Here is a 57671-nt window from a genome sequence, read left to right as displayed (position 1 = left end):
TTAATCGTTTTCGCAAGTTGCAAAGACGCTAAAAAAGGTGAGGAATCTAAAAGCGTTGAAGCGACAAGCGTAGCAACTGAAATGTTCAGCTTGGTTCAAGATTCAACAAAAGTGAGCTTTACTGCCTATAAGACAACTGAAAAGTTACCTGTTGGCGGAATGTTCAAAAAGATAAACTTTACGAAGACCAATAGTGGTGCCACTGCTATGGAAGCTTTAAACGGTACTGAATTCAGTATTCCTGTTAGTAGTTTGTTTACCAATGACCCTACTGGTACTAGAGATCCAAAACTTTTAGAGTTTTTCTTTGGCGTTATGAAGGATACCGAATTAATTTCTGGTGTATTTAAAGTTGATGGAGATAAGAGCTCTATCGATGTTAGTTTAAACGGCGAAACACAAAACATTCCGCTTGCATACGAAATGAACGGTGATGATAGAATTACGTTTACAGGTATTATGGATCTAGCAAACTGGAATGCTATGGATGCCGTTGCTTCTATCAACAAGGCATGTGAAGTTTTACATACTGGTAAAGATGGTGTTAGTAAAACATGGAGCGAAGTAGCTGTTAAGGCAGAAGTTCTATTGACAAAATAAAAAGATTAATTTTTACTTTATAAAAAGAGGAGCCCACGAGCTCCTCTTTTTTTTGCCCTTAAAGACAAAAAGGATTGCTCATATCATGTAAACATTTGATAGTGATCGGTTTAAATTATAAATTAACCATTCACAATAAAAACTATCAAAAATGAAAATATTTAAAATTCAATTAGCACTAGTAGCTCTACTAGCAATATTTAGTTGTAAAGAAGTAAAAAAGGAAGCATCTGAAGCCAAAGAAGAGGTTGAAAATTTAATGGACGATGCTAAAAATGAAATGGATGAAGATGAAACTACCATTAAATTCATGCTGGATCCTAAAAGTGATAGTAATGTAAAAGGTGAGGTAACCTTTACACAAGATGATGACGAGGTAGAAATGATAGCTATGTTATCTGGTTTATCTGAAGGCGAACATGCCATTCATATTCACCAAACGGCAGATTGTACTGCAGCCGATGGTTCTTCAGCTGGCGGACACTGGAACCCTACCAATGAGCCACATGGTAAATGGGGTGCTAGTGAAGGGTACCACAAAGGTGATATTGGTAACTTTACTGCAGATGCAGATGGTAACGCAAAAATTGAATTTGAAACAGATGAATGGTGTATTGGCTGTGATGATGAAAACAAAAACATATTAGGTAAAGGTGTAATCGTACACCAAGGGGTAGATGACTACACTTCTCAGCCTAGTGGTGATGCAGGTGCTCGTGTTAGCTGTGCCGGTATTATTGAATAGCGTTAATAATTAATATGATAAAAGCTGTTCTTGGAACAGCTTTTTCTATTTTTAACAGATTTTAAAATTCACATATGCAACTAGACCTTTTGGTTGATCAGTTCAAAAAGAAAGATCCCTCTGCTTTTGAAAAGCTATACGGTATGTATAGCGATAATATTTGCGGCGTTATTAACACCATTGTTAAGAACGACGCCCTTGCCCAAGAAATTTGTCAAGACGTTTTTATAAAAATTTGGAACAACTGCGAGAGTTATAACTCCTCAAAAGGAAGATTCTTTACATGGATTTTGAATATAGCTAGAAATGCCGCTATCGATGAAATACGTAGTAGGTCGTATAAGAATGATAAAAAGAACCTTTCGGCAGATTACTTCGTAGGTATTTTGCAGAACAAGGAAGAAGAAGAAAGTTCTACTGTAGATACTAAGGGTTTACGAAACCTAGTGAAGAATTTAAAGGAAAAATGTGTTCAGATCATTGAACTGTTATACTTTAGAGGATACACTCAAAAAGATGCTGCTGAAGAATTGGATATTCCGATAGGTACTGTAAAGACAAGAAATAGAAGTTGCATTTCCCAATTGAGGGATAATATGGTGGTAAGATAGTATGGATGTAGAAAAATACATAGCATCGGGAATTCTAGAGCTTTATATAGCTGGCATACTTTCAGAAAAAGAGAATCTGGAGATTGCTAACTATGCTAAAGAGTATCCAGAAATTCAGAAAGAGATAGAAGCTATTGAGGCTTCAATTTTAGCGTTGTCCAAAAAAGCATCGCCAGGAGTCAACTATTCATTTACATCTTTAATGGATAAAATAAATGGAGACGTTAAAGTTGTTTCTATAAACGAAAAACGTAGTACACCAATTTTATCATATGTTGGCTGGGCGGCATCGCTTTTACTGGCAGTTGGTTTATTTTGGATGTATCAACAGAATGAAGATTTAAAATCGAATATTCAAGTTGTTGAAAAACAAAATGTAGATCTTGAGCAGCAAATAGCTGATACCGATTCTTCTTTAGAACAGACACAAGATTTACTGAATACGCTTCGTGATAAAAACATTAGCGTAATATCATTAGGTGGTCAAGCAGTATCGCCAACGTCATATGCCAAAGCATATTGGAACAAAGAAAATCAGAAAGTATTTATAGACGCTAAGGGTTTACCCGAACCACCAGATGGTTTTGTGTACCAAGTTTGGTCTCTTAAACTTTCGCCGCTTACCCCTACCAGTATGGGTCTGCTAGAAGATTTTGTCATGGATAAAAATAAAGTCTTTGCACTGAACAACCCTAACGAATCTGAAGCATTTGGTATTACACTTGAACCTGCAGGTGGTAGTGAATCACCAAACTTAGAGCAATTATATACGCTTGGTGTAGTAGCGACTTCATAACAAATTAAAATTTAAAGTATAATGGGCAGTTTTTATTAACTGCCCATTTTTTTTATTATTTTGCCGCCATGGATTTAAAGAAACTTTTTGGAACCGTTTTAACCTTGTTGGGTATTGGCGGACTTGTTTATACTGCTATTTTATTTGGAAATAGTACGGGTACTACCAAACAACTTATTGTATTCGGTGTACTTGGTGCTATATTTTTCTTCTCAGGAATTGGATTAATTAGAAATACCGGTAAAAGTTAAAACTAGCATTGTTCTAGCTTACTTATCTTTTTTTACTCGTTGAAAACTTAGACTTTTTACCAACCATTTTGGTAAGGTTTTATGCGGATTCCTATTTTTGAGATTTAAGAACAAGCCTAATGATTTTAGAATGGGAACTTTATGTGTTTCTACCAATTCTATTAACGTACCATCGGGATCTTCTATATAACTAAAATGACCCGCAGCATCGCCCATATCAAAACTATTGGCACTGTCTACGGTAAAGGGAAAATTGTTATTCTTTGCTTTTTCTCTAATAGCGCTCATACCCGATACATCAAAGCATAGGTGTATGTAACCCAGGTCTCCCCACAATCTATTTTCAAATATTTTAACGGGAGTTCTATCTAACACTTGAATAAGCTCTAGCTGGGTGGGACCAAGAAGATCTCCGAAACCGCCAACTAACTTTCTTTCTTGAGAAATAACTACCCTACGAAACTTACGTTTTGAATGTTCATTTGCTGTTTCTATGGCATCATATTCTAGCTTGGTATATCCTAATATTGTACTGTAAAACCTCATCGAGGTTTCCATATTAGTTACGCCAATTACAGCACCAAGCACTCCCCCATTTTTAGTGGTTTGTGTAGAAAAAACATAATGATCTTCAACCATTTGCACCCGATTACCAAAAGGATCAGTGAAATAAAAACTAGAACAATAAGATTTAATGATTTCTGAAAGATGAGACACTTTTAAATCTTTCAAATAGGAATGCATTTCGGTCAGATTTTTACATCTAATTTTCATAGCATAAATACCTAGATCTCCAAATTGAATTGGATTTACGGCTGCAGTGGGCGTTCGGTCCTTGAACTGCCAAATTTCTAATCCGCCGCCACCTGTCATATTTAATGATAAGTAGGCTTCTCGTTTTTCTGCCTTACCATTGGTATATCTTGTCATTAAAGCAGCAACTGCCTCATCTTCAAACAATAAAATATCAAAATTTAAATGCTTTCTATACCAATTAAATACCTTTTTAACATCGAGAACGCCTATCCCAATTTGTTGAATTCCGTTTATTGTTTCAACCATTATACGGGGTTCGTATCAACTTATTATGAAGTGATTTTAGCTTCTCACCTGGGTATCCGAATTTAAAGAGTGCCAATAAAAGAAAGTTCGAAAGATTGACACGCAAATAAGAATTCGATTCATATTTACGAGCAGAAACTATCAAGTCATTTTTAACGATGGTATAGGGTACGTTTCCTTTTTTCATCCGTCGGAAAAATTCAAAATCTTCCATCAAAACTTGTTCTTCATTAAATTGACCGAGTTGGTTGAAAGCCTCTTTTTTAATGAAAAGACATTGATCGCCACCACCGGTAAATAATCCGTCTTTTGCTGTAAACGAAGCATTTATGCGTAAGTACCACGTATCTTTATCAAACTTGTATGAAAAGAATCCTGCATCATATCCATTCTGTAAGCTATTTAAAATATCATCAATGAATCCCGTTGGTGGTACCACATCTGCATGTAAAAAAACAAAGGTATTTCCTAAAGCAATTTGAGAAGCTTCGTTCATTTGAGCCGCCCTCCCTTTATTCTTACAATGTAATAATTTGACTTTCTGACCGCAATCTAAATTTTCGATAGTATCTGAATTCCCCGGAGATACCGCCACTATAATTTCTAAAAGTTGCTCATGTTCTAAAAAGCAAGCAACCTTAAAGAGTCGTTGCAAGTTATGAAATTCGTTATGTGCCGGTATTATTATACTTATCATAGAAATAGACAGGGCGTAGTATTTATCAAGTAAAAACTGCCACCCATAAAAGGATTACGCCTTACCTACGCAAATTCCGTTAAATAGTTTTATTACTCTCTTAAAATTAAAGAAAAGATTATCGTAATCGATTAAATAAAAATACGACCAAGCTTTCACGAACCTTTTAGCTACTATTACGTAGATAAGGTAATCTAAAACAATACCATGAAACTAAAAATATCTTTTCTTGTAACTATGTTGGCTATATTTTTTATGGCAAAAACTGATGTGCAAGCGCAGGTTGACACCCAATCAAATACAGATTTCAACGAATTATCTGAAACCTTTTTAAAACGCATTATCGATAAGAAAGATACGCAAGACCTACAAGATATCTTAGCGAATACTTCCATTTCAGAATTAGATAATGCACTAGATACCAACGATAAACGATTGGCTTTTTGGCTTAACATTTACAACGCGTATATACAAGTGATTCTTCAAAAGAATCCGGAGTTATATGATGACCGAGGTAGTTTTTTCAAGTTAGAGCAAATTAAAATTGCAGGTGAAATGGTATCGTTCGCTAAAATTGAGCACGGGATCATTAGAAAATCGCAATGGGAATATGGTTTGGGTTATATACGCAAGTGGTTTCCCGGTAAATTTGAACGTAAACTAAGAGTAAACAAACCCGTTTATAATGTACATTTTGCTTTGAATTGTGGCGCTAAAGATTGTCCGCCAGTTGCCATTTATGAATGGGAACGTTTACCTGAACAATTTAAAATTGGTACTAAAAGGCTTCTAGAGAAAACAAGTGAATTCAACAGTGAAACCAATGTAGTTAAGATTACTTCTTTATTCAGTTGGTTTAGAGGTGATTTTGGTGGCAAAAGCGGAATCAAAAAAATACTGAAAGCCAATGAAATTATACCTGCTACCAAAGGCGTAGATATTGAATACACCAATTACGACTGGACCCTTTATCTTGATAATTTTATAGAATTATAGGTTATAAACCACATTTGAGAGCGAAAGCTATTTTTTATTGAATTTTACTTCGCTCTTAATTGTTTCTTTTTACCAAGGTTAGCATCAAGAATGGTAAATTCGCAACCGAAATAGATTTTATATTTTTCTATGAAGGCTGACCTTGGCTTCCTTAAAAAGTTATTCGTTGTACTATTTATCCTATTGGGCGTAATGGCTGCCTCTAAATTGGATGAGCTTCGGTTTTCATTTGATTTCAGCCAGTTTTTTCCTGAAGAAGATCCTGATTTAGCTTTTTACGATAGTTATGTAGAAGAATTTGGTACCGATGATAATTTTCTACTCATAGCAGTAAAAAACGACCCCAATGTTTTTCAACAAGAGTTTCTAAACAGTTTTCAAGCATTTTCTGAAGAGAGTAAAACTTTTGAATATGTTTTAGAAAGTAGTTCTTTAACATCACTCTCCTACCCGCTTAAAACCACTTTTGGTTATACCACTTTACCCATCATACATATTGACGACCCTTCTCAATATCAGAAAGATTGGAATAAAATTAAAGAAGATTCCCTATTTGTAAATGTACTTGTCGATGAAAAGCGAAATTCTTTAGTTTTAGCTTTAGAGACCGAAGACAATTTAGATTACAAACAATCTGAACTTCTTTTAAATAGTATTAGAGCTTCTTTAAAAGAACATAACTTACCCGATTTTCATATTTTAGGTAGGGCTTTCTTCTATGAAGCCATTGTTGAAATGCAGAAGAGCGAAGTGCTCACAACCACTATTGTAGCATCAATTTTGGTTTTTATAATTCTACTTTTGGTGTATAGAAGTATGCCCGTAGTTTTGATATCGGTTTTCTCGATTGCCATGTCTCTTTTACTATTCATGGGATTATTAGGCTGGCTAGGAAAAGAACTAAATGCTATGGCCGCATTCTACCCTGTACTCATGCTTATTGTCGGTACTTCTGATGTTATACACCTTACCGACAGTTATATTAGAAAACTACAAACAGGTATACCACGCTATAAAGCGATTAAATTTTCGCTTAGAGAAGTGGGTATGACTACCTTACTAACCTCAATAACTACTGCCGTTGGTTTTGTTACCTTACTTTCGTCTCGTTTGGTAAGTATTCAAGAATTCGGAATAAACGCTGCTATAGGTGTGCTTGTAGCTTATATAACGGTTATTTTCTTAACTGGTTCATTATTGGTAAGTATACCCGAAAAATCATTGATCGGTCGCAAAAGCATTTCTGAGAATTGGGTCAAATACCTTTTAAAGTTAAATACGTTCACTAAAAATTATCCTAAGTCTATTATATTGGGAACGGTAGTTTTTACTGGACTTTGTGTTTTGGGTATCTACATGGTACAAACCAATCAAGAATTAAAGAACACACTACCTGCCGAAAGTAAAATAGCCAAAGATTTCGATTACTTTCAAAGTAATTTTTCGGGATTCAGACCTTTAGAAATTGCTGTTATGAGTACTGAAGGCAATAAGGTTACCGATTTTAAGGTTGCCCAAGAAATTGAAAAACTACTTACTTACCTAAAAACATTTAAAAGTATAGGCAATGTGCAGTCTGCCAACCTACCGTATAAAATCTTCAATAAAGCGAATAACTTAAATAGCGCTGCATACTTTTCCCTACCTAGCGATGAGAAAACGTTTTTAAAGTATCAAAAAGATACCCGTAAACTTGCGCGTAAACAGTTGGCTAAATTTATAAATGCAGATGAAAGTATTGCCCGTATCAATGGCAGGCTGCAAGACATTGGTACCGATAATTTAAAAATTGTTTATAGCGATATCGATAATTTTGCTAAAACGCAATTAGATACTTCTCTTGTTGCCATAAAAGTGACGGGTAAGAGTATTTTGCTTGATAAGAACTCTGAATATATTAGAAGTAGCTTATTAGAAGGATTGCTTTACGGATTACTGCTGATCGGAGTAATTATGGCTTTTGTGTTTAGAGACATTAAAATATTTCTGATTTCACTTGTACCGAATGTGCTACCTATTCTTTTTGCCGGTGGTATGTTAGGTTTTCTGGGGATACCCCTTGAAGCTTCGCTTTCTGTAGTTTTTGCTATCGTCTTCGGTATTGCCGTTGATGACACCATTCACTTTTTAGGAAAATATAAACTGGGTATTAGCCAAGGCTTGGATAAAGAGGCCGCACTAGAAAAGACATTTGCACAAACCGGTAGAGCGCTAGTCATTACAACCATTATTCTTTTCTTTGGCTTTATGGTGATGTTATTTTCTATTCATCAACCTAGTGTAACTATAGGGTTGATTATAAGTGTAACCTTGGTAACAGCATTGATACTAGATCTACTATTACTACCAGTACTACTAAGAAAATTGATTTAGACAGGCTTATTGGTACGGTCTAATGTCTTTTGTAAAGACCTATAGGCAAAGATTGTTTTGCCAACCATTAAAATCATTAAGCTAATCCATAATGTAAAGAGCAGGTATTCCATAACACTAATTGATTTACGGGGGTTACTTTTAGTTCAGTTATTTAAGATGCTGGGGCATTTTAAATGTATTTGGTCGATAAATATATACATTTCATCTATACGCCTGTTAAAAAAAACCAAATTTTCGATGAAATACGTAATATTAACAGTGTCACGACTTTACATCGTGACACTGAATAAAAAAACAATCCAACCTAAAACAAACATGAAATGAAAATAATTGGGCAATCAATTACAAATCATGCACTTGCTTTTCCATACCGGGACCTAATTCATAAATAGCCCCTATTAATTCTCCTTTTAGTTCTTTAACTCTGTCATCTTCTCCGTTCGCTTTATAAACTTCGGCTGCTTGGTATAGTAAAGCCGGTTCAAATGTTTTACCATATACGTAGGTGTTCATTATCTCCATTGCTTTCTCTTTGTCTCCATTTTTCAAAAGACTGTAGCCTAACCAACTGTAAGATTCTGGTGTAGGTCTATTAGCTACTTCTCTCTGTGCCAATAGTAGAGCGCTATCATATTGTTTGGTCTCGCCAATATATAAGCCAAGGTTATATGCATTATACATATCGCCATAGGCTGTATTCTTAACTCTGGTGAAGTACTCGTCTAAATTCTTGGTACGCACTAAGTCGTCATCTGCATAATCAGCAATTTCTGCCTTCAATAAGAAGTAATCTGGAGCATTATAAGTCTTCGTCACGGAGTCTAGAATGCGAATTGCCTCCTCAGAATTTTTATCGTTTGAAAAAACGATCCATGCGATTCCCTTTTTAGCATATGCGTTATTATTATCAATCTCTAATGCTTTCAAATATTGCTGGTACGAATCTTCAATTCTACCTGCGTGACCATAGTAATCACCTAAATTGGTATAACTCCACAACATTAAGTCTTTGTTCTTAGCCAATTCGGCTTTGGTTCTAGCTTTTTCCATAAAACTTATGGTCGTATCTAAATCGCCTTTATAATCGTTCCATTTTGCCAAACGAATCATATAGCCGAAATCTGACATGTTCTTTAAACTATCTAAATAGGTTTCTGCCAATGGGTAATTACCCAACTCCATATGAACATCGAAGTACAAGCTTTGGGTCTCGCTTTTATCTCCGCCAATTGCCGCTGCAGAATCTGCCAATTGCAATGCTTCTTTAAAGCGATGTTGTGATATATAATTTCTAGCCAATGACCTATAAAAACCAGGCTTCCCAATATTTGCAATATCAACAGCTTTTTTTAAACTCTTTTCTGCCTTCTTTAAAAATTCAATATCGCCAGTTTGCTGAAAGTATCTGTTATACTCCCCACCTACAACACCAAAACTGGTAAGTTGCATGCTGTCTGGTCTTATTTTAGAATTCCAAAGGTCAAAATATTTTGATGTTGTTTTAATCTCATTTGAGACTAAAAATTTGTCGTAATCTTTTTTATGTGCAATTGCATCTTCATTCTTAGTATTACAAGAAGATATCAGTATCACTACTATTAAAAGCTTCAATAATTTCATAAGGTTGTTTTTTGTGGATCGTTTAAAATAAGGGGAGTTTTTCAACTCCCCTTCCCCTTCTTTTTCATAAACAATTTAGGGTTGTACCTGTCTTATCTAACCTATCAATAGATAAGGTGAAGGCAACTTTTTATTCAGGTGCTCCCAAGTATGGGAACGTAGTACCTACAGTAGCGGTTTGCCCAACGCCATCTGAGGTTAATCTTGGTAAATCTGCCATGCCATCACCATCGGTATCTTGACCGCTAAAACGATCGCCTTCCATACCACCGAATAATAATATCAATGAAACATCAATAACATCATCTTGTGGCAACCTACCTGTCAATGCAACTTCATCACCATCTGGAACCAAAATTCTACCATCGTTATCGAAATCTGTACCTGGGTTGAAATATGTTGTAGGTAAGTTTGGTGCTACCTCTAAAACATCAGCAGCCAAATAACCTGTTAATGTTGGTGCATCTAAACCTAAAATGTTGCTTTCATAGTTTACAGCAGCTGGATCAGCACCTAAAATATTTGCATACACATCATGATACGCTTCTAATCTCGCTTCGAAATCTGCTTGAAAAGTTGCTGCCATTTCTGAAGGTATAGATACGTTGTGTGCATCTTTAATAGTACCATCTGCGCTTAATACCGTATTAATACCCGGTCTACCCATAAAATCAACTTGTGCGTACGTACCTGTAAAATCTGGCGCCATCGCCTCTTCACATGGTGTACAAGTGCCGCCACAATCAACTCCTGTTTCATCACCATTCATAATACCATCATCACATGTTGGTGTAATTACTATGGGTGTATTGTCATCATCATCGCTACAAGAAGCCAATGCTGCTACTGCCAAAAGAGACAAAAACGTATATATTATATTTTTATATTTCATCGTTATATTTTTAAGAGGTTATTATTGTTTTGCGTTTGTAGTTACCCATGTTTTGTACACTTCTAAACCAAGCGCATTTTGACCTGTTGTAGTACCTAAAAGACTGTTAGGCAATTCAACCACTATAGACATTGTATTTGCACCATCGAAAGTATTAACAGCGGTATCATCATCGTCGTCAGTTGTATTAGGATCACCTGCTGGCTTAAAACCTAAAGGAGCCGTACCACCAATAACTTCATTGAATTGAAAGAAATCAAAGAAAAAAGCATCTTGTCTCGGACCTGCGAATAAAGAAACTCCGTTTGCCGTAGTCTCTACAATAGCAGTTTCAGCAGAAATGTCTACCGATCCTAATGGAACATCTACCATAATGGCACCATTTAAGCCTGTTTCACTTGGTGCAACCGGACCAAAGAAATACATTTTACCATCTCTTGGTATCGCTTGTATTACTAAATCTTCTACCAAATCATTATCGGTATCGATATTAATTTCTAGTAATACATTTTCATCGAATGTACCATAAGCTAAATCTGGCAACACATTAGATTGAAGATCTACCGCAAAAACGGTATTGTCTGAACCTTCTGTTGGTTCAAAAGCGTAAAAATCGGCAATATCTGCCGAGGTTCCCATAGCGTTTGGCGCATCAATGTGATCTGCTGCCACTAAAAGACCCCCTACTAAGGCTAATGCCCCAAGTCCCATAAATAATTTTGATTTTTTCATTATCCTTTTTTTTTAGATTAGAATCACCCCTACTTACGAGACTAAAAATGAAAGGTTCATTTTTTCTTAAAAAAAATTAAATTTTATTTTCAACTATAAAATGAGAACTACTAATAAAAACGTTTCTATAGCCTAGAAGTAACTATTTATAAATAAGTGTAAACTAATAATTAGCTAACTTTGCAATCTTAAATACTTAAGATATGAACCCGTCTTCCTCTGGTTGGATTGAGAAATATGGTTCGGTTGTTCAAAAACACCAAAATGCTTTCCCCCATTTTGAAGCTTTATACAGTACGCTTAAAAAAAGCGGATTCGTATATGGGCTGAATTCTAGTATACCAGAGTTTATTGAGTTAGAACATACTTTATCTGAAGACGAGAAAGCAAAAATTAATTTACTGCATGCACTATACTTCACCTACCGTATAAAAGGTGGTGATGACTATAATACCTTTATAGAACAAATTTTTGAGTTCTACGGAATACTGAATATTAGTCGTGCAAGATTTTTTGATAAATGGTTTACCGGAAGCAAAACATCTGCGAAGCTTGAAAAACTAATGACTTCCAGAATATATATTGAAGACAATATTATAAGTAAGACTTTTAATAGCCTTATTACCAATTCGCTATTATTTATTGATGTACTTCTTTTTAAACATTTTTTAAATAAGCACACCGCATTAAAGCAAAAGGCAGAAGAAATAGAATATTTAGCTATTAATATTACCTATGCTGCTCTTAGCTCTCAAGAAATTGATAGACAAGACAATAGACTTTCGCAGTTACTGGCTTCTTCATTAACCTATATTAGTTGTGCTGAAAACAGTTTTGATGGTTCTTACCGCGAACGGCTTTTAAACAATAAGGAAAATTGGGAGAATCGATATTTGCTAGATATGGCTTGCCTTACCGTGTGGGAAGACCATTCTTTAGATTATACCGAGTCTGAATTTATATTCGGAATTGGAGAAGATCTGGGTTTTGAAAAATCTATAATTTCATCATCTATTACCGATGTTACCGACTTCTTTAAAATGAATGTTGATGTTATACCTTATTTAAAGGAAAAGAATTTGGCACAGCAATTTTACGAAAGCATGGGTAAAATTGTAAAAAAACTGATTCTACGTAATAGTAAACGTCTAGTTAAAGAACTATCGCAAAGTGCCGAATTAGTTGCACTATTATCTAAATCTACTATGCGAGATTTAAGTAACGAGGAAAAGAAAAAGGTTCAAAATCAACTATTAGATATTTTTAAAAGCATACCATCTTTAGCGATATTTATTCTGCCTGGCGGTGCAATTCTGCTCCCTATTTTTATTAAGCTGATTCCTAAATTATTGCCCTCTGCGTTCGATGAAAATAGAATTGATGAGGAAGATGACGACAACATAAATCAGCAATAAGACTAAACATATCATTGTTAAGTTAGTAGCAATTGCGGCATTGACAGTATCAGTTGGCAGATTTAGACTTGTTACTCAGTACTAAATTTCAGCATTTAGTTTCAATTAGCAGTTTCAATATTTACACCTTAACACCTATTAATCAATTCGTTAAATTAAATTCTTAAGACTTTTTACCTAATACAAAGTACTCAATACTCACAACTACTTTACTACTCTAACCAAAGCTTAAAGTCTTTCACCTTTTCTCTACTTACAATTATCTCGTGATCAGGGTTGTTTTTTAGCTTGATCTGCAATCTCGAATTGGTGTAAGAAATGATATCTTTTATGTGGTCTATATTCACATAGAACTTTCTACTTACCCTAAAAAACACTTGTGGTTTTAGCTCCTCTTCTAACTGCTCTAAAGTAGTATCGAGTAAATAATTACGACCGTCTTTTGTAGCGGCGTAGGTGCCTTTGTTTTCGCTATAAAAACATTCTACATCTTCTGCGTTTATGATTTTTAAGTGTTGACCGACCTTAGCGGTAAAACGCTTTTTATATTCCCGCTCAAGCGGATTCACCAATAGCTTTTTAATGTCTTCAAAGTCTAAAGCAATTTTACTTGGCTCATTGGCAGATTTAAATAGCTTTCTATATTTTGTAACCGCTTGCTCTAAATCTTCATCGTCTATCGGTTTTAATATATAATCGATACTGTTCAATTTAAAGGCTTTAAGCGCGTACTCATCAAAAGCGGTAGTAAATATAATAGCACTATGTACCTCTATAACATCAAAAATTTCGAATGAGAGTCCGTCAGACAATTGAATATCCAAGAATATTAAATCTGGGTGTTCATTGTTTTGAAACCAATCTATAGCCTCTTCTACAGAATGTAGCATAGTAGAAACCGAAAGATCTAAACTCTCTAACATTCTACCCAGCCTACGTGCTGCTGGTTTTTCATCTTCAATTATAATAGTCTTCATGGTTTGGTTGTATGGTTTTTATAAAATAGTATGCTTAGTCGTTATATGAATTTATGTGTTTCTGAATTTCACGTTCTTCCCATCTCTTCATGTACCCTGAAATATTACCAAAAACAATAAGTGCATGAATCGCAAGAATGAATCCCCAAACGATTGTGGTGCCGTAGACATTCCAGTTTATCCAATCTAAAAATTCAGGATTACCCAATGCATTTTTATTCACTAAAATAAAAACAAACTTATGTCTCAAGAAATACAAAATGACATTTATAAGTAGAAAAACTAATGCGTGGTTATAGAAACGTTTTATACTCGCCACTTTTGTTTTTGCTCTCTCATATTTAGACAACCTACTAAATTCTTCATTTACAAGATTATCGTTTGGTAGATTAGTTTCCATATTATCTATATTTTTCAAATTCACGTTTATCTTCCTCAATGTATTTACTTATTTGGCGAGCTTCCCAATCCTTTCCTAAAAACGGATGGTAATCAAAGACTTTGACTGCATGAAAAACCAATCCTATTCCCCAGAAAAAAGGAATTATAAAAGTGCCAAAATTCACCACTGCTTCATATAAAGATTCTCCTTCCCATATTCTTATCATTACATTCATTGCAACTATAATAATGTTTGCCAAAATGTAAACGGTTAAATGAATATAAAAACCTTTCAAATCTTTAACCTTCTTTTCTGCATTTGCTAATGCATTAGTCTTATCAACCATTGAAACGTTCATATTATCTAAATTTTTCGGCATCCTTTTTATCTTGCTCTACATACTTGCTGATTTGGCGTTGCTCCCAATCTTTACTAAAGAAAGGACTATAACCAAATACTTTAGCTGCATGAAAAGCCAAACCTATTCCCCAGAAAAACGGAGTAGAAAATGTACCGAAGTTAAATAGTGCCTCTGAAAATGAAGCTCCGCCAGACATGATACCCATTATGGTAATAGTCATAAGAAAGAGATTCACAAGTACGTAAACAAGCAAGTGAATATAAAACCCTTTCAATTCTTTTACCTTTTTTTGGGCTCTCAGCAATTTATCTGATTGTTCAAATTCGTTTAGTTCCATCTTTTTCTACTTTCTTCTTGTTGTAAAAACTCCTGTAATTTTCTTTCTTCCCAATCGCGATTCATAAACGGATTCAAGTTAAAGATTTTATTTGCTTTAAAAAACAAGCTAATGCTTAATCCGAATACTACCCAAAGAAACCAGGCATGCCTCCATTCATTCAAGTAATAGTTGATTGCGGCTACAATTAAAATGGTTACAATAGCAGATGCTACTTTGCCATAAAATGTTTTAATTTCTTCAACTCTTTCTTTTGCTCTATTATATTTTGTGTTTTCCATGATCTTTAGTCTTTTAGGTTATGATTCTTGCATGAATTCTTTGATCTTTCTCTCTTCCCAATTCTTACCGAATAATGGGTTATACCCGTAGGCATAGAGTCCGTTCATTACCAATCCGAAACCCCAGCCCAATGCCGGAAATATTACCCAAGGGAAACTAGTGGTCGAGTAATTAATATATGCCAAAATCGGAATTACGATGCAGTATGCTAGTAAATTACCGTAGAAGCCCTTTATTGCTTCTACTTTTTCTTTTGCCTTTTCGTACTTATAATTATTGTCGTTTGTGAAGTATGATTCCATCTTTATATGTTTTAGGTTATTGTTATTTGATTGCTATACTTCAAATTTCGGCAGATAACCCAGGTTTAAAAAAAATGAAATACCCAGTTGTAATTTTTAATGACTGAATTGTAAAATGTGATGTTTATAGGTACGAAAACCTTTAAAATCCATACAATTTCTTTGCACTCTCTATCTGTTGTTGTTCTGTAGTATTAGGATACAGCAGGTATTTAGGTGCTATAATAGGCTTTGAACTAGTGATGGTAACCTTGGTTATTGTAGCAAACGGAAACTTGCCTTCAGTAAGGTGTAGAAGCATTTTTTCCATCTTTGAGAAGTCTGTATCTGATTTCTCTATAATCTCGGCAACACCCTTCAACTGGAATCCTTTCTGCTTTAAAATGTCTATAAAACTGATACACACATTTTTATTCGCTCTTATATTTTTAACGGTTTGTGGCGAAGCTATATTTGCTACTATAATAGTATCGTCTTCAAAATAACAGAATATTTCTTTGGGTGATACATTGGGCATGTTATCGGCAGAAGATGTTGCCAGCCAACACAATACACTATCGCCTATAGCTGCTTTTATCTCTTTTGTTAGCTTCATAGTGTAATGTTTTAAAATTCATTTAGAAATTATCTTTCTCCATGAGTTCCTTAATTTTTCTTTCTTCCCAGTTACTACCAAATAACGGATTTAAACCATAGGCCTTTAAGCCATGAGCTAGTAAACCAATTCCCCAACCAATGGCAGGGAAAATAACCCAAACAAAACTGGTAGTTCTATAGTTTATAAAGGCAAGTACTGGTATTACAATACAATATGAGGTCAAGTTACCATAGAAGCCTTTAATAAGCTCTACGCGCTCTTTAGCCTTCTCGTAGCGCTTGGCACTTATATGAGAATCTTGGGTTTCTCGAAACGAAATTTCGTTCATTAACATCGGTAGGCGCACTTTAAATTCCTTATTTGTTTTAAAGATTTGCATTTCCTTTTTCGTGAGAATGGCATAACGCTGACGAATATTTTGCAGCCCCACACCACTACTCTTTTTAACCACCTGTTTTTCTTGAAGATTGTTAACGACATATAAATAGTCGTCTTCTTCATAAATTCTAATATGTAATGGTTTTGAGGATGTTACCACATTGTGCTTCACCGCATTCTCTAATAATAACTGCAGCGACAGGGGTACTATTTTAGCTTCGGGGTTGAGTGCAGCATCAGGAATCTCGAATATAATACTGTCTTCGAAACGCATTTTTAATAGGCGAACATAGGTTCTTGCAAACTTTAATTCTTCATCTACAGAAATAAGGTTCTTACTCTTCTGCTCTAACACATATCTATATACTTTTGATAGCGAAGTCGTAAACTTTTGTGCCTGCATAGGATCCTCTTCTATAAGGCTTGTTAATACGTTTAAGCTATTGAATAGAAAATGCGGATCTAGCTGATTTTTTAAAGCATCGAACTTTGCAGATGCAGAACCTGCTATAATTTTCTGTTCTTTTACTTTGGTGTCTTGTAATGCTTTGTAGAAGTGAAAGGCATGTATAAACAATGAGATAAATACAGCAACTATTATAAATACCAAATAGGTCCCTCGATCTTCGTTTAAAATAAAATCTGCTAGTGGTCTATTAAAATAGCCAACAAAAAGCAACATTCTAAGTAGCCAATAGGCAACGACTATAATGGTAATTGAACCTAATGAACCAAAAATTAATCTCTTTTTTGGAGCTTCATCCCAAGTATACTTTTTAGAAATATATGCCTCATAATATATATTAATTACTGTCAATATTGTAGATATACCTATGACAATAATTATATGTTCAACTTGTTCTGCCCAGATAAAAGATTCACCCCAACTCATAACTCGTTCAACCAAAATAATGGCAACAGAAATTATAGTGCTGTACTTAAATACTTTTAAAAGAGTACTCATTGAATATGCTTTATATGCGAATCTTAATATGCTAACTTCGGGTTTTTAAATTTAGGAATTTCCTTTTAGAAGTATAATTCTTTCTATAGACGCCCTATTGAAAAGCAAACTTGACCCCTTTTCCATTGAATTTAAAAAAATAGGGACTGAATTGTTATTTCTAGGTTCTGAATTGTATTTTAATTTAACTGAGACTATTGTTTTTTCAATTGCTTCAAAATCCCCTTGACTCTTAGAAATTTATAAAAGATATATATATCATATGTTATATATATTCTATATTGGAGGTATATATAACATTAATGTTATATATACTATGTTGTACACCATTTTGAGAAAGACATTTTACATATCAATTTTAGTATTAATATTCAGCGGAATTGCCAATGCGCAAATATCTGGACAACTGTTTCGGGATGGAACCGAATATCCTGGAGCTAAAATTTATATTCTAAATGGAACTGAAAAATCAACCGCTGATTTTGACGGGAATTTCTATTTGAAACTACCTAAAAGTGAAAAAACATTTGACCTTGTAATTAATTTAAATCAAGGATTTGACCCTTCTGATTTTAAAGAACTTGAAGTTATAATAAAAAATATAAAAGTAACTGACTCGACAAAAATTGACTTGGGGAAAATAAGGTTGCCTGTTTACAAAAGCATTTCGATAGAGGAGTTTAATGAACTTGATGTTATGGACAAAAAACAATGCTTACCAATCAAACATTATGCTAATCTACTGGGATATGATTACACGAATAACTTATCCGATGATTACATTTTACTAAACTGTTCAGGCGAAAATAAGATAACGGATTTTGAATTTGATGAAGTGGAAAAAACGGTTTGTGTGGAATGGTTGACTCTTAATTCGTGCGAGTAAAAACGGTGTACAACACAGCCTAAACGTAATGCGGACTTTAGGGCAAAACCGAAAGGTCTGTGTATATTTATAATGTCGCTAAATCTTATGGATTTAGCTTTGGACAAAAAAAGAAAAAGCAAAACAATAAGCTTTAGCTACGTCGGCAGACGGAAACGAAAAGTTTCCTTGCCTCCGCACTACGCTTAGCCAAAACGTTGTAATCAATAGCTCAAAATTAAATGCCAACTAAGAATGTAATTATCTTTTCCATCATTTATTTGATAGTTAATTCTGTGATTTTTTACATGAGTTTTAATAATCATCTTTCAACTTATTGGAGTTTCAATATTGTACTTTCTTTAATGTTTACGGGTATGTTTGGAGTGAAAATTGATCTATACATGTCATTAATTTATTTGGTGCTAAGCACAGTTATATTTTGCGGTGTAGCAGATTCTGCAAAAAAGAAATATCAAATGGCAATTGTGTTAGTTGTGGGAATTGCTATTTCTATACCATTTCTAAATGCGAACGGAATCTAATTCCCAATGGACTATTAGCGAGTTTGCGCAAATGGACTTCACTCAAACGCAACTGTTACGCAGATGGACTTTACTCGGACGGAAAAACTATAGAATCGCAATCGTTCGTCCTTACTCATACGTGTCACTACTGATTACAACAATGCCTATACTTAATGCGGGCTTAGGTGCCAAGTTCTGTGTATATTTATGATGTCGCTAAATCTTTGGGATTTAGCTTTGGACAAAAAAAAGAAAAAGCGAAACCCAAAGGTTTAGCTTAGCGCAAGACAGGAAATCCGTCGGATTTCCGCCCCGCACTAATCATAGCCTGAACGTTGTAGTGCATTTTGACCCGTCCTGAAATATGTATACAAAACACTTCAAGTATATGTATAAAAATGATGGATATGTAAAACGCTATAGTGAGAGCTTTAAGCTCAAGGTATTGGCAGAACTAACCAAAGGAAACCATTCCAAAAGACAAATTGCATTAACTTACGGTATACAATCCAGTACTATAAACGTATGGATAAAAAAGTACGATCGTAAAGATCTAATGAACACCCGTGTAACCGTGCAAACAGACGATGAACTTTCCCGTATCAAAGCCCTGCAAAAAGAGCTAAAGCAACTTAAGGACCTTCTTATTAAAAAGGACCTGGACAAACTGGTGACCGATAGCTATCTCGAGGTCGCTGCTGAGAACCTGGGCTATAGAGATGTTGAGGAATTAAAAAAAACTTAAACATAAAGCCTTGATGAAAGTAGCACCGATAAACCGTAATGAAAGGCTGTATTCAATTGGTACTATCTGTAATGCCTTTGATCTGAAAAGAGATGCCTATTACAAATACCAAAAAAGGTTTTTAATCAAAAAACAGATAGAACAGGATATAATCGAACTTGTCCGGCAAAGTAGAAGAACACTGCCCAGAGAAGGCACCAGAAAACTCATGAGATCATTAAAAGATGAGTTTTATAAGTACGACCTTAAAGTAGGTAGAGACCAGCTATTCAGTATCTTAAGAGAAAACAATTTGCTCATAAGAAGAAAGAGATACTCCTGTAGAACTACCAATTCATATCACAGATTCTATAAGTATAATAACATTATAAAAGACTTGAAGATCAATAGACCTAATCAGGTTTGGGCATCCGATATTACCTATATCAGAACCATAAAAGGATTCTGTTACCTGGCATTGATTACGGACATGTACTCCCGTAAAATCGTTGGATACGACCTGAGTGATAGTCTTGAACTAAAAGGTTGTGTCAGAGCTTTAAATAAAGCTATTTACAATGCTAAGAACATTGACAGCCTTATTCATCACTCCGACAGAGGTATTCAATATTGCAGTAATGTCTATACCCAAATACTAAAAAGAAAGAAAATTAAAATCAGTATGACTGAAGAAAACCATTGCTATGAAAACGCCCTAGCCGAAAGGGTAAACGGTATTCTAAAAGATGAATTTTATCTTGACCAAACCTTTACCAGCGTGGTACATGCTAAAAAAGCAGCCAAAAATGCAATCAAACTATACAACTCTAAAAGATTGCATTTATCTTTAGATTATAAAACACCAGATTACGTGCATCAATATGCCGCTTAAAACTAATATTAATCTGTAGCCGTATTTTAGGACGTGACATTTACTCAACCATCTTTTTAAATTCGAAAATTTAACTAAATGAACTTAAGTAAGTTGATAAACAAAGGACTGATTATGGTTTATGGACCTCTAGTTACTTTCGTTGTCTTTTGTGGATTTATCACTAATTGGTATGCTGAAAATGTTCTGAAGTCAGAGAAAGTGGATTTTATTGTGATGGTCGCTGTTATTATTGCGATCTGCATCGGTTGGCTTTGGTGGAGTTATAAAGTAGTGAAATGGAAATGTTTTGCTTTCTCAAAATTGACTGTTGACGAAAGCCATAAATTATACGCAAAAGCAATCGGAGCAGGACTTATTTGGCCGACTGGTAGTGTATTTAATAAAACGGAAATTTGGACAAAACAGGATGAAAAAAATTGGAAAGAAATTAATCCTGAGATTCGTGAAATATTTGAAACGGAATAAAAACAACTACTGGCAACAAAACCTATAAACAATACGGGCTTAGGTTTTAAACGCCAAGGTTTGCGTATTTTTATGAAGTCGCGAAATCTTTAGGATTTCGCTTTGACACAAAAAAAGAAAAAACAAAACCAAAAGATTTCGCTTTGTGCGTGGCGGAAAGTAAACGCTAGTTTGCTCCCGTACTGTTCATAGGTACTGTGTTGTATTGAATTACATATATGCGATTTAACTAACATAAAAAAAATAGGATATGAGTTTTCTGAAGAAATTATTTAAAAAAGAGCCAGTCAACCATAAAGTTAAAAAAGGACTTGAAACACCTGTCGAAGAAATAAAGAAAGAGAGAGAAGGCTATGTATCTATTGGAAGAAGTATTTTTCCAGTAATTAAATCTGTCGATGACGAAAGAATAAAAATGTCTCAAAACAAAAATCCTATCATAATGGAACCAATAGCAGAAGGTATTGTGAAATGTTATGTGTTAGATATGGGAGACAAGTTTGAAATGATTTCGCAATCTCATCTTGACCAATTCAATTTCGATAGAGAAATAGTTGATAATACTGCCATGAGAAACCTGACAGATCGCTTCAATGAAAGAAATAGTGTCAGTGTGCAAGATTTTTCTCAACAGAATACAGAATCAAAACCTTTCTATAAACTAGAAATGGATGCAAACTATCCGCCTTCTATGATGTTAGTAGATGAATTTTGGGATAATACAGTTCAGCAAATTGTAAAATCTGATACTATTGCTGTATCGATACCCGCAAAAAATTTGCTATTCTTCTCTGATATGAAGTTAATGGAAAGTTTTAGAACAATGAAACCTGTTGCAAAACATATGTATGATGCCTCAGTCCAAGACAATATTCAGCTAACAGAAAACACATATATAAGAAAAAATGGAAAGTGGATACTGTTTTTAGATACACCAGAACAAATGGAAGAACTATGGTAAACTCACCACAACACCATATAAAAAAAATTGCTAGTTTTAGCTAAACCAAAGTTAGTTCCTTGTTTGTTACGTCTGATTTTCCTTCGGAAAATCCTCGCATACAAACCCGCAACTATTCTTATACATAAACGTTCTACATAAGCTGAAAAATAAAATCAATTGAAAAATATTTCAGACCCAAAAAAGTTTACTCTAGTACTTTTTGGTATTTTATCCTTTCTATTTTTAGTGTTATATGTCTGGAATTTTTCCTTTGTTTGGGAATTTGGATTAGGACTGTTTTTTTATTTAATGTTTTTATTTATTGTATTATTAATAGGTCTTGTAATATCAATTCTCATTGACATAAAGCAATCAACAAAATTTAAATACTACTTTATTATATCGATTATTCAGTTACTTTTTATTTGGTTGGTTTCAAATCCAATTAGAGAATGGCAAATTGAGAATTCATAGCATAATGGAGTTGTTTTAGTTGAAATAGTTGAGGCTTATAGAGAGAGAAATGGTTCTTATCCTAAATCATTAATTGAGCTTGAAAATGAAGCAAATGTTGATTTGCCAGAAAGGACAAGTATTGGGACAAAGTACATTTATGAACTCTATGAAAATGAAAATTATTCTATCGGGTTTAAATCTTATTATGGCTATGAATATCATTATAATAAGTTGGAAAAAAAATGGTACTCAACAGACTAAAAAACCTTTGTACAACGCAACCTATTAATAAGACGGGCTTCAGGCTAAAACGAAAGGTTTGAGTATATTTATGAGGTCGCGAAATCTTTGGGATTTCGCTTTGACACGAAAAAAGAAAAAAACCACCCGAACGTGCCTTTTCGATACGGACGGGCAAAACCAAAGGATTTCGCTATGTGCGTGGCGGAAAGCAAACTAGTTTGTTCACGTACTGTTCATAGCTAAAACATTAGTTTTAATTTGAAAAAAATAATATTCATATCGATAATTTGCATGCTAATTCTAGAATACGGCTGCACTCAACCAAAATATGATATGGATGGACTTTGGGTAAGCGCATATCAAATTCAAACAATCCCAAATCAAGGAATTGCGGATTATAATAAAATTATGCGGATAGTTGGAGACAGTATCTTTTTTAGGACGACAGGAGATCCTAAAAATGGATCTGACGCAAAGTATTTTAAAACCAAATTCAAAAGGACATCGGACAGAATTGTAACCGAAGATGAAAACTTTAACAGGATATATATTCACGAAATATCGCATGATAGTATTATAATTAGCTATGATACTGAAAATAGCACAAAAGAGGTATTTAAAAAGCAAAAGCAACTTAAGTCGGAAATAAACTGGAATCCAAGCAACAAATCATATGAATGGCAAGGCAATCGTTCGTTAGTAAATACCGAATTCTTGGAAAACGGACTATTTATCGATTACCTACACGAAACCGAAGAAGTTTCTGTTGGACATTGGAATACTTTCAATATTAAGAACAATTTGTTTTTAGTTTTCGATAAACTAAACATAACAGCTCTATCGGTTGACTCATTGGTAAATAACAAGGTGCACTTATCGATTCAAGACAAGCAGAAATTTAATTATACGCTTAAAGAGCGAAACCATGAAACTCCAAAAAATCTACTAGGAGATTGGGTATTGAAAATTTGTGATACTCTAAGAATCGAACAAATGCGTTTACCGAAGGGTTATCAAAGACCAACTTTGGATTTTCTCCAAATAAGTAAAGACAGTATTCTTATAAAAAGAGGAAATATTGAGTCCATCAAAAAATGGATTCTTGGTGGCACAAGCAATCTAATGATAATACCTGATGTCGCTTGGCCAAAAGACCAGGTAAGAAGAGATACATTAACCATAAAAGAAAAAACAACACTTATTAACTTATTTAAAATAGATAGTTTATCAAAAAACGAGTTAGTGTTACTTGCAGAGTACGTCAATGGATTTGAATTGAAACTAACATATCATAGAAAAAACTAAAGCTAACACCACCCAAACGTAATGCGAACTTTAGGGCTAAATCGAATGGTCTGTGTATATTTATGAAGTCGCTAATCCCGATAGCTATCGGGTGTGAATTTAGCTTTGTACAAGAAAAAATAAAACTAAACAAAAAGCTTTAGCTACATGCGTAGACGGAAACAAAAAGTTTCCTTGCCAACGCACTACACATGGATACTTTGTTGTGTATAATTTCAGAAAATCATTAAATTTTGGAATAATTACCAATTTTTGGTAATTTTAAGGAAACATCCTTAATATGAAAAATACATCGATATCACTTGGAAATTATTTTGACCAATTCATAAGTGCGCAGGTATCAGCTGGACGTTATAAAAATGTTAGCGAAGTAGTCAGAGCGGGGCTACGACTTTTGGAAAATGAAGAAAGCAAAGTAATTGCATTAAGAAATGCCATTCAGGAAGGCTTAAATAGCCCGCGAGTTGAAAATTTTAGCTTTGATGAAAATCTGAAAAATTTAAAATCTGAAAAAAGAAAGAATGGCTAAAGTTATTTTTAGACAAGAGGCTATTAATGACTTAAATGATATTTGGATATATACTTTTGAAGAATGGTCGGAATCCCAGGCTGGCAAATATTATGCTATAATTAAGCTCATTTGCAATGGAATTGGAGAAAATCCACATGTCGGCAATGAATATGATGGAATTAGCAAAGGTTTACTTGGAATCAAATCTGGAAAGCACATTATTTTCTATCACTCAATCTCTGAAGATGAAATTGAGGTTATTAGAATACTACAATAAAGGATGGATTTGGAAAACAGAATACGGGAATAAAAATTACACCCAACACAACCTATAAACGATACCGGCTTTTGGCTTGAACGAAAGGTGTGCGTATTTTTATGAGGTCACGAAATCTTTGGGATTTCGCTTTGATACAAAAAAAAAAAAAAACAAAACAAAAAGATTTCGCTTTGTGCGCAAAAGGAAACAAAAAATTTTCCTGCCTCCGCCCTACGCTTTGCCAAAATGATGTAAAACATTTTAAAGAAACTATAATCCTAAAATGAAATTAGTTGTTGGAGAAGCGGAGAAATACATATGCTGGGTTTTAGGAATCTCTTGGATTTACGGACTAGTTGTTTTTCATTTAGCAACTATAAATAATCAAATTACAAGTCTTATTCTGCAATTAATCTGGGCATTTTTACCTACTATATCAGTTCTGATAGTAAGTAAAAAAACAGAACTCACATGGCATAGTTTATACTTCAAAAAGACATCTATAAGAAGTATTTTATTAGCAATATTATTTCCAATACTTTATCTAACAATCATTTTAATAACTCAAATAAAACTTGATTTTAGAACTGTTCCTAATTTATCATTATTAAGTCTTGAGAATTTAGCTCTTCCTAATCTTGCATTGATAACTCTATTGGTTCTAGGAGAAGAAATAGGTTGGAGAGGATATTTACAAGAAAAATTGACTAAAACTTACGGGAATCTAAAAGGGGTAACAATACTAGGTCTTGTATGGGGTTTTTGGCATCTACCGTTAGCTTTGAAGGGATATAACTTCGCTCAACAACCTATTATTGAAGGATTAATTTTATATCCAATAATGGGCGTTGCCTTATCATTGATGATAGCTTATATAGGTGCGTTTAGATACTCTATTTATATCGCAATAGCTTTTCATCTATTACACGATTTAATATATATTTCTGTATTCCCAACTACTAGTATGAATAATCAATTTGGCAATATAATTGTTTCAGCATCCGTGTTTCTAATCTTAATCTTGATTTTTGGAAAAGCATACAAAGAAAAACGTTTTGCAACGAAACCTATAAGTAATGAGGACTAAAGTGCTTAATTAAAAGGTTTGCCTATTTTTATGAGGTAGCGGAATCTTTGGGATTTCGCTTTAATACAAAAAAAGAAAAAACACGCCCGAACGTGCCTTTTCGGTACAGGCGTACAAAACCATTTAACTTTGTGCGTAGATGGAAGTGAATAATTTCTTTACCTACATACTACGCAAAGTGCAGAAATTACCAGCAAGTAGCCTACGTTAAATGAACTGCCTGCAATAATTACATTTTTAGATGTTTTAGTTAAAACTACCTTAGTTATTTCTGTATTATTTATTGCGAATAGTATTGTCACTTATATGTTTGATAAAATAATAGAAGTTGTATCTCGTTAAAAGATTATTAATCAAAGACAACCATACTAAATACTTTAAAAAGTATGAATAAAATAATACTCTCAATACTAGTTTCTCTAACATGCATTTTAAGCAATGCACAAGATTTAAAAATATACAATTTATCAGAAGCCTTAGAAGTTGCTAATAAGAATGAAGTACTAATTTTAGATTTACAAGACGAATATCTTGAAGAAATACCTAAGTCAATTCTTGAATTTAAAAACTTAGAACAACTTATTATAGGTGGCAATTCTGCACTTACAGAAATTCCTGAATTTATTGGCGATTTTAAAGAACTATGGCATCTACATATAGGCCCAAATGATTACACCGAGCTACCTGAAGCAGGTATAGGTAGTTTTCAAAGCTTGACTAAGCTTAAAGTAAATTACACATCTATTCAAAAAATACCAGATAGCTATACCTCACTGCCCAAGCTTAAAAATTTAATTTTAATACATAATAAAATAGCTGAACTACCTGAAGATTTAGGGAATTTAAAAACACTAATAAATATTGTTGTAAAAAACTACAGGTATAAACTAACTAAAATACCGAAATCTATTGGTCAGTTATCTAATCTTAAAACGCTGTGGATAGAAAGATGTCAGATAACTGAACTTCCGACAGAAATAAAAAACTTGAGCAATTTAGAGGTTCTAACACTAGAAAATAACAAGTTAACATATCTACCCGATATCTCTGCGCTAAGTAAGCTTACACATATAAAATTGTTTGCCAATGAACTCAAAGAACTGCCTTATTATATTGGAAATTATTCAGAGCTAATAGAGCTAGATGCATCTTTTAATGATTTAGAATCAATACCTAACTCTTTATCACAATTAAAAAAACTAACCACGCTGAAATTGAATAATAATGATATTTCAATTTTACCTAATAACTTGGAAGGACTAAACTCATTAGAAGAGCTTGATTTAAGTGCAAATTTTAATAAGAGTATCGTAAATGAAAGTATCGGAAAACTAAATAATTTAAAAAGTCTTTATTTAAGTCAAAATAGAATTGTCACTTTACCTCTTTCATTCCAAAATTTAACTGAACTGGTTTGGCTAAATCTATCAGAAAACAATATAGAAATAATGGAGTTAGAAAAATTAAAAGCCTTAACAAAATTAGAAGAACTCGACCTTTCAGAAAATAATCTAGACAAGCTTGCTTTAGAAAAATTACAAAAACAAATTCCTAATTGTATCATTCATGAATAACTTTTGGTAAAAGAGTATTATCATTATTTGCTATAAATTACTAAACCCAAATTAAGCTTCTATTTATAACTATTAGTAAATTTCTATAATTTAAGTGAATTTAAAAAAGGTCGCAAACCATACACAACCATTAGTTCGAAACTAACGAAATATGAAAAAAATAATTTTAGCTGTACTATTAATCATAACATTTAGTTGTTCAGACGATGATAAAACAGACCAACAATTACTAGAAAAAGATAAAAAAGAACTAGTAGAAAACTTAGACTCTTATAAAGTGTCTACATATAAGTTTGGAAAAATACTAATTAGAGCTTCAGCAGAAAAAAATACTATATCACCAGAATTTCAATCTTTTAAATCTGACCTTGATAGAATATTTAATAAAGTAGTAAAATATGATATAGAAAATCCAGAAAGCTTATCTGTGCTAGATTATATTTCTATTTATCGAGATTATAAAAAAATGGAAGATTTTATAATGGAAACCGATGAAGATATTTTTCCAACTTTAATAGATGCTTTTAATGTGGTTTATGGAGATTCTATTAGCAAACAAAGAGAATACCTAAAAGGGGAAGACAAAGTGTATGTCCAAAATATTGAGCATTCTGTTTTAAGTGCCATTGTAATTTTAAGCAAAGATTTAGGAAAAGAAGTATCGCTTTATGAGTGTTCTAAAACATACCCAGAATTGCTTCCAGATTCTGAAATAAAAACCTTGTTACAGTATTTTAGAGGGTTTTTGTTCTTTGAAAAAGGACTCTATTATTTATCGGAAGATGAGATTTCAAGAAATATAGATTGGTTAAACAATAACGAAGAAGTGGACCTACCCTATACAAGAGCTATGTTTCAATGGGGAAACCTCAATAACCAACAAACACATTTAGGCTTGCATTCTTTAAATCACTTATTCAGAGGGTTTGATAGATTAATGATGGATAGAGAGATTGACGAAAAACGTGCTTTAGAAGATTTTGAAATGTTTTTAAAAGATGCTAAAGAAATTGGAATGGATAATGAAATTGTTTGGTCTATTGAAACCTACTTGTATTTAAAGAATGAAGAAAACGAAAAAGCCATTTTGGCTTTAAAAAAACTAAAAACTAGTACTTTACTTTCTTCTGATGATAAAGAAAAATTAGATGAATCTATTGAATATGTAAAAAATAGAAAACCAGGCGAAGTACTAAACGGCGTATATGACAAGTATTTTTTAAGTAAAATAGCTACAAAATATATGTTTTCAATTTTATCGAAAGTAGATTGGAAAAAAGTAATGAAAGAACAGAATGTACCGCATACTGAAGAGATTTTTAAAACCATGGATAATTTAAAAGGTTTTATAGAGAATTTAGAGAAATACGCTAGTACAGAAAACTTAAAAGAAGCCGGTGAGGATCTTAAGAATAAAGGCGAAAGTCTATGGAATAAAGCAAAAGAATTAGCAGAATAAAAATAGCCGTGGGTAACACCATTTACAATTAATTACTTGGGATGTGTTTACTGAGAAAACCATAGATTTCACTAAGGTTGTCTCATTTTTATTTGATGAATAGCTGTGTATCATCTAAGAAAAATTGTAAGTAATACGTTATGATAAAAGAAGGTATTACAGGTTTTAATTGTTCTAACTTAGAAGGGTTAAGTAATAAACTTGAATTACTAAAGAAGAATATTTTGTATTTGAAAAAATATAAAATAAAAGCCTTCTATGACCAAAATGAAACGAGTAATTATGTTCGTATTAAACTCTATGATTTCATTGAAAACGAAAAAATAGATTTACTCATAAATTGCCAATATGGCTATTCTTGTTGTGCTACAGATGAGAGCTCTTGGATGAATATTGAGTTTATAGAAATACCACATCTTCTAGAGAGAAAATTACAAGATATTTTTCCTTGTTTAAAGCCCAAGTATTTAAACTCTAAATTAGAAGATATCGATATTAGAAACTTATCGAAAACTGAAAAAGAACAGATTGAATACTGGAAATCTGAAACAAAAGGTGAGGTGATTTTTAATGGGTATGATTAAAAATATTATAAACAAAAGCTATAATTAATACTGGCTAAAATACTTATTTTAAGAGTAAATGCGTTTTTACTAAGTCTACCAAATCTTTCAATTTGGCTTTGCAATAAAAAATATAAAACATTACAAATGAACAAAATTATAATGATTGTCATATTGTTTTTATCATGTAAAGACAATGCCAACAAAGTAATAAATTCAGCACCTGAAACAGTGGTTGAATTAGCCGCTACAGAGAAAGTGAACACGGTAATGAATTCAGAACTTGAAACAACACTTGAAAATAGTAGTCTTAACCCTGAAAACAGCATTAGCGACTCTGGCGTATTAAGAACCGTTTTGTACAAAGGCACTTTAGATAGTACCATTAATATACAATTATATTTGAATGAACAAGAGAGTCCTTGCGGTGGTGACATAACAATGCTAAGTGCAATGTATAAATATGATAATCAGGATAAATGGATATTATTAGAAGTTACAAGAGATCGACAAAAAAAGTTTTTCTGTATGGTTGAAGACAACTTCTCTGGTGTTTTATTTTTAAAAGAAAGCGAAAATGATTTTAGCGGACAATGGATAAGCCCAGACACCAATAAACAGTTGAAAATTAAATTAAAAAAAATAGATGTAGATAATATGACTATTGAAAAATTAGACGAAATTCTTTTTGACGATTTAATATATAATAAATATGATTGTTAAATAATTAAAGGGATAGTAACCTTTTTTGTATGCTCTCTTTTATTGGGTTTACTTGATTTATTTTAATTATAATCAAAATAAGTTTTATGAATTACGAGAATATTTCAATCAAAACTCAATAATTGGCACGGACATAAGCATGTAATATCTTTATCAAAGAATAACGATAATGTAAAAGCTAAGCTTAAGGTAATCGGTCTAGATTCGAATTAAATAAAGCTAGTTACTAATAGCGTAAACTTCATGGCTGATCACATGAGCGTGCGCCTCTCGCACCACCATAAGATCAGCTCTTTTAAAGAGCGGTTCGTAAATCATTAAACCAAAGTTCTTTGCACCCTTAGCACTATCTTCTAATTAGCTTTAGAACAAAATAAAAATTTTGGCTTAAGTGCTAGACCTAAAGTCTGTAACGTTCTATACCCCTATTGCAAATAGCTACTCGTTACCATTAGTGTTCATCAGCTTTTTCATTTCATGCAAAAAATTGAATAAAATTGAATAACACGTAACAAATCATATAAAACATGCACTAATTAATTGAATACAAATTATTACTCTAATTAGATGTTCAGAAAAAAAAGGAAACAAACTAAAAGATTAACCGAATCGTTCGGAAAATTAAAAAATGAATCCTTTGACTTTCAGTCTATTAGAAAGTACTTTGAAAATAAAGATAATTCAAAAGCCTTTCAAGTTCTATCAGACAAGACATGTCTAGATTTAGATTTTGAAGAATTGTTTATGTTTTTAGACAGAACAACTTCAAAAATTGGACAACAGTACCTTTATAATAATCTTAGAACTATTGAAATAGATCCTCAAAAAACTAGTGTTAATGAAGAGATTATTCAATTATTATCTGAAGATGCTGCTTTTAGAATAAAAATTCAAAGTCAGTTAGAAAGGTTATCAAAATATGATGTTTATAGAATATCAGAGCTTTTTCAGAAAGAACATCCGCAGCCTCCAAAATGGTTTTTCGTTGTTAAATTATTATCTTTTACCAGCTTACTATCTTTTATATTAATGTTTTTCTCCCCAAATTTCTTGTTCCTTTTTCTCGGAGTTTTTGCAACTAACTTTATTATTCATATTTGGAACAAGAAAAATTTATTATCGATTATAGATGCTATTCCACAGCTATTGAGGTTAAATAATTTTGCTAACTACTTTAACTCGATTAAAGAACTAAAAAAATTAAATCCCAATTTAGCTGGATTTATAAAGACTATAAATAGAGTTAAATATAGAATGTCGTTTTTAAAGTTAGAAACGAAGCTTCAGGGTGAATTTGAGTCTATAGCATGGATATTTTTAGAGTTAGTCAAAATCATATTCCTCTTAGAACCCTTATTGTTATTTGGTGTTTTAAATAGGTTAAATACTAAAAGAGAAGAAATAGCAAACGTATTTGAATTTGTTGGGCGTATAGATATGTTGATCTCAATAGCTTCTTTAAGAAAGGGACTTGATAACTTCTGTATTCCTGAAATAAATAATACTGACAAAAAGATTAAAGCTATAGATATATATCATCCATTAATTATAAACTGTACAACGAACACTCTTGAGGTGTCTGATAAATCTATTCTACTAACTGGTTCTAACATGGCTGGTAAGACTTCTTTTATAAGAACTATCGGATTAAATCTAATTACTGGTCTAACTATAAATACTTGCTTTGCGAAATCATTGATTTTTCCGGTAACTCGAATATTTTCTGCGATAAGAATTAGTGATGACTTACTGAATGATAAGAGTTACTATTTTGAAGAAGTGTTAACCATCAAAGAAATGATTACTGAAAGTGAAAACGAAAATATCAATCTCTTTCTTTTAGATGAAATTTACAAAGGCACAAATACTATAGAGCGAATTTCAGCTGGCAAGGCTGTTTTATCGACTTTGGCTAAAAATGGTAATATAGTTTTTGTATCTACACATGATATAGAGTTAACCGAGATGCTGTCAGAAGAATATGAACTCTTTCATTTTAGTGAAATAGTGAACGAAAAAACCGTAGATTTTGATTACAAGCTCAAAAAAGGCAAACTGAAGAATAGAAATGCAATCAAAATTTTGCAAATTAACGGGTACCCTGAAGAGGTGGTCAAAGAGGCGATTGTAATATCAAAAGAACTAGATAAAATTAGCAAAACACAAAAAGAAAAACACTAACAGCAACAAAACCCTTGAACAACACGAACTTCGGGTTTTACACAAACATTATCTACACTATGAAACTAACATCGATAGAAGAGAGAAAAGCAAAATTATTGAAATTTAAAATTCCAGAACTTTTTTTAAATAATACCGGTGAAATTGATGAATTAGAATTTGTAGTTATGGAGCCTAAAGCTTCTTATTTCTATTTTCCTACAATGGCACATTTTACAATATTTTCAAATTTTGAAATAACACCCATTTTTGATTGTGGAGATACTTTTTACACTTTATTTGAAAGTAATACAATAAGTAAAATCGTGTATTTTTCACTTGAAGAAGATAAGATTTATAAAGACTATGGGTTAAATTGGAATTTACTTATAATGGATGTTTTATGGAGCTATTTTGATTTAGTAATAGAAGAAGATAATAGTTTGGAATTATTTTGCTCTGTTGGTGAAAAAATTGGGTTTCCGTATTCCGAGAAATTATTTGAGCAATTGAACATTACAAGTGACGAAATTTCAGCAAAAATGCATGACCAAGAAAAATGGAAAAAAGAAGTAGCAAAAATTTTGCAAATACTATAGGTGACAATGAATAGAAAATAAAGCCTTGGTGTTAACTACAAAAGTCTGCTATACGTAACAACATTGTTTTACTTGAGATTAAAAAGAAAGATTTTAATGGTACAACTGGTAATTTGACAGAACCTGAATAATTTAAACAAGGTACAATTGCCAACAATTTAGAATAAAATAAGACGTTTATGTTAAACAAAAAAGTCTAGTAAGTATAACATATTGCATTTTAAAAAAAATCAATTCTAGCTAACTGATAAGCCGAAATGAAGTGATTATTCTATACGCTACATTTCTTATACTAAACGATAGCTGTACGTAAAAAAATGAAGCTCGAAGAAAAAAATACGATTGAAAAAACACCTCTAAAAGCTAGTGATAGCAATACTAGATATTTAGAAAAAGAAAATGAGGTATTCTTTAAACCGACAGTAGTTAACAAAATATTAGTTCTGTTTTTACAAATATTTTTAATTGGTTTATGGAGTGTCTTATTTTATGATGTTTTCATAAAAGACCTAAATATGCCAGACTCTTTCTGGTTCTATACCATTTATATTTTTATAGGTTTCATTCTTTCTGTTAGCTTCTTAATAGGTTATATAAATTATAAAACGAAACGTTATTTTAATATAAAGACAGGCAAGTTTACATTAAGCCATAAAGACTTTATAAAAAAAGAAAAGAAATTAGACAAGATACTCGGAATTCAAATTATAGGTTTTCAAGAAAGGAGAAGAATCCCAGCGGGTAATATTGGAACTATGAATGCATTATTTACTAATTTTCAATTGATTATAGTAATGCAAAATCTCAAAAGATATAATATAGCTACTTTTAATAACCGCGAAAAAGTCTTTGCAGTTGCCAATAAACTGTCAACTTTTCTACAAAAACCTATATTCAATGAAATAGGAAATTTTGAAGGTATTGATGAAAAATTAAATAAATTAAGTAAAAGCTTTCGTTCGAGATTTATTTTAAAAGATAATTTTGAAGTTAGTATTACAAAAGAAGAATTAGTAGAAAGACTTGTTCATGAAAATAGCTATGAAATTAAATGGCTAAATGAAAATCTACTAGTGGTTGATGCTACTAAGCTTGGAGTGTTTAATTCAAATTTAGGGTCTTTTATTAATAAATATGGTTTAAAACCTTTTGAGGCGTATATACAAATTGAAAAAAGAAATAATCTACTAAGAGTTCATATGAACACTAAATTTAGATATGAATTTTTAATTTATATCTCATTAGTTGCAATAACATTAGCTTTCGGATTTTTTGAATTAGCAACGATGATACTTCTTGTTACCATATTATTTTGGTTTTTTCAACGTGGCGATGAAAAGACTTTTTTTCATTTTCTAAAAATAAATATTCTGAAAGAAGATAAAGATGCTAACATCTTAAATAAGTAAAACAAAACTTGTGCTTTTTTCATAACGACCACCAATATTTCAATTTGGTTTTAGACAAGACAAGAGTAGAACTAAACCCACACGTCGTTTCATCTACCACTACTTATATCTACCGGTAAATAAGAACTAACTACAACGCCATGCGCGGTAAATAAAAATAGTAGTGTTTCATCTAAAGGCTGTACTTTATTGGTATTATCCACAAATTAAAAATAATTGCCGGCAAACTGCACTACTTGGCATATTTTCAACGTTGTATTAAATAAATCATATAATCTTAAGAATGTCATTAATTAAAAAACAATTATTTTTTTTACTGCTTTTCTGTTCAGTTTTCTATGCTAACGCCCAAGAAGAGAAAATATATTACGGTTCACCTAGTACCCGTGGTGCTGAATTTCATTTTAAAGAAGACAATACGTACAACATTATATTAAAAGAGGGATCACACGGTAAGTTTGATACTGGCAGAGAAACAGTTATCTATTTAGATGATATTGGTTATGAAGTTGAAGGCTTTCATGTAACCGAAGATTATGCTGAGATTATTAAAGACAGTATTACCGTTAATTTTTATAGACGAGGTTTAGATGCAAAAGATGAAGATTATTACCTGGGTTTTAAAGCCAAAGGAGATGAAGACTTCACCTATTTAAATTTAATTTACGAAACACTATTTTTTAATACTGAAAATGTTAAACCGTTTGCTTTTAACGGTTATTTGAGTGTTAAAATACCAAGAACAACAGAAATACAATTTGTTTTAAAAGAAGAGGTTACCAGTGAAAGCGAAGAGGAAAAAGTAACATACCTCATGAACCAATTTTCGCTTTCAAAAAATGCGGCTAATGCTTATGTAGACCACCGAACTATACGAGATAAAAATAATATATTCAATTCAAAATTTGCCGTTGCAGAAATATATGGAAGTACTCGAAAAATACTTGACATTGACAGTAAAGCATTTTCTTCGGTTTTTACACCTTCAACATATGTAAAACGTACTAAAATAGATTCTTTCCCTAATTGGAAAGTGCCTGTAGAGGTTAAAAAGGAAGTTTATAAAAAGTTCAATGATCCAAAATATGTTTATAAGCCTGTATTGACCATTAGTCCTCCCCCTAGAAATGAAGAGTATAAGAAATATGAATTCAACCATTTAAAGGAAGCTGTAGCGGCTGTAAAAGCAGACGACTCTAAGGTATTATTAGTTTTAAATTCTTTACTTAGAAATAACGATGTCGCCTATTTTTATGACATTTTTGATAACGTTTATAGCGGTGCAGAAAAGTCGTATTTAAGTGATTATAACTATAATCAGTTTTTAGTTTATTACATAAAGCCAGAAGACTTAACTGAACTTTCGAAATATAGACCAGAAAGTACTGATGAAGTCTTTGCCCTAAATAGCGATTTAGATATTGTATATACCGAAGATATTAACACTGAACGTTTTTACTACAAGTACCATGGTATAGATCAAGAATTATCAGAAAATCTTTTAGCTATCAATGAATTAAATAAACTAGAAAGAAAATTAAAAGCAAAAAACACAACCGCTAAAGACTTCTTAAATTTAGGTAAACAGCGATATCATGATATTATTGATGTAGCCATTACCAAGAGAGTAAAAAGTGCTGATGAGAGTATCATTGATTCGCAAATACACATAATTGGGGAAAGTAAGAATGCTTACCCTGGGTTTAAGACAAATGTTCAATACTTCTATCCGCAAATTGATTATAAAGATATTAGGCAAGAGTTAGATAGATTGGTAGAAGAGCATAAAAATGATACCGCTATTGATTTTGATTATGCTAAACTAGCATTCGATTTCATAACTGTAGAGTCGTTTTTCGATGATATTGCAGGTGAAAAAGGAAATTATGCACCTACCAAAATATATTATGAGTTTTGTTTGTACCTCTCTAGATTTCCTGTTGAAACATCAAAAATTCATACTAAATCTTCAGAGCGGTTTAGTCAAAATCAATATGCTACTATTAGAGAAATACTTAAAAGTAGACATGGAGATGAAGCTATGCATCCGGCTTTGGTAACAGCCATTTATGAAAATTTAAATAACATGGAGTCTGAAAAATACTATTCCATTTTCTACTATTATATCTACCTATATAATAATCAGAAATTAAGTATTGAGAAATTTGATGCATTGGTAAATGAAGTAGCTCCTTTAAATGAAAATTTTAATGAACAGCTAGAATCATTTTATAGATCATGCGAATGTATTTACATCGATGATATGCAGTATCTTTTATCGACTTTAGGTAATGCAATGGCTTGGGATGTGGTAACAAAAAACAATACCGATAAGAGTTTACTTCTGAAAGCACAAAAATGGTCAAAAATTTCAGTTGAATTATCGCCTGAGAGTCATTTTTACGTCGATACGCTTGCCCATTTAGCATACTTATTAGGTGATAAAAATAGCGCCATTGAATTAGAATCTAAAGCTATCCAACTGGCTATTGACAGCGACCATAAAAATCTTGCTGAATACCAAAAAACCTTAGAAGAAATTAAACTTAATACCTTAAAGCATTAAGCATACGTACTAGAAGAATTTGCATATGATTTATGAACTTTTGAAATGCAAACGTACTATTGAAAATACATTCATATGAGTTATGTAACAAAGATATTTTTTGGGATTCTGTTAGTATCGATATTGTCGTGCAAAAACGGTATTAACAATAACGCTATGCAAGCAAGTTTTAAGAACGAACAAACTGATTCTGAAATATACTTTGCATCAAAAAGAATAAATGAAGGTTTTAGTGAGCAAGACACTTCTATAATTGAATACGTAGCTCAATTTTTAGAACGAGATAGTATTAAGGTTGTTATCAATCATTCAATAGATAATAACGTGGATACTTTCTATTTAAGTGGAAATCAAAAATTAGATTTCTTTAATACCCCAGAGACTTATACTGACCAAAGTACAAGAAGAAAATCTGATTATTTTGATGTTAAAGGAAATTGCTACGAATTTAATACCGAGGCAATAGCCCATAATTCGGTTTATTTAAAAAAATTATGTTTTACTTATTCTAAAGAGCAAATATCACTTTCTGAAATATACTTACTGGATGGAGATTAGTATTCTAAAATGACATTCGTAAAAAACACGAATAAACAATTATAGGCTAACCCTAAAACATATCATTTATGTCAATAGTTGCATTGGTTCTCTTTCTTTTATTAATAATATTTTTGATTTATAAACGCTCTTTAAAATTAACAATCATTTTTCTAATTCTATTTTTGGGGATTATAGGCAGTTATCTATATATGCTTGATATTGAAGATTATTATGGGAGAAATAATCACGTCTTTTTTAATGGAAAACAAAATGATACGGTTATAATTTTAGATAGAAATACCGAAGAACTTATAGCCAAAGGACAAATTCTAAAAAAATCTTGGAATAGGGTTTTTATAAAGTCTGAAAATGATACTTTAGACTTGAACGAATGGATTGAACAGAAAGCCGGGTATATGGCTGACGTAAAGTGTGAATTAAAATAATTTTGCAGATAACACCTCTATAGGTAATTAATAATAAAATAATAACGGTGCCATTATAATTTAAAATATGATCAAAACCATACCAAAGTTTAATAGCTCTTTGACATTTCTAATAGCTATTATAAACACCATATTGCTTTTTACTCTTTTATTAGAAATGAGTAGTCATGAAAACGACCTCTTGTATATTTTCAATTTCTTTTGGGTAGTAGTTGCAATTCAGCTGTTTTTGATAGCATATTTCGATACTTCTAAAAATAAAAAAACATTTAAAATTCTTGGTATAATAGCCGTAGTAATTTCATTACTAGTAGCACTAGGTATAGCATTTTTAACAGGGCTTGCAGCAGCTTTTCAGCATTAGAATATGAGAATACATAAACTTACTTTATCCTTTTTAATCATTACCGTAATTCTCATAGGGTTACATGTATGGCGAATGATTACATACCAAACCTTTGCGCGAGAAAATTATTCACTTAGTATTGGTGTAGCAGAGCACCACCCTATTATGGGCAAGTTTGAACTGTTTACTGAAAATAAAAATCAATCAATAACTATTTCTGAAGACTATAAAGAAGATAATGCATATTGGGGGTTTGCCAGTAATTATGAATTTGAAAATTTTCCTCCACCATATACCTTATCCTGCCATTGGGTTTCTCTTCGTGAACGTAAAATATATAAAGGCACTTTTGAGCTTCCGCATAAAACAATAGATAGTTTATTTAAGTTAGAAAAATCAAAAATGCACTCATTTAGTCCATACGGTGGATCTGATGTTTATGGATATGAATTTGGAGTTGGTATTGCGCCTGGTGGTATGGTGACACTTTGGGCTTCGGGTAAATATTATTTTCAAAAAGAGATTGCTACGTATCAAGCAAAAGAATTTGATAGTTATGATTGGAATGCCTTTGGAGATGAACTCTTAAATTCTTTACCTGAAGACTTTGATTCTAATAGCAAAGAAACAGATAGTATCATAAAAAATAACATTCCTCCGGAAATGGAAAAATGGAATAATTTTTCAAAAAAGTACCAGTATTATGTACAGATAATTGGTTTTTCTGATGAAGTTACTTCTGTAGATTTAAGGTGTTTTAATGAAGAAGCTTATCGATTCGAAGATAGTAATGGTGCTAAACAATTAGTTTACCAAGGAGTTCCACACCGTATTGACATCAACAAAACAGAACGAGATGACAGAAAATCTTATCGATTATCTGAAGATTATATGACTAGTTTCAAAGAAGAGAAAAATAACTTAGCTATAGGAGATACGCTAGTATTTATAATTGAAAAAAGTATTGGTGACCAAATTAAAACCTTGGTTACTACTACCAGTAAAATTGAATTAAAAGAAGATGAATAAAGCTATTAAATGTCGCTTTGTAAGTAGACAAAAAGTTTTCTAAACACCTTACTATATTCAACCCCACCATTAGTATTAAATAAATATTCAGAATCACTAACAACTATGATTTACATGCAAAATATAATTAAGATTACTCTTTTTTTATTAATGACTTTCCCTTTATCCGCTTTTAGTCAAAAGAACAATGAAGTTATAAAGCTAACATATGATGATGCCGAATCGTTCTCAGAAGGTTTAGCAGGTGTTCAACGGAACGAAAAATGGGGATTTATAAATACCAAAGGCAAAGAAGTTATTTCACTAAAATATGATTATATCAATGATTTTTCAAATGGTTTTTCAAAAGTTCGCAAAAATGGTAAGTGGGGTTTTATAAATAAAACCGGAAAAGAAATAACACCTTTAAAATATGATCAGATTTATGATTTTTCTGAAGGTTTGGCAGAAGTTAGTTTAAATGATAAATGGGGCTTTGTAAATGCGAACGGTGAAGAAATTATTCCACTTAAATATGATGCCGTTGAAGGTTTTTCAGAAGAATTGGCAGGTGCTAGTTTAAATGGTAAATGGGGTTTTATTGATAAAAACGGAAAAGAAATAATTCCCTTTATTTATGAGAAAACCAATGAATTTACAGATGGCTTAGCTGTAGTTGTATTAAACAATCAAGGCGCCTTTATAGATAAAACAGGTAAAGAAATAACTGCCTTTGAATATGATAAAATGCAAGATTCATCTGAAGGTTTTATAGGGGTAAGATCAAATAGAAAATGGGGTTTTATTGATAAGACAGGTAAAAAAATAACACCTTTAATATACGATGAAATTAAAGGATTTTCAGAAGGTTTAGCAGCGGTTAGTTTAAATGAAAAATGGGGCTTCATAAATTTAAATGGAGAAGAAGTTATCCCATTAAAATATGAGGCTGCCTCAAATTTTTTAGATGGTAAAGCAGTTGTTTATTTAAATGGCAAATCGGGCTATATAGATAAGAGTGAGAATATTGTTATTCCTTTTAACTATGAATTTGTTTATAATTTTTCTGAAGGTTTAGCAGGTGTCGCAGTAAATGGCAGTAGAGGTTTTATTGACAAAACAGGTACAGAAGTAATACCCTTAAAATATTATTACGTTAACAGTTTTTCAAACGGAGTTGCTATTGTTCAATTAAACGATAAATATGGCATAATAGACCAAACAGGAAAAGAGCTTACACCTATTAAATACGATAAAATTTATAAGTTTAAAGAAGGCGTGGCAATGGTTATAATAGATCGCAAAAAAGGATTTATAGATACAACAGGTAAAGAAATTATTCCGCCTATTTACTATAGCGCTGCAGATTTCAATACTGGTTTAGCACGTTTTAATTCAGATGGTACGTGGTACTATATAGATAAAACGGGTAAAATTGTTATTGAAATTCCTTGGGTAGAAAATGAAGATCATATAATTGAAAGCAATGATTAACCTAAGAAACATTACTGTATAATTTATCTTTTATAGTAGTCAAAAACAGCCCTTAGAAAAACGAAGACTAGCAAAGCTTTTGATTAAAATGAATTTGGCTGTGGTAAAGCAAAAAAATTAATAGATTAGCTTGTGACGAAGTTGAAATACATCACTTTTAAACATTGGCATTAATAAAGGAAGTAAATGGAAAATCTTAAAAAAATAAATTGTTTTTCTAACGTAACTGAAGATTCTGAGTTCGGTAAAATAACTACCCTAACCGCTGAATATGGCATTTCGGCAAAAAAGAGTATAAATTATAAAGAAAAGAGTCTTTTAGCCAACTACGTTGATAGTGATGACGAGGGTCAATATAGCTTAATATATAGTGTTATAGACATTGATGGTAGAGATAAAAATTACAAAGAAGATGATGGTATTTTACCAACATTATTTCATAGTCCTGCATTAGAAAATTATGTTTCCATCATACCATATCATCCTGATAAAGAACTAGAAATAAGTATTCCTATATTTAATAGAGAAGAAATTGTACTCAAAAAAGGTAATAGACCTTTTGTAGGCGATTTCATAGGAATATCAAATGAATATTCAGTATTTCATTTTGCAGATTCATGGTCAGATACGAAACCTGACAAGCTACTTTCGATGGAGTTTAAAGAAGGTTTATTAAAGAAAAAACACAATGTAAAAATTTCTCTTCCTAGAAATAATAACATATTTATTAATGATAATGAAATTCATCTTTTAGCTTATGAAGATAATAGTTGGTTGCATAGATTAATAGATGCAAAAGGAAATGAACTACAGAAAAGAACTATAAAACTAGCTCCTCAATATTTTAAAGAAATATTGAATCTATCTTTTGAAAACGATTCTTATCTCTTATACAATGAAAAAGGAGTAGTTACGATTAAGACAATATCTAAATCTGGTGCTATTACCTCTCAAGAATTAATTGACATTAAAAATAGTTTTTATAACACTTGGAGTCCTGTGAAAATAGCAGATGACACTTATGTTACGGTGTTTAACGGTGAGTTTGGTAATGGTTGGTTTACGACTAAAAAAGACAAATTATTAGAATTCTTCTATAGTAAAGACATCAACGGTTTTAAAGAGTTAGTTTCTAATAAAATACTGCAAATGCCTAACGATAGACTTATTATATCTAGCGTTAACAAAACTACTGAAAACAACTATGCGGTAATACTTTACCCTTCTACAGAAAGAGGAATAAATAACAAAGAAGTAATTATCATCAATAGAGCGTTGAAGAGTCTTTCATAAATAAACTAAGCCAAATAAAAGCTTTACGTAAAAAGGGTCTCGATCTTTACCAAAAGGTCTATATATTTTTATGCCACCATTAATTTAAAAAATGAAAAAAATATTCATAAGTTTTATAATGTTATCCATTATTACTGGATGTAATGGACAAACTAATTTAAAATTCAAAAAAGATATTTTAAATCTTGAAAAGCTAAATAATAATTTTAATGTAGATTCTTTTTTTGATATTGATGATGCAAATTATGAGCATTATCAAATTGGAGAATATGAATATGATATTAGAGGTGATTTAGAAGAAATTTCTGAATACACTCATAAAAGGTCTTCCACTACTGATAAGTTAGCTGTTTTTGACAATTTATATTTCTCGAAAATTGGAGCCTTAACCAATTCTAAAAATGAATTCTTAATCTTTTATGCTAAAAATGAGAATACAGATAGTATTGCTTATAATAAAATGATTTCAAAACTTAATTCATTATACGGAAATCCTATTATAAAAGATTCTTCTAATTCTACAGGTAGAGAAAAACTTTTTGCTGAAGGAACTAGGTTAACATGGTTTGATGAAGATAGAGTTATTCAAATACACCCAAAAAAGGCATATGATCAATTTTATAAACAAGATAGATTTTGGGTGACACTATTCGTAGCTAATAGATTATACGATGAGAAGTTAAGAGGGAATTTGAATCGAGGAACCTGGTCTAATTTCGATTAAAAACTAGTAGTAACACAAGCTATACCAAATACTGACCTATGGCTTTAAAGCTAAGCTGTGTGTGTGTGTGTAGTCGCTAATACCAATAGCTATCGGGAACGGATTTAACTCTGAACAAGAAACATTGATTAAAACCCGCCCGAACATACCCAAGTGTTCCGCGCTGGCAAGAAACTTGAGCTTCGGGCGTAGACAGAAACATACAATATTTTTACACTTCTATTATTTATTATTTAGCCGTAGCTCTTTTAGCCTTTTCGCAGAAATCTTTACTATTGAAATATCTAATGGTAATGGTGTAATCGGTGTATCAGTAGAATCTTTTGGTACACCTACTAATTCGTTTACAACATTCATCCCTTTTAGAACATTGCCAAAAACTGTATAGTCACCGTCTAAACGATGTAGACCATCTTTATTTTGTACGATGTAAAACTGACAACGAGCCGATAATTTTTCAGCATTACCATCTCGCCCTGCCCCTACTGCTCCGTATGTATGCGTTAGTTTTGAGTCAAATTCTGGAGCTAACAAATATTCGGGATCATTAAAACCTTCGGGAGTATCTGGACAACCACCTTGTGCAACAAAATCAGGAATCACCCTATTAAAAGTCAACGAATCCCAATATCCTGCATTCGCAAGTTCTATAAAACTCGCTTTATGATTCGGAGTTTCATCATGCAACCAAACTAAAATTTCTCCCTTCTGAGTGTCAATTTTTCCTATTTCGTAAGACTTACACGCTGTAAATAATACGAATACCATCAAATACTTTAAACACTTCATTTAGTTATATTTTTGTCGCCAATAAAAGTAGTAAAAAACAAAGCATTCAATTCGTTATCAACTGAGATAATCATTGGTATAAAAAAGTACTGATTTCATTTAAAATTTTAAGAACATTTTGTACAATGATTATTTCACCAAACCAGAATAGTAGTTGTCATATTTAATATTTAACCAAGTTAAACTTGGTTAAATATTAAAGAACGAGCTTAAGTCTATTAAATCTCCCCTACTATCGCTGTTGTAATTTTATGTCTATGTATGAAAGATTAAATGACCCTTAGAAAGTATATTTGATGCAGACATATATTGTTTTAAAATCGGTGGGTCTATTTATCTTTTTTCTTGTTCACCGAAAATTCTAAAACAATTGTTGAACAGAAAAACTAACAGAAATAGTATTTATCTTAGTAACCAATAAAAAAAACCCTTAATAGGCTATTAATCAATCATAAAACTAACTTGGTGTAGTAACTATTTACTTAGCCGAAGTCTTGAAAAACTGATTTGAAATATAAAAGGAAATGAACACAAGCTTACTAGACCTTATCTATTTTGTTTCGCCATTAGTTCTAATGGGATTACTTGTTAAATACGCTTTCAAATTAGATCTCAATATTTTATTGCCTTCAGCAATTATGTTATTGCTTTTTGTAATTATTACAATTTGTTCTCCATACACTTCAAAAGAATTTGAATCGCAATTATACATGATATTTTGTATTATTCAACTAGTTGTTCTAGCAGGTGGTATCTTTTTGATGTTTAAACAAGAAGTTTCATGGAAACACTTCTTCTTTTCGTTTCCCTTTCAGTTTCTATATTGGATGACCCTTTTTTATTATGGAGGTTTAGCGTTTACACATAAATTTGAAATATAACTTATGCTCCTCTTTCAATAAATAGCTTATTAGTCTTAGTTGCTAAACTGACAAAACGTAAACTAAGAATTGATTAATAACCACTTACAGCGCTATTATTAATTTAGAGTTTGTTCAACGCTACTAGTTATTTAAAAGGCAAAGCACTAAAACACACCAAATCAAATATTTAGATGAAACAATTATTAAGAAAAAGTCAGTGTAATTATAGAAATAACACTGACATTTTATACTTAATTTGAGTATGCCCCCATATTCCAAGAATCGGTACTTGGTCTAGCATCATTATTAATATCAACTCTGATATCTATATTGTAAAACGATTCGAAAAGATCATAAACATCAACAGATAAATTACTCGGTTGTAATGCACTGCTTACGGCTGCGCTTGATGCTTGTAATGTAAAGTCACCGGCATTGGCATCTACAAATAAAGGATCAGCGCTAATACACCCTTCTCCCTTATTAAATGCAGCTTGAAAACTTTCTAAATCATGCGTAACACCATTACTCCATATAATTTTAGCTTCAGTATCGAAATGATTGTTTTTAAGTGTTGATTGTGCACCTGTCTGATAACTATCTTCAAGCATAATATCAAAAACACTAGAATTAGAGATTACATTATTTTCAATATACATTGTTGAATTATAATAACCATTTGCAACACCTACATCATTATTTACAATCGTATTATTAATTATATACCTTGGTGTTGCTCCGTTATTAATTTCTATACCTAAACCTTCAGTAGCTCCGTTATAAGCAGTACCATCAATAGTATTATCTCTAATTAAATTTCCTATAATAAATACACTCTCACCAACAGATCCTGCGCCTCCATTATCACTTCCGCCTCGAATACCTGTGTATACATTATAAATTTCATTAAAAAGGATCCAAACGCGATCAGGTGCGTATTGAAAACCGATGCCTTTAGATGGTGACCAAGGTGTATCAATAATATCGTGAACTATATTTTCACTTATTATAATATCTAAAGCATATTTCACCCCAATACCAGCTTGAGCTATATTAAATACATGGTTTCTACCTATATAAATATGATGAGTTGTGGCTTGACGTTCTATTGAACCAGCTTCTACTTGAAGCCCCGCAGAAGATTCACTGAATTCATTATCTACTACCCACATATTACTAGTATAACCTTGAATAGAGCAACCACGAGCGTCTATATCTACATCAGAATCTAACGGACCAATTCTATGCGCTTTATTATTGTAGATGATAATATCTTTTGCTGGTCCTTCTTCTAAACCAACAGTATTTATTAAGACACCACCAGCAACATCAACTTCGCCCTTCATCTCACTATTTCGAATTAAAATATGATCTACCTGACTACCAGATTGATATGAACCCAATTGTATACGACCACCAGAGTGAAAATAAAATCCGTCTAGATATACATAACTGCCAGATAGCAACATTTTTTTATCCGTTATTTCGGCTTTTTTTTCTGAATCGCTTACCACCCAAACAGGTCCGCTTTCGCCAGCTACCCAAGTATCTCCTGTACCTTCTCCTCTTAGTTTAATATCGTTTTGTATGTAATTATAATTACCAGCAACAACAACATAAGACCCTGCAGGAACCGGAAAAGGAATTGTTTTACGAGGCGCATTTGGTGTACCATAGGTATTATCGGTATCTGATCCCACAGCATACTCCACATAATAATAACCCGCTAGTTCTGTTTCCCATGTTTCTGGTCTTTCAGGACTTTCTAAATCTGGAGAAATCCATGCATCAGGTACTCCTATTGGTGAAACATAATCACCTATTGGTTCTGAGCTTGTTGCCCCCTCTTCTAGTAAACTACTTAAATCACTATCACTACTACAACTGATTACACTAATAAACAATAGACCTAATAATGCTGTTGCAGACAAGAAATTTTTCATGTTATTTTGATTTGATTTATAAACGAAAAAAATGTTTATTTATTAGCCATTTTCAATAACATCGATGAACGACATTAAACACTATAATTAACTTACAAAAATATTTGCCTAACGTAGTATTTTACAGGAAACCGAAAGGTTTTCGTATTTTTATAAAGTCGCTAATTTTATTAGTTATCTAAAGTGAATTTCAGCTTTGATAAGAAAATAATAATCTAAAAAATTGCGCATATAAAAGGCACCCGCAGGTAGATAATCAGCTATAATATTATGTAATGTAAAAATATGACCGACTTAAAAGAACTTATTGAATTAATTTCTAAAGATTCAAATTGTAAGGTTTTTGAACCAAATGATAAGTTAGTAATTGAAAATAAGATTCCTGATGATTTAGATGTATTCTTTAAAATGACTAACGGTATTAGTTTGTTTGAAAATGAAACTTTTGGTATCAAAATAGTAGGAAAAGAAGAGTTTATCTCAACGAATAAATACCTCTACCCTGAAGATGATGTAATTTGGGAAGAACTTGAAAACGATGTTACTAATGAATGGTTCTTAATAGCGAAAAGTGATGCTTTATCTCAATATATCAGTATTGATCTAACAGTTAAAAACAATGGAAAATGTTATGATAGTTTTCTTGAAACACATGGCGAAGAAGGAATGTCTGAAATTGTAGCAAATAACTTTACAGAATTACTCTGGCGTCTTTATAGTTCGAAAGGAAAAGGAGATTCTTGGTATTGGATTGCTAGTGAGTTTAAAAGTTTGGGAGACGCATTTGATTGAGCATAACTTTCAACAGATAATTTTATTAAGCGAACAGCTATTAGTAAAAGTTTTAACTTAAGTCGATTAAAAACAATTTTTAGTTCAACAATTACCTAAAACATGAAAAAACTAACTCCGAAAGAAGAAAGACATAGTAAGTTATTAAAGTATGGAATACCACAGCAATTTCTCAACAATATTGGCGAAATTGATGAATTAGATTATTCGCTTCAAAAGCCAGAGGGAGCATATTTCTATTTCCCTACAATGACAGAATACACCATATTTACTGATGTAGAAGTAACCCCTATATTCGATTGTGGTGAAACTTTTTATGCTTTATTTGAAAAAAATAATGGCAGTGAAATAGTAAAATTCGAACTTGAAAACGATGAAATATATACGCAATACGGTCTAAATTGGAACTTATTAATTTTAGATGTTATGTGGGACTATTTTGACTTTGCTATAGAAGAAGATGATAGTTTAAAATTATTTTGCGCTGTTGGCGGAAAATTAGGTTTCCCCTACTCTGAGAAATTATATGAGCTATTAGATATTACTGGCGAAGAAATCTCAATTAAAATGCAGGATAGAAAAAAGTGGAAAAAAGATGTTGCCAAAAGCCTAAATATAATTTAGTTAATACCGTTTATATTTTACTATTAGTTCATTAAATACATAAAACCTAGGCAGATTTTTAGTTCGGTTGGTAAATGTTTAGTTAAGCAACAAAACATCTAAAAATACGTTGCCCACAATATTGACCCGTCCTGAAATATGTATACAAAACACTTCAAGTATATGTATAAAAATGATGGATATGTAAAACGCTATAGTGAGAGCTTTAAGCTCAAGGTATTGGCAGAACTAACCAAAGGAAACCATTCCAAAAGACAAATTGCATTAACTTACGGTATACAATCCAGTACTATAAACGTATGGATAAAAAAGTACGATCGTAAAGATCTAATGAACACCCGTGTAACCGTGCAAACAGACGATGAACTTTCCCGTATCAAAGCCCTGCAAAAAGAGCTAAAGCAACTTAAGGACCTTCTTATTAAAAAAGACCTGGACAAATTGGTGACCGATAGCTATCTCGAGGTAGCTGCTGAGAATCTAGGTTATAGAGATGTTGAGGAATTAAAAAAAAACTTAAACATAAAGCCTTAATGAAAGTAGCACCGATAAACCGTAATGAAAGACTGTTATCCATTGGTACTATCTGCAATGCTTTTGATTTGAAAAGAGATGCCTATTACAAATACCAAAAAAGGTTTTTAATCAAAAAACAGATAGAACAGGATATAATCGAACTTGTTCGGCAAAGTAGAAGAACACTGCCCAGAGAAGGCACCAGAAAACTCATGAGGTCATTAAAAGATGAGTTTCACAAGTATGACATCAAAGTAGGCAGAGACCGGCTATTCCGTATCTTAAGAGAAAACAATTTGCTCATAAGAAGAAAGAGATACTCCTGTAGAACTACCAATTCATATCACAGATTCTACAAGTATAATAACATTATAAAAGACTTGAAGATCAATAGGCCTAATCAGGTTTGGGCATCCGATATTACCTATATCAGAACTATAAAAGGATTCTGTTACCTGGCATTGATTACGGACATGTACTCCCGTAAAATCGTTGGATACGACCTGAGTGATAGCCTTGAACTAAAAGGTTGTGTCAGAGCTTTAAATAAGGCTATTTACAATGCTAAGAACATTGACAGCCTTATTCATCACTCCGACAGAGGTATTCAATATTGTAGTAACGTCTATACCCAAATACTAAAAAGAAAGAAAATAGAAATTAGTATGACAGAAGAAAACCATTGCTATGAAAACGCCCTAGCCGAAAGGGTCAACGGTATTCTAAAAGATGAATTCTATCTTGACCAGACTTTTACAAGCGTTGTACATGCTAAAAAAGCAGCCAAAAATGCAATCAAATTATACAACTCTAAAAGATTGCATTTATCTTTAGATTATAAAACACCAAATTACGTGCATCAATATGCCGCTTAAAAATAATATTAATCTGTAGCCGTATTTTAGGACGTGACATATGAAAAAACTAATCAAAATTATCATTCGAACACTTCTATTTTTACTAATTATAGTTACTGCTTACGGGCTTTTTCTTTATCAATCTGACCCCTATATAAAGGCATTGGTACAAAATAATGAATCTAAACTATTCTATAGACCTTCTACAAAAATTGAACCTTTGAATAATTTTGACTATTCAGAACATATACTTACCGTAGATGATTCTATTAAAATTCATAGCTATGTATTCAACCCCTCCTCAGAAGCTAAAGCAAATATTTTTTTAGTCCGTGGAAATAGCGGAAATACCAGTCAAGGTCAAGAATTAATTAAACCACTAGTCGATAATGGTTTTAGAGTGTATTCAACCGACTGGAGAGGCTACGGAAAGTCTAGTGGTGTTCCGAACTATAAAGGGGTTATAAAAGACACAGAAACGGCTTTTGTTGACTTTTTGCACCAGACAAAAAATGACAGTATAAAAACCATAGTATATGGTATGTCTTTAGGTGGTCAATTAGCGGTTAAGCTGACCAAAGACAACCAGACTAAAATTGACGCTTTAGTGCTCGACGGATCTTTAGAATCTGCACATAGTTTTATTACAGATAATTTTCGAGCGTTTTATTTAAAATCATTTACAAATGACCCTAATAACTATAATCAAGATTATATAGCCATTAGAGATATTACTCAAATAACGAATACTCCTAAACTCATTATACATAGTATTAATGATAGAGCCGTACCCTTCGAAAGAGGTATGAACATATTTAAAGCAGCTAAAGAGCCAAAAATATTTTGGAAAACAAATACCGATCACATTAAAACGCTAACAGATCTACCCGACGAAGCTATTGCCAAACTGAATGCTTTAATACAGTAGAAATAGATGTGTACATCTTCTAAATTCTATAATTATATGTAGAAGTTTACTAACTTAAGCACGTTTTAACAGAACAAGAGTTGTTGGTACTTTTAAGATTAAAAATAGAAGATTATATATGGATATCTCATATCAGTACTGCCAGGTTTCTAGCTTAAAAAAAACAGAAAAAGAAAGTAGACTTTTTCTAGCTCATTTTAATGAAGAATACTCGCAAGCTGAAACACCTTGTTTCTTTTGGGGCAAGCTTAATAACCCATACCTAGTAGCAAGAAGTTTGCTTACACTTTCTAAAGTTGTTGCCGCAAACTATATGCCTTTAGGCAGTTCTTTAAGAGATCCTGTAATTACTGCCGGTGGTAATAAATTGAGATTAGAAGCCTTTTCATCTTGCTGTAGTGTTTATGCAAAAGTAGATTTACTGCCCGCATCTTTAGAAGGTGATTTTTTACAGCAAGGCACCACAAACGTAGATTTTAATACTGAAATGATTTCTGCTTTAAGTAAAATCAGAAAAAATGAAGAAGTATTTTTTTCTATCGGAGAAAAAGATTTTGTGCTGCAAAAAGATAATAATAGCGTCGTAGAAAAAAAAGTCTCTTTACCCCTACGGTGGATAAAAGGTATGGCAACCGTTCAAGTTTTAGCTTCAGAATTAACGCCATTTTTAAAACTAGATAAACTCCAAATTCAATTACTTTTTAGAAGCGTACCAAAAGGAAATATCAATGACGATTATTATTTAAGTTTAAGAGGTAGAAGACCAAATCTATCACCGGTTAAATCGCCTAAGAGTATCTGTATTGGTGGTGTACATCGATTAAGGTTACTTGACGGATTGGTAAACTTAGCCGATTCGTTAACCATATATGCTATGGAAACAGAAAATGCCACGGCATTTGAGTTTCAAATGAAAAATATGCGTTTTACGCTTATGCTTTCTAGAAGTTTCTGGCGAGGTTTTTCGGGCGAAGGCACGGTATTAAGTCACTTAGTAGACGATGTACCCGATACTTGGTTAGACAAATTAGATAACTATGCCAAAATACATGAAGAATTTAGTTTAAAAGACAATCACTTACAGGAGTTAAGTACAACAGATTTTAAAAATGTTGCCACTAGGCTGGCTTCTATGGGCTTACTTGGTTTTGACCTTACTGACCAAGTGTATTATTATAGAAAGCTGCCTTTTAAAATGAACAGGATCGAAAGCTTAAACCCTAGGTATAAGAATGCTTTAAAGATCATTAAAAAAGGTGACTACAAATGGCTAGTAAAAAATAAAGAGATTGAAGTAAAAGGGAGTGGTCATTATCATAAAATAGTATTATCGAAAGAGAAGTCTAAATGCACCTGTACCTGGTATGCCAGCCACCAAAATGAAAGAGGAGATTGTAAGCATATTTTAGTGGGCAAAATCTTAAAAAATAAAGAGCAAACAGAAATCGAAAAAATAATAGAAGAACTAGAATTATGAGCGGAGTAATAAAGATGTTTGAAGAAAAACTCGCCAAAGAAGAGATAACAGGAATTACGAAATGGTTGCTAGATTATGAATGGGGATATAGAAAAACCCTACTTGAGTATTTAAAACAATATGATGAAGAGAAAAGAAAAACTCTTTCTCAAGTTCAAATTACAATAATAACGCTATTAAATTTTAGTTGTCAGGGGGTTTTAAATTTAACCGAAATAGACCTTGATGTTTCTGCCTTGAGTGATATCGAACTTGAAGAAATTTTATGTTTTTATGACCTACAAAAACCAGAAAGCAAGTATAAAGAGATTAAAGCAGATATCGCAAGTCCTGAAAGTTTTCTAACCCGCATACCTTACACGGTTATTAAAGCATTATATGAAAAGAAAAAAGTACCTTTTGATAGGCAAATTTTTGTAGCCTGCTTAATTCGTTTTAATGTTTGGCACAAATCTCATTTTACAGAAAAATTAAAACCTGAAGCTGCCGAAAAGGTAGATCGCATTTTTCCGAAAGATGAGTTTACTTTAGATATTTTAATGGCTGTTTTTGAAATGGAACTAGGCGTTGATGGAGCTTTTTATTTAGAACGCGATTTAAATATTGGTGCTATTATTTTAAAATTAGTAAATGACGGCACATTAGATAAAGGCAAGGTTCAGCAGAAAATATTTGAAGCATTCAACAACCCTACGCTAAAACAAAGCACTCAATCTTGGGTTAAAAATGTTTACGTCGGACTCAAGTTTTCTAAAGAAGAAAATCTGGCTTGTCAAGCACAATTCATAGAATTACTGCATAATGATGTAAATTTAATCAGCAATTTTAGTCTTAAAATATTAAAACAAATTTCTACTGATAAAACTTTCGATTGGTCTTATTTTATCGACTCTTTAGATGGTATTGTGTATCGCAAAAAGTTTAATGGCGGATTAAAACTTGCCCTGGGTATGCTTTATAAAAAGCTTCAGAAAGACAAAACTCTTTTAGAAAAAACGTGTGTAAATTTAGTCCCCATATTTGTTCAAGAAGAAGCTAGTATTCAAGAAGAAGCTGTTAAAGTGTTTAGCTTATTAGAAAATAACAACGAGGTTTTAAGTGAAGCTTTAGAGCCTTTTATAAGTACCATGCACAGCGAAACAAAATCTGCCTTAGCATTTCTATTATCTAGCGAAGATTTAGCATTAGAGATTCCCTATGAAAAATATAAACAAGAAAAATACACTCCCCTACCTAGTTCTGCGCTTCAAAAATTAGAATATATAGCCACTGAAGACGATTTTATTTTTCTATGTACCAAAGTGCTAAAAAGTCAAGATGCCTTAGATTATGAATTGTTTCTAGAAGGACTTTTACGCTTTTACCATATAAAAGACACGCAGAAAAAGGCTTTAGGCTCTGCTCTAAAAATGGCGAAGAGAATGACAGAGAGCATGCATATCGAAGCTACAGCTAGAGAAGGTATTCATCATATTTTTGTAGCCAAATTAATCTGTATTTGGTTAGATCCTGAGGAAGTTACCATTGAAGAAGAAATAAAAAACTGGAAAACCCAAAAAGGGACAGGTAAATATTTACATGACTATACCGAGGTTAGATTCTTGACCTTTTATAGGTTATTGGGGCGCTTGTCATTTATAGCAAAAACCATTAGAGAAGATAAAGAAATAGTACTTCTTAGTACCCCAACATATACAAATGGATCAATAGATATCAATGTCTTTTTTGAAAGACTTTATGTATACGAGCAAAACAAAATATCTATAAATGAAACTGATTTTAATATTGCCTTAAACCGACTAAACAGGTGGTCTACGTATAATAAGCCTCAAGAAAACAAATCTGAGTATAGAGATATATTGAACTATATTTTAGATGAAAAAGTAACTTTTGACCCTAAAAAAATAAAGAGTTTAGAAAACAGCTGGTTCACTGCCTTTGTCATCAAAAACCAATCTAAAAGCCCAGAAGCCATAGACTTTTTCTTAACCAAAAAAGCAAAATGGTGGACGGCAGAAGCTAAAGATCTCTTTAAATTCGGAATGCGATATTCTGACTCTAGCAGCTATAAATGGGCTAACATAACATTTGACCTAGCATACACTAGAGATGATGAAACAGTGGTTGACGTAAATCATTTTTCGTATTACTTATTAAATTATGAATATATAATTGCAGATGTATCACATTGGTTTCTTAAAGACCGTTATTACCTAGAACCCCTATACCTCTCATTGATACTAAACAACTACAGATTTCTTTCAGAGATGGAAGCACGAGAAAGTAAATCTACCATGGCAGCACTGCTTGAGAGTATTAAAAACCCAATTCCGCTTGAACAAAACGGAATGATGTTTTTATGCTTGAGTCTTTTTGCAGGGAATACCACAGTAAGAAATACTGCATTAGAATGGCTACTAGAATTAATAGAAGCAGACTATTTGGACCTACCCCTATTTTCCAAATTCGTTACTCAGATGCTTAGTAACGAGCATCATCCTTTTCCAATTAAAAGAGTCAGCGAACAGTTTGAACAATTACACCAAATGGGTGGAAAATATGTAGATGTTCTTCACCATACACTTCAAGAAATTTTAGCGCAGATAGACCCTGAAAACCTACCAAAAAGTTTTAAAAATATTTTACATTTCTACTATGAAATCTTAAAATCTACTGACTCAGAAATTCCAAAAAAAATAAAAGAAAATTTAGAAGCTATGTCAGATAAAAATGCAGTAAAAAAAGAGGTTAAAAAAATATTAGCAGTTTAAGTAATTGCCAAAAATAAATTCTATAAACATATAAAGCATAATGACCCGTATATTAATACTGCTTCTCACCTTTTCCGTTTTTCTATCACTTACCAGCTGTAATGAAAACAGTCAAAAACCGATAGATCAAAAAGAAAATTTAGTCCAGAGTAATGCATTTCTAAAAGAAACCAACAAAGGCAAAACATTAATGGCAATTTTTGCCCATCCTGATGATGAGATCGTAATATCACCCATCCTTTCAAAATATCAGAAAGAGGGTGTTCGTATTCACTTGGTTATTGTTACCGATGGTTCTAACGGCGTTACTCCGCATGCGAATATTCCTGCGGGAGAATTACTTGCCAAAACGCGTGCAGAAGAGGCTTTGTGCGTTACAAAAACATTAGGAATTAATCCGCCGATATTTTTTAAGTATACTGATGGGGATTTAGCCCTAAAGGAAAACATCAACTCTTTAGATGAGAAGATTGATAGCTTATTTACAAGCTATAAACCAAACGTAGTCATTAGTTTCGGACCTGGCGGTCAATACGGACACCCAGACCATAGAATTGTTAGTAATGTGGTGACAGAGGTCTTTCAGAGAGAAACATCAGAATCGCTGCAGAACCTACTCTATTATGCTTATCCGAAGGAAATAAGTAATAAAGACATTAGCTTCAAAACAAATTTAGTGCAATGGTTGAACGATAACCTTAAAAGAACTCAAAAAAGATTTCTCACCTACAGAATTCCGTATAATTCAGAAGATTTACAACTTGGGCATGATGCTTCAGATTGTCATAAATCTCAATACACACCAGATGCCATTGATGATTTACTTACTATTGTTTCTCAAACAGATTCCGTACTTTATTTTAGACCTTGGAATGGCTCTAATGAAATTAAAAACAATATTTTCGAGTAAACCTATTTTCCATGTCATTGAAGTACCCAATTTATGTACTAGTGTTTATACTGCTTACTTCATGTAAACAAAAACAAAATAAATCATCTGCAGAACCAGCCGTTTACACTTACGGCGCTAAAAACGATTCTGCCGTTTTTTATTTTAATAAAGGTTGGGAGTTGATTTTAGATTATGGTCAATGGACCTTATCTGACAAAGCATTTAGAAAAGCAGTATCCTTCGATTCTACTTTCGTAATTGGCAAGGCATTGGTAGGTAAAAGCACCACAAATCTTCCCGAAAGAATCGAGATTTTAAATGATCTATACCCTAATAAAAACAAGGTTAGTGAAGACGACCAATTAATTCTAGAAGTTACACGCCTTACTATTGAACTATTTAATGCGCGTGATCAAAAAATTAAATTAGAGAAAGATTTCATTCCTTATTTTATGTTAGCGGCAGAAAAAAATTACCGAACATTTATTCATAGGCACCCTAATGAATCATATATAAAAGCAGAATATATAGAGGTTTTAAATGCTGTATATGGACCAAAGATAGCATTAGACTCACTACATAACCTAACGACTACTAAACAGAAGAAGATTCCATTTTTTATTAGTTATTCGGCTACGTTAGAATCAGATCTAGGCAATTTTGAAAAAGCACTTTCAATTGCAGATGATTTTAACGCTCAAATTAATGATCCTAATATTCCACAGCCCTACGTACTTTACGGCAGTATTTATTTAAAAATGGATAGTTTACCGTTGGCAACGTCTAATATTGACAAAGCCTTGCAATTAGACCCTAATCATATTTTCGCACAACGTTTTAAAAACCAGATTAATAACAAACTAAAAATCCTTAACGGCAACGACTAAAATTATAGATACTAACAGGTAATCCATTTTAAAAACAGTATAAATGAAAAAGACGACATATATCTATAAGGGCATTACTCGTGTATCGTCTTTACTCCTACTCCTGTTTTCTGTCTTTATCATTTCTTGTAATGGTCAACAAAAAGAAAAAAACTCAAGAACTTCATTGAAAGACATTCCGTTACAAAAAACGGATTCACCTAAAAATGAATACAATAGCCCTTTTCTTCAACCCGAAATCAATGTACCCATAAGCGAATTTGTTCGTAGAATATTTCAAGATAAAAGTGGAAATCTATGGTTTGGCACCAACGGAGATGGTGTTGCACGGTATAATGGAAAATCTCTTGACTATTTTTCTGTCAATGAGGGTTTTGGTGGTGTTGCCGTTAGGGGAATTATAGAAGATAATGACGGTAATATTTGGTTCGGTACCGAACGCGGATTAACGAAATACGATGGGAATTCTTTTGAGAATTTCACAGAAAAAGACGGACTGAACAATGATAATATTTGGAGTCTTTTTATAGATAGTAAGGGCATAATTTGGATAGGTAGCTTGGAAGGAATCAATTTATTTGATGGTGAAAAATTTTCATCGTTTACTGTACCGGAAGCTAAACCAGATTACAACAGAGGTGTTACTAGTGCTAAAATTATTCATAGTATTATGGAAGACAGCAAAGGTAGCATGTGGTTTGGAACTAATGCCGGTGCATATTTTTATGATGGAAAATCATTAGTAAATCTTTCTGAAAAAGATGGATTATGCAATAACGCCGTCAATGATATTTTAGAGGATAAAAATGGTAATATTTGGTTTGCCACTCACTATGCAGGAGTTTGTTTTTGGGACGGAAAATCTTTCACTAAAATTGCTACAAAAGAAAGAGAAAATAGTACCGAAGTATGGAGCTTATTTGAAGATACATCTGGTCAAATTTGGTTTCCGATTGAAAGTTTTGGCGTCTATCGATACGATAGCACAACTGCCATAAATTTCAACGAAAACGACGGACTTAAAAGTGGTGCCATACAATGTATATTTGAAGATAATGAAGGGAAAATATGGCTGGGCGGCTACATGGGATTGTTCCGTTTTGACGGAACCTCTTTTTATAGCGTAAGCCAAAATGGTATTTTAAAAGAATAGATTATAAAACACAATAGCATGCAAACCAGATATTTACATATTTCATATTAAAGTTGATCTTTATCATAAATTCAATAAACAGAATTCTCTTGACAAAAAATTATTTTAAAATTATATTATAAAAACCCTATTCAACAATGTCCAAAATAATAGATACTCCCGATCAAAATAACCTTAAAATAGGTATGGCTCAAATCTCACCGGTTTGGCTAAATAAAGAGAAGACTATTGATAAAATCAAGGATTATATTATTAAAGCTGGTGAAGATGATTGCGAGCTTGTAGTTTTTGGTGAAGCTCTATTACCGGGTTATCCTTTTTGGGTTTCCATGACCGATGGTGCTCAGTTTGATTCTAAAGTACAGAAAGAAATTCATGCCCATTACATCAAAAATTCCATTCAAATTGAAGCGGGAGAATTAGACGAGATTTGTGCACTTGCAAAACAACATAAAATTGCCATCTACTTAGGGTTAATGGAACGAGCAAAAAATAGAGGCGGGCACAGTATTTACTGTTCGCTTGTTTATATAAATAGTGATGGTGAAATTAAGTCTGTGCATAGAAAATTACAACCTACCTATGAAGAACGATTAACATGGGCACCTGGTGATGGTAACG

59 protein-coding genes (2 of these 59 running past the window's edge) are annotated in these 57671 nt (G+C 32.3%); 44 read left to right on the top strand and 15 right to left on the bottom strand.

Features of this window, described 5'->3' with window-relative positions; translation table 11 throughout:
* The 5 genes from QSV08_RS03245 to QSV08_RS03225 all read left to right on the top strand — a co-directional run.
* Positions 1 to 600 carry the 3' portion of a hypothetical protein gene (locus tag QSV08_RS03245; RefSeq protein WP_324026536.1) on the top strand. The gene continues 36 nt to the left of window position 1, outside the view, so only the last 600 of its 636 coding nucleotides appear in the window; its start codon lies beyond the left edge, outside the window; it ends in the stop codon at positions 598 to 600.
* A gap of 151 nt (positions 601 to 751) precedes the next feature.
* Positions 752 to 1345: a superoxide dismutase family protein gene (locus QSV08_RS03240; protein ID WP_324026534.1), complete on the top strand. Its 594-nt coding sequence runs from the start codon at positions 752 to 754 to the stop codon at positions 1343 to 1345.
* Positions 1346 to 1419: 74 nt separating this feature from the next.
* Positions 1420 to 1956, top strand: coding sequence for an RNA polymerase sigma factor (locus tag QSV08_RS03235; protein ID WP_324026532.1), 537 nt, complete (start codon positions 1420 to 1422; stop codon positions 1954 to 1956).
* Position 1957: 1 nt separating this feature from the next.
* Entirely contained in the window at positions 1958 to 2752 is a 795-nt protein-coding gene (locus QSV08_RS03230; RefSeq protein WP_324026530.1) for an anti-sigma factor, read from the top strand.
* Positions 2753 to 2820: 68 nt separating this feature from the next.
* Entirely contained in the window at positions 2821 to 3003 is a 183-nt protein-coding gene (locus QSV08_RS03225) for a hypothetical protein (RefSeq protein WP_276492539.1), read from the top strand.
* 18 nt (positions 3004 to 3021) lie between these two features.
* Here the strand turns inward: QSV08_RS03225 and QSV08_RS03220 are convergent, their stop codons facing one another.
* Both QSV08_RS03220 and QSV08_RS03215 read right to left on the bottom strand, forming a co-directional pair.
* The gene (locus tag QSV08_RS03220) at positions 3022 to 4065 is read right to left on the bottom strand and encodes a VOC family protein (protein WP_324026528.1); all 1044 of its coding nucleotides are present in this window, start codon (positions 4063 to 4065) and stop codon (positions 3022 to 3024) included.
* On the bottom strand, positions 4058 to 4762 hold the full coding sequence (locus tag QSV08_RS03215; protein WP_324026526.1) for a glycosyltransferase: 705 nt from the start codon (positions 4760 to 4762) through the stop codon (positions 4058 to 4060). The genes QSV08_RS03220 and QSV08_RS03215 overlap by 8 nt, the downstream gene beginning before the upstream one ends.
* A gap of 207 nt (positions 4763 to 4969) precedes the next feature.
* Here QSV08_RS03215 and QSV08_RS03210 point away from each other — a divergent pair, with 207 nt between their 5' ends.
* Both QSV08_RS03210 and QSV08_RS03205 read left to right on the top strand, forming a co-directional pair.
* The gene (locus tag QSV08_RS03210) at positions 4970 to 5758 is read left to right on the top strand and encodes a DUF547 domain-containing protein (RefSeq protein WP_324026524.1); all 789 of its coding nucleotides are present in this window, start codon (positions 4970 to 4972) and stop codon (positions 5756 to 5758) included.
* 129 nt (positions 5759 to 5887) lie between these two features.
* Complete coding sequence (locus QSV08_RS03205) at positions 5888 to 8131, top strand: efflux RND transporter permease subunit (RefSeq protein WP_324026522.1); 2244 nt, start codon at positions 5888 to 5890, stop codon at positions 8129 to 8131.
* 345 nt (positions 8132 to 8476) lie between these two features.
* Here QSV08_RS03205 and QSV08_RS03200 read toward each other — a convergent pair whose 3' ends face one another.
* The 3 genes from QSV08_RS03200 to QSV08_RS03190 all read right to left on the bottom strand — a co-directional run bounded on the left by QSV08_RS03200 (position 8477) and on the right by QSV08_RS03190 (position 11378).
* A complete protein-coding gene (locus QSV08_RS03200; protein ID WP_324026520.1) occupies positions 8477 to 9754 on the bottom strand; it encodes a tetratricopeptide repeat protein in 1278 nt (425 codons plus the stop codon).
* A 130-nt stretch (positions 9755 to 9884) separates the two neighbouring features.
* Positions 9885 to 10646 carry a DUF4331 family protein gene (locus QSV08_RS03195; protein WP_324026518.1) on the bottom strand — a complete coding sequence of 254 codons (762 nt, stop codon included), beginning with the start codon at positions 10644 to 10646 and terminating at the stop codon, positions 9885 to 9887.
* A 21-nt stretch (positions 10647 to 10667) separates the two neighbouring features.
* Entirely contained in the window at positions 10668 to 11378 is a 711-nt protein-coding gene (locus QSV08_RS03190; RefSeq protein WP_324026516.1) for a DUF4331 family protein, read from the bottom strand.
* 203 nt (positions 11379 to 11581) lie between these two features.
* Here QSV08_RS03190 and QSV08_RS03185 point away from each other — a divergent pair, with 203 nt between their 5' ends.
* Entirely contained in the window at positions 11582 to 12793 is a 1212-nt protein-coding gene (locus tag QSV08_RS03185) for an LETM1-related biofilm-associated protein (RefSeq protein ID WP_324026514.1), read from the top strand.
* 212 nt (positions 12794 to 13005) lie between these two features.
* On the opposite strand, the gene QSV08_RS03180 is transcribed toward QSV08_RS03185, so the two are convergent.
* From QSV08_RS03180 to QSV08_RS03145, 8 genes are all read right to left on the bottom strand, one after another.
* Positions 13006 to 13770 carry a LytR/AlgR family response regulator transcription factor gene (locus QSV08_RS03180; RefSeq protein ID WP_324026512.1) on the bottom strand — a complete coding sequence of 255 codons (765 nt, stop codon included), beginning with the start codon at positions 13768 to 13770 and terminating at the stop codon, positions 13006 to 13008.
* Positions 13771 to 13804: 34 nt separating this feature from the next.
* The gene (locus tag QSV08_RS03175) at positions 13805 to 14170 is read right to left on the bottom strand and encodes a 2TM domain-containing protein (RefSeq protein WP_324026510.1); all 366 of its coding nucleotides are present in this window, start codon (positions 14168 to 14170) and stop codon (positions 13805 to 13807) included.
* 1 nt (position 14171) lies between these two features.
* Entirely contained in the window at positions 14172 to 14531 is a 360-nt protein-coding gene (locus QSV08_RS03170) for a 2TM domain-containing protein (RefSeq protein ID WP_324026508.1), read from the bottom strand.
* On the bottom strand, positions 14512 to 14850 hold the full coding sequence (locus QSV08_RS03165; protein WP_324026507.1) for a 2TM domain-containing protein: 339 nt from the start codon (positions 14848 to 14850) through the stop codon (positions 14512 to 14514). Before QSV08_RS03165 ends, QSV08_RS03170 begins: the two co-directional genes overlap by 20 nt.
* Entirely contained in the window at positions 14841 to 15131 is a 291-nt protein-coding gene (locus tag QSV08_RS03160) for a 2TM domain-containing protein (protein ID WP_324026505.1), read from the bottom strand. The genes QSV08_RS03165 and QSV08_RS03160 overlap by 10 nt, the downstream gene beginning before the upstream one ends.
* Positions 15132 to 15149: 18 nt before the next feature.
* Positions 15150 to 15434, bottom strand: coding sequence for a 2TM domain-containing protein (locus QSV08_RS03155; RefSeq protein ID WP_324026504.1), 285 nt, complete (start codon positions 15432 to 15434; stop codon positions 15150 to 15152).
* Positions 15435 to 15576: 142 nt separating this feature from the next.
* Positions 15577 to 16029 (bottom strand): pyridoxamine 5'-phosphate oxidase family protein, encoded by a 453-nt coding sequence (locus tag QSV08_RS03150; RefSeq protein WP_324026502.1) that lies wholly within the window; start codon positions 16027 to 16029, stop codon positions 15577 to 15579.
* Positions 16030 to 16051: 22 nt separating this feature from the next.
* Positions 16052 to 17374 (bottom strand): 2TM domain-containing protein, encoded by a 1323-nt coding sequence (locus QSV08_RS03145; protein WP_324026501.1) that lies wholly within the window; start codon positions 17372 to 17374, stop codon positions 16052 to 16054.
* Between the two features lie 331 nt (positions 17375 to 17705).
* On the opposite strand from QSV08_RS03145, the gene QSV08_RS03140 reads away from it, so the two are divergent.
* The 25 genes from QSV08_RS03140 (at position 17706) to QSV08_RS03020 (ending at position 42558) form a co-directional block, all read left to right on the top strand.
* Positions 17706 to 18260 carry a hypothetical protein gene (locus QSV08_RS03140; RefSeq protein ID WP_324026499.1) on the top strand — a complete coding sequence of 185 codons (555 nt, stop codon included), beginning with the start codon at positions 17706 to 17708 and terminating at the stop codon, positions 18258 to 18260.
* 287 nt (positions 18261 to 18547) lie between these two features.
* Positions 18548 to 18784, top strand: a complete 237-nt coding sequence (locus tag QSV08_RS03135) for a hypothetical protein (RefSeq protein ID WP_324026497.1) — start codon at positions 18548 to 18550, stop codon at positions 18782 to 18784.
* Between the two features lie 346 nt (positions 18785 to 19130).
* Complete coding sequence (locus QSV08_RS03130; protein ID WP_233268404.1) at positions 19131 to 19511, top strand: transposase; 381 nt, start codon at positions 19131 to 19133, stop codon at positions 19509 to 19511.
* Positions 19512 to 19524: 13 nt separating this feature from the next.
* Positions 19525 to 20382, top strand: coding sequence for an IS3 family transposase (locus QSV08_RS03125; RefSeq protein WP_324026495.1), 858 nt, complete (start codon positions 19525 to 19527; stop codon positions 20380 to 20382).
* 78 nt (positions 20383 to 20460) lie between these two features.
* Positions 20461 to 20850, top strand: coding sequence for a hypothetical protein (locus tag QSV08_RS03120; RefSeq protein WP_324026494.1), 390 nt, complete (start codon positions 20461 to 20463; stop codon positions 20848 to 20850).
* Positions 20851 to 21100: 250 nt separating this feature from the next.
* Positions 21101 to 21811: a DUF1444 family protein gene (locus QSV08_RS03115; protein ID WP_324026492.1), complete on the top strand. Its 711-nt coding sequence runs from the start codon at positions 21101 to 21103 to the stop codon at positions 21809 to 21811.
* Between the two features lie 972 nt (positions 21812 to 22783).
* Positions 22784 to 23797, top strand: a complete 1014-nt coding sequence (locus QSV08_RS03110) for a hypothetical protein (protein WP_324026491.1) — start codon at positions 22784 to 22786, stop codon at positions 23795 to 23797.
* Positions 23798 to 24077: 280 nt separating this feature from the next.
* Positions 24078 to 24326, top strand: a complete 249-nt coding sequence (locus tag QSV08_RS03105) for a type II toxin-antitoxin system ParD family antitoxin (RefSeq protein ID WP_324026489.1) — start codon at positions 24078 to 24080, stop codon at positions 24324 to 24326.
* The gene (locus tag QSV08_RS03100) at positions 24319 to 24585 is read left to right on the top strand and encodes a type II toxin-antitoxin system RelE/ParE family toxin (protein ID WP_324026488.1); all 267 of its coding nucleotides are present in this window, start codon (positions 24319 to 24321) and stop codon (positions 24583 to 24585) included. Before QSV08_RS03105 ends, QSV08_RS03100 begins: the two co-directional genes overlap by 8 nt.
* A 265-nt stretch (positions 24586 to 24850) precedes the next feature.
* Positions 24851 to 25654 carry a CPBP family intramembrane glutamic endopeptidase gene (locus QSV08_RS03095; RefSeq protein WP_324026487.1) on the top strand — a complete coding sequence of 268 codons (804 nt, stop codon included), beginning with the start codon at positions 24851 to 24853 and terminating at the stop codon, positions 25652 to 25654.
* Between the two features lie 386 nt (positions 25655 to 26040).
* Positions 26041 to 27228, top strand: a complete 1188-nt coding sequence (locus tag QSV08_RS03090; protein ID WP_324026486.1) for a leucine-rich repeat domain-containing protein — start codon at positions 26041 to 26043, stop codon at positions 27226 to 27228.
* A 151-nt stretch (positions 27229 to 27379) separates the two neighbouring features.
* Positions 27380 to 28687 (top strand): short-chain dehydrogenase, encoded by a 1308-nt coding sequence (locus QSV08_RS03085; protein ID WP_324026485.1) that lies wholly within the window; start codon positions 27380 to 27382, stop codon positions 28685 to 28687.
* Positions 28688 to 28827: 140 nt separating this feature from the next.
* Positions 28828 to 29271 (top strand): hypothetical protein, encoded by a 444-nt coding sequence (locus QSV08_RS03080; protein WP_324026483.1) that lies wholly within the window; start codon positions 28828 to 28830, stop codon positions 29269 to 29271.
* A 126-nt stretch (positions 29272 to 29397) separates the two neighbouring features.
* Complete coding sequence (locus tag QSV08_RS03075; protein ID WP_324026482.1) at positions 29398 to 29973, top strand: hypothetical protein; 576 nt, start codon at positions 29398 to 29400, stop codon at positions 29971 to 29973.
* A 567-nt stretch (positions 29974 to 30540) separates the two neighbouring features.
* Positions 30541 to 32154 (top strand): MutS-related protein, encoded by a 1614-nt coding sequence (locus QSV08_RS03070; RefSeq protein ID WP_324026481.1) that lies wholly within the window; start codon positions 30541 to 30543, stop codon positions 32152 to 32154.
* 59 nt (positions 32155 to 32213) lie between these two features.
* Positions 32214 to 32732, top strand: a complete 519-nt coding sequence (locus tag QSV08_RS03065) for a hypothetical protein (protein ID WP_324026479.1) — start codon at positions 32214 to 32216, stop codon at positions 32730 to 32732.
* Positions 32733 to 33049: 317 nt separating this feature from the next.
* A complete protein-coding gene (locus tag QSV08_RS03060; protein ID WP_324026478.1) occupies positions 33050 to 34141 on the top strand; it encodes a hypothetical protein in 1092 nt (363 codons plus the stop codon).
* A gap of 283 nt (positions 34142 to 34424) precedes the next feature.
* Positions 34425 to 36707 carry a hypothetical protein gene (locus QSV08_RS03055; protein WP_324026476.1) on the top strand — a complete coding sequence of 761 codons (2283 nt, stop codon included), beginning with the start codon at positions 34425 to 34427 and terminating at the stop codon, positions 36705 to 36707.
* Positions 36708 to 36863: 156 nt separating this feature from the next.
* Complete coding sequence (locus QSV08_RS03050) at positions 36864 to 37265, top strand: hypothetical protein (protein WP_324026474.1); 402 nt, start codon at positions 36864 to 36866, stop codon at positions 37263 to 37265.
* A gap of 68 nt (positions 37266 to 37333) precedes the next feature.
* A complete protein-coding gene (locus QSV08_RS03045; protein ID WP_324026473.1) occupies positions 37334 to 37693 on the top strand; it encodes a hypothetical protein in 360 nt (119 codons plus the stop codon).
* 67 nt (positions 37694 to 37760) lie between these two features.
* Positions 37761 to 38057 (top strand): hypothetical protein, encoded by a 297-nt coding sequence (locus QSV08_RS03040; RefSeq protein WP_324026471.1) that lies wholly within the window; start codon positions 37761 to 37763, stop codon positions 38055 to 38057.
* A gap of 3 nt (positions 38058 to 38060) precedes the next feature.
* The gene (locus tag QSV08_RS03035; protein ID WP_324026469.1) at positions 38061 to 39068 is read left to right on the top strand and encodes a DUF2931 family protein; all 1008 of its coding nucleotides are present in this window, start codon (positions 38061 to 38063) and stop codon (positions 39066 to 39068) included.
* Positions 39069 to 39182: 114 nt separating this feature from the next.
* Positions 39183 to 40541, top strand: a complete 1359-nt coding sequence (locus QSV08_RS03030; RefSeq protein WP_324026467.1) for a WG repeat-containing protein — start codon at positions 39183 to 39185, stop codon at positions 40539 to 40541.
* Positions 40542 to 40727: 186 nt separating this feature from the next.
* Positions 40728 to 41834, top strand: a complete 1107-nt coding sequence (locus tag QSV08_RS03025; protein ID WP_324026465.1) for a hypothetical protein — start codon at positions 40728 to 40730, stop codon at positions 41832 to 41834.
* 91 nt (positions 41835 to 41925) lie between these two features.
* Positions 41926 to 42558, top strand: coding sequence for a hypothetical protein (locus QSV08_RS03020; RefSeq protein WP_324026463.1), 633 nt, complete (start codon positions 41926 to 41928; stop codon positions 42556 to 42558).
* A 222-nt stretch (positions 42559 to 42780) separates the two neighbouring features.
* Here the strand turns inward: QSV08_RS03020 and QSV08_RS03015 are convergent, their stop codons facing one another.
* Both QSV08_RS03015 and QSV08_RS03010 read right to left on the bottom strand, forming a co-directional pair.
* Positions 42781 to 43326, bottom strand: coding sequence for a peptidylprolyl isomerase (locus QSV08_RS03015; RefSeq protein WP_324026461.1), 546 nt, complete (start codon positions 43324 to 43326; stop codon positions 42781 to 42783).
* Between the two features lie 1135 nt (positions 43327 to 44461).
* On the bottom strand, positions 44462 to 46153 hold the full coding sequence (locus QSV08_RS03010) for a right-handed parallel beta-helix repeat-containing protein (RefSeq protein ID WP_324026459.1): 1692 nt from the start codon (positions 46151 to 46153) through the stop codon (positions 44462 to 44464).
* 285 nt (positions 46154 to 46438) lie between these two features.
* On the opposite strand from QSV08_RS03010, the gene QSV08_RS03005 reads away from it, so the two are divergent.
* The 11 genes from QSV08_RS03005 to QSV08_RS02955 form a co-directional block, all read left to right on the top strand.
* Positions 46439 to 46945, top strand: coding sequence for an SMI1/KNR4 family protein (locus tag QSV08_RS03005; RefSeq protein WP_324026457.1), 507 nt, complete (start codon positions 46439 to 46441; stop codon positions 46943 to 46945).
* A gap of 102 nt (positions 46946 to 47047) precedes the next feature.
* Positions 47048 to 47569 (top strand): hypothetical protein, encoded by a 522-nt coding sequence (locus tag QSV08_RS03000; protein ID WP_324026455.1) that lies wholly within the window; start codon positions 47048 to 47050, stop codon positions 47567 to 47569.
* 138 nt (positions 47570 to 47707) lie between these two features.
* Complete coding sequence (locus QSV08_RS02995; protein ID WP_226989911.1) at positions 47708 to 48103, top strand: transposase; 396 nt, start codon at positions 47708 to 47710, stop codon at positions 48101 to 48103.
* A complete protein-coding gene (locus tag QSV08_RS02990; RefSeq protein WP_324023650.1) occupies positions 48103 to 48960 on the top strand; it encodes an IS3 family transposase in 858 nt (285 codons plus the stop codon). Before QSV08_RS02995 ends, QSV08_RS02990 begins: the two co-directional genes overlap by 1 nt.
* 40 nt (positions 48961 to 49000) lie before the next feature.
* Entirely contained in the window at positions 49001 to 49870 is an 870-nt protein-coding gene (locus QSV08_RS02985; protein ID WP_324026453.1) for an alpha/beta hydrolase, read from the top strand.
* 118 nt (positions 49871 to 49988) lie between these two features.
* Complete coding sequence (locus QSV08_RS02980; protein WP_324026451.1) at positions 49989 to 51347, top strand: SWIM zinc finger family protein; 1359 nt, start codon at positions 49989 to 49991, stop codon at positions 51345 to 51347.
* Complete coding sequence (locus QSV08_RS02975; protein WP_324026449.1) at positions 51344 to 54118, top strand: DUF6493 family protein; 2775 nt, start codon at positions 51344 to 51346, stop codon at positions 54116 to 54118. The genes QSV08_RS02980 and QSV08_RS02975 overlap by 4 nt, the downstream gene beginning before the upstream one ends.
* Before the next feature lie 40 nt (positions 54119 to 54158).
* Positions 54159 to 55028 carry a PIG-L family deacetylase gene (locus tag QSV08_RS02970; RefSeq protein ID WP_324026447.1) on the top strand — a complete coding sequence of 290 codons (870 nt, stop codon included), beginning with the start codon at positions 54159 to 54161 and terminating at the stop codon, positions 55026 to 55028.
* A gap of 11 nt (positions 55029 to 55039) precedes the next feature.
* Positions 55040 to 55897: a hypothetical protein gene (locus QSV08_RS02965; protein ID WP_324026446.1), complete on the top strand. Its 858-nt coding sequence runs from the start codon at positions 55040 to 55042 to the stop codon at positions 55895 to 55897.
* Positions 55898 to 55940: 43 nt separating this feature from the next.
* Complete coding sequence (locus QSV08_RS02960) at positions 55941 to 57050, top strand: ligand-binding sensor domain-containing protein (RefSeq protein WP_324026444.1); 1110 nt, start codon at positions 55941 to 55943, stop codon at positions 57048 to 57050.
* Positions 57051 to 57187: 137 nt separating this feature from the next.
* On the top strand, positions 57188 to 57671 hold the beginning of the coding sequence (locus QSV08_RS02955; protein ID WP_324026443.1) for a carbon-nitrogen hydrolase family protein. The gene runs 491 nt beyond the window's last position; only the first 484 of its 975 coding nucleotides appear in the window; the start codon lies at positions 57188 to 57190; its stop codon lies beyond the right edge, outside the window.

Source organism: Maribacter sp. BPC-D8, from assembly GCF_035207705.1.
Taxonomy (GTDB): Bacteria; Bacteroidota; Bacteroidia; order Flavobacteriales; family Flavobacteriaceae; genus Maribacter.
This window is presented reverse-complemented; position numbering and strand designations above follow the sequence as displayed.

Excerpts from the sequence above, each read along its gene's own strand:
- QSV08_RS03240 (WP_324026534.1), top strand. The coding sequence starts at position 752 with ATGAAAATATTTAAAATTCAATTAGCACTAGTAGCTCTACTAGCAATA.
- QSV08_RS03235 (WP_324026532.1), top strand. The coding sequence starts at position 1,420 with ATGCAACTAGACCTTTTGGTTGATCAGTTCAAAAAGAAAGATCCCTCT.
- QSV08_RS03230 (WP_324026530.1), top strand. The coding sequence starts at position 1,958 with ATGGATGTAGAAAAATACATAGCATCGGGAATTCTAGAGCTTTATATA.
- QSV08_RS03225 (WP_276492539.1), top strand. The coding sequence starts at position 2,821 with ATGGATTTAAAGAAACTTTTTGGAACCGTTTTAACCTTGTTGGGTATT.
- QSV08_RS03220 (WP_324026528.1), bottom strand. The coding sequence starts at position 4,065 with ATGGTTGAAACAATAAACGGAATTCAACAAATTGGGATAGGCGTTCTC.
- QSV08_RS03215 (WP_324026526.1), bottom strand. The coding sequence starts at position 4,762 with ATGATAAGTATAATAATACCGGCACATAACGAATTTCATAACTTGCAA.
- QSV08_RS03210 (WP_324026524.1), top strand. The coding sequence starts at position 4,970 with ATGAAACTAAAAATATCTTTTCTTGTAACTATGTTGGCTATATTTTTT.
- QSV08_RS03205 (WP_324026522.1), top strand. The coding sequence starts at position 5,888 with ATGAAGGCTGACCTTGGCTTCCTTAAAAAGTTATTCGTTGTACTATTT.
- QSV08_RS03200 (WP_324026520.1), bottom strand. The coding sequence starts at position 9,754 with ATGAAATTATTGAAGCTTTTAATAGTAGTGATACTGATATCTTCTTGT.
- QSV08_RS03195 (WP_324026518.1), bottom strand. The coding sequence starts at position 10,646 with ATGAAATATAAAAATATAATATATACGTTTTTGTCTCTTTTGGCAGTA.
- QSV08_RS03190 (WP_324026516.1), bottom strand. The coding sequence starts at position 11,378 with ATGAAAAAATCAAAATTATTTATGGGACTTGGGGCATTAGCCTTAGTA.
- QSV08_RS03185 (WP_324026514.1), top strand. The coding sequence starts at position 11,582 with ATGAACCCGTCTTCCTCTGGTTGGATTGAGAAATATGGTTCGGTTGTT.
- QSV08_RS03180 (WP_324026512.1), bottom strand. The coding sequence starts at position 13,770 with ATGAAGACTATTATAATTGAAGATGAAAAACCAGCAGCACGTAGGCTG.
- QSV08_RS03175 (WP_324026510.1), bottom strand. The coding sequence starts at position 14,170 with ATGGAAACTAATCTACCAAACGATAATCTTGTAAATGAAGAATTTAGT.
- QSV08_RS03170 (WP_324026508.1), bottom strand. The coding sequence starts at position 14,531 with ATGCCGAAAAATTTAGATAATATGAACGTTTCAATGGTTGATAAGACT.
- QSV08_RS03165 (WP_324026507.1), bottom strand. The coding sequence starts at position 14,850 with ATGGAACTAAACGAATTTGAACAATCAGATAAATTGCTGAGAGCCCAA.
- QSV08_RS03160 (WP_324026505.1), bottom strand. The coding sequence starts at position 15,131 with ATGGAAAACACAAAATATAATAGAGCAAAAGAAAGAGTTGAAGAAATT.
- QSV08_RS03155 (WP_324026504.1), bottom strand. The coding sequence starts at position 15,434 with ATGGAATCATACTTCACAAACGACAATAATTATAAGTACGAAAAGGCA.
- QSV08_RS03150 (WP_324026502.1), bottom strand. The coding sequence starts at position 16,029 with ATGAAGCTAACAAAAGAGATAAAAGCAGCTATAGGCGATAGTGTATTG.
- QSV08_RS03145 (WP_324026501.1), bottom strand. The coding sequence starts at position 17,374 with ATGAGTACTCTTTTAAAAGTATTTAAGTACAGCACTATAATTTCTGTT.
- QSV08_RS03135 (WP_324026497.1), top strand. The coding sequence starts at position 18,548 with ATGAGTTTTAATAATCATCTTTCAACTTATTGGAGTTTCAATATTGTA.
- QSV08_RS03130 (WP_233268404.1), top strand. The coding sequence starts at position 19,131 with ATGTATACAAAACACTTCAAGTATATGTATAAAAATGATGGATATGTA.
- QSV08_RS03125 (WP_324026495.1), top strand. The coding sequence starts at position 19,525 with ATGAAAGTAGCACCGATAAACCGTAATGAAAGGCTGTATTCAATTGGT.
- QSV08_RS03120 (WP_324026494.1), top strand. The coding sequence starts at position 20,461 with ATGAACTTAAGTAAGTTGATAAACAAAGGACTGATTATGGTTTATGGA.
- QSV08_RS03115 (WP_324026492.1), top strand. The coding sequence starts at position 21,101 with ATGAGTTTTCTGAAGAAATTATTTAAAAAAGAGCCAGTCAACCATAAA.
- QSV08_RS03110 (WP_324026491.1), top strand. The coding sequence starts at position 22,784 with ATGCTAATTCTAGAATACGGCTGCACTCAACCAAAATATGATATGGAT.
- QSV08_RS03105 (WP_324026489.1), top strand. The coding sequence starts at position 24,078 with ATGAAAAATACATCGATATCACTTGGAAATTATTTTGACCAATTCATA.
- QSV08_RS03100 (WP_324026488.1), top strand. The coding sequence starts at position 24,319 with ATGGCTAAAGTTATTTTTAGACAAGAGGCTATTAATGACTTAAATGAT.
- QSV08_RS03095 (WP_324026487.1), top strand. The coding sequence starts at position 24,851 with ATGAAATTAGTTGTTGGAGAAGCGGAGAAATACATATGCTGGGTTTTA.
- QSV08_RS03090 (WP_324026486.1), top strand. The coding sequence starts at position 26,041 with ATGAATAAAATAATACTCTCAATACTAGTTTCTCTAACATGCATTTTA.
- QSV08_RS03085 (WP_324026485.1), top strand. The coding sequence starts at position 27,380 with ATGAAAAAAATAATTTTAGCTGTACTATTAATCATAACATTTAGTTGT.
- QSV08_RS03080 (WP_324026483.1), top strand. The coding sequence starts at position 28,828 with ATGATAAAAGAAGGTATTACAGGTTTTAATTGTTCTAACTTAGAAGGG.
- QSV08_RS03075 (WP_324026482.1), top strand. The coding sequence starts at position 29,398 with ATGAACAAAATTATAATGATTGTCATATTGTTTTTATCATGTAAAGAC.
- QSV08_RS03070 (WP_324026481.1), top strand. The coding sequence starts at position 30,541 with ATGTTCAGAAAAAAAAGGAAACAAACTAAAAGATTAACCGAATCGTTC.
- QSV08_RS03065 (WP_324026479.1), top strand. The coding sequence starts at position 32,214 with ATGAAACTAACATCGATAGAAGAGAGAAAAGCAAAATTATTGAAATTT.
- QSV08_RS03060 (WP_324026478.1), top strand. The coding sequence starts at position 33,050 with ATGAAGCTCGAAGAAAAAAATACGATTGAAAAAACACCTCTAAAAGCT.
- QSV08_RS03055 (WP_324026476.1), top strand. The coding sequence starts at position 34,425 with ATGTCATTAATTAAAAAACAATTATTTTTTTTACTGCTTTTCTGTTCA.
- QSV08_RS03050 (WP_324026474.1), top strand. The coding sequence starts at position 36,864 with ATGCAAGCAAGTTTTAAGAACGAACAAACTGATTCTGAAATATACTTT.
- QSV08_RS03045 (WP_324026473.1), top strand. The coding sequence starts at position 37,334 with ATGTCAATAGTTGCATTGGTTCTCTTTCTTTTATTAATAATATTTTTG.
- QSV08_RS03040 (WP_324026471.1), top strand. The coding sequence starts at position 37,761 with ATGATCAAAACCATACCAAAGTTTAATAGCTCTTTGACATTTCTAATA.
- QSV08_RS03035 (WP_324026469.1), top strand. The coding sequence starts at position 38,061 with ATGAGAATACATAAACTTACTTTATCCTTTTTAATCATTACCGTAATT.
- QSV08_RS03030 (WP_324026467.1), top strand. The coding sequence starts at position 39,183 with ATGCAAAATATAATTAAGATTACTCTTTTTTTATTAATGACTTTCCCT.
- QSV08_RS03025 (WP_324026465.1), top strand. The coding sequence starts at position 40,728 with ATGGAAAATCTTAAAAAAATAAATTGTTTTTCTAACGTAACTGAAGAT.
- QSV08_RS03020 (WP_324026463.1), top strand. The coding sequence starts at position 41,926 with ATGAAAAAAATATTCATAAGTTTTATAATGTTATCCATTATTACTGGA.
- QSV08_RS03015 (WP_324026461.1), bottom strand. The coding sequence starts at position 43,326 with ATGGTATTCGTATTATTTACAGCGTGTAAGTCTTACGAAATAGGAAAA.
- QSV08_RS03010 (WP_324026459.1), bottom strand. The coding sequence starts at position 46,153 with ATGAAAAATTTCTTGTCTGCAACAGCATTATTAGGTCTATTGTTTATT.
- QSV08_RS03005 (WP_324026457.1), top strand. The coding sequence starts at position 46,439 with ATGACCGACTTAAAAGAACTTATTGAATTAATTTCTAAAGATTCAAAT.
- QSV08_RS03000 (WP_324026455.1), top strand. The coding sequence starts at position 47,048 with ATGAAAAAACTAACTCCGAAAGAAGAAAGACATAGTAAGTTATTAAAG.
- QSV08_RS02995 (WP_226989911.1), top strand. The coding sequence starts at position 47,708 with ATGTATACAAAACACTTCAAGTATATGTATAAAAATGATGGATATGTA.
- QSV08_RS02990 (WP_324023650.1), top strand. The coding sequence starts at position 48,103 with ATGAAAGTAGCACCGATAAACCGTAATGAAAGACTGTTATCCATTGGT.
- QSV08_RS02985 (WP_324026453.1), top strand. The coding sequence starts at position 49,001 with ATGAAAAAACTAATCAAAATTATCATTCGAACACTTCTATTTTTACTA.
- QSV08_RS02980 (WP_324026451.1), top strand. The coding sequence starts at position 49,989 with ATGGATATCTCATATCAGTACTGCCAGGTTTCTAGCTTAAAAAAAACA.
- QSV08_RS02975 (WP_324026449.1), top strand. The coding sequence starts at position 51,344 with ATGAGCGGAGTAATAAAGATGTTTGAAGAAAAACTCGCCAAAGAAGAG.
- QSV08_RS02970 (WP_324026447.1), top strand. The coding sequence starts at position 54,159 with ATGACCCGTATATTAATACTGCTTCTCACCTTTTCCGTTTTTCTATCA.
- QSV08_RS02965 (WP_324026446.1), top strand. The coding sequence starts at position 55,040 with ATGTCATTGAAGTACCCAATTTATGTACTAGTGTTTATACTGCTTACT.
- QSV08_RS02960 (WP_324026444.1), top strand. The coding sequence starts at position 55,941 with ATGAAAAAGACGACATATATCTATAAGGGCATTACTCGTGTATCGTCT.